The following is a 56,357-nucleotide window of genomic DNA, read 5'->3' as shown; positions in this document are numbered from 1 at the left end:
AATTGGGCAGTACCACCAGCACGCCAATGATCTGGTCACGATGTTCCCTGAACAAGGCCGCACATTTTTGCGCATCCTGAAAAGTCTCAACGCCCCCGAGTTTCGTTGCCTCAGTATCCAGCATGATTGCATTGATATTGAGCTTTTTCAACAAATCAATGATCTCAACCCTGGCCTCAGCCACCAGCCTGTCGGGAAAAAAGTCCCTGTTACCTATGATTACACCGATACTTCCTTGTTCACGCATGTTTTTCTTTTTTGGCCCAGGGCTGAAGCCCAGGGTTGGTGTGTACCCGGACTGGGTCCGGGGTGGTGGCCGCAAGCCCAAGACTTAAGTCTTGGGTTCTCCGGTTCATTCTGCGATGATGAGTTCGATTTCGTTGTCTTGGAAAAGCTGCTTGTGTTTTTCTTCGATTCCTGCGTCGGTGATGATATAGTCGATCAGCGACAGCGCCCCGAGACTTGCAAATGCACTTTTTCCTATTTTTGTCGAATCCGCTACCAGATAAGTCGTATCCGCCGCATCGATCATTGCCTTTTTCACAACCAGGTCACTAATACTCGGATAAGTCAATCCTGATTTCAATGATAATCCGGCCGTCGCGAGGAATAACTTCTGGACATTCAGCCCTTTGAAAAAATCCGCCGCTTTCTGGCCGGTGAGTGATAATGTAGGTGGCTTAAATTCGCCTCCCGTCATGATCACTTCAATTCCCGTTTCAGCTCCCAAAAGCAATGCAATGTTCAGCGCATTGGTGATCACTGTCAGGTGCCGGTTACTGTTTCTCAGCTTTTTAGCGATTTCAGTTGTCGTTGATCCCGAGTCCAGAATGATCGTATCGCCATTTGTAATGTATTCCAGACATTTGGCTGCGATCAACTCTTTTTTGTCCAGATTCTCTTGGTTTCCCAGTGAAAAATTACGGACCTGATCTTCCACATTTTTAAGAAATGCCCCGCCGTGTTCCTTGATCACAAGCCCGTCTTTTTCCAGTTTATCCAGATCCTGACGAATGGTCACTTCGGTCACTTTGAACAGCCTCGCCAGGTCAATCACCTTCGCGGAGCCATCCTCTTTAAGCAATTCCAGTATTTTATCTCTTCTTTGATTTGCCAGCATTATATTATTGTTTTTTGTCCTTTTTTATCTAAAAATAGATTTAAAACAATTAATAACTACCGGTGCCGGAAAAAATAGACACATTCTATTTAAATACGCTCAACAAAAACATTAAAAGCAAATTTAAGAAAGTAAAAGAAAATAAAAAATAATAATTGAAAATAAAACAACGTAATTGTAATATTATTTCTAAAATTCCCACAACTGGTTTTTACGGCTTTCATCGATCCATATTATCATGAAGAATCTTCATTTTGCAACATCACTTTGTCTGGTCCTAACTACCTCAGGCGCAATATTTTCGCAAACTCTACCCCCGGCCTCCGCTACCGAGGACTGGTCAGTCAAACCTCCGCTGGTTACCCCTGCAGAAAACTACGCGCAGCCTTCTTCGGATGCGATTGTGCTTTATAATGGAGCGCAGGATCTAGGTAAATGGGAGCATTTAGATGGTTCCAATGTAAAATGGCAGACGACCGGTAACGAAATCACCATTGTTCCGAAAACAACGGACATTCGCACGAAGCAAAAATTCGGAAATGTACAGCTTCACATCGAGTGGAAAACGCCCGACCCAAAAGAAGACAAGGATATGAACCGCGGCAACAGCGGGGTACTGTTGATGGGACTTTATGAATTACAGATTTACGAGTCCTATAACTACGACACCCGCATTTATTACAATGGGCAGGCTGGCAGTGTATACAAACAACACGCTCCGCTCGTCAATGCCGCCAGAAAACCACAAACCTGGCAGACTTACGATATTGTGTTCGAAGCCCCTGTTTTCAATGCAGACAAGACACTTAAAACACCTGCATTCATGACTGTATTTCACAACAATATACTTATCCTTAACCACGAAGAACTGAAAGGCCCCATGATATACCAGGGCTATCCCAAGTACGAATACCATGAAGCTAAATTGCCATTGAGATTACAAGAACACAACAGCAGGGTCAGTTTTCGGAATATCTGGGTTCGGGAGCTGTGAAGGAATTTTCGATTTTTAGAATATAATTCCAAAAATTGAAACATTATTCTAAATTTGCACAACACAAACACACACTTGATGGTTATTATTTCCAAAAGGGCGATTAATGAATTTGCAGTAACAGAGCCGAGAGCCACCGATGCACTATTGAATTGGTATCGCCACTCAAAGGCAGCCGATTGGTCAAATTTCGCTGACATCAAAAGGACATTCAATTCCGTGGACTCCGTGGGTAATGAACGCTATGTTTTTAATATCAAGGGCAACGACTACCGACTGATTGCAAAGATTCATTTTGATGTCCGGACTGTCTACATTTTGTTTATCGGCACTCATTTGGAATATGACAGAATCGAAGCTTCGACTATTCAACATAAGAGCTAAATTATGAAGACTGAAAAAATCACTTTCGTGAGTGAAAAAGAATATGTGAACGCGATGGGGGAAATACGCACTTTAATGGACAAAGGTGAAGGTAATCTTTCTGCAAGTGAAGTCAGTAAATTGAGAAACATGGCGGTGGCTGCGGAAGAGTTTGAAGATTTTCACTATCCGCTTCCGAAACCCAAAACCATTTCTGAAATGGTTGAATTGAAGCGCTTTCAGCTTAAATTAACGCAGGCGGCGCTGGCTGACATGCTCGGACTGGGAAAACCAAAGCTCTCCCAGATCCTCAGTGGTAAACGTGATCCCGATGTTCCGTTTCTGAAAGCGGTCTATAAAAAGTTGGGCATTGACCCGGCCTTTCTACTGGATAATGCCTGATTTACCTCGCCAGCGGCAGCCATACTGACATATCCGTATGGCCACGATTGCCCCAGGCATAGCAAGGAACCAGCTTCACCTGAATGGTTTCCGGCGCCTGCGTAGACACCTCGCGGTAAAGTTTCTTGGTCCAGTCTGAATGGTTAACGACCAATGCATCGCCCTGCAAACCTGTAATCGGACTATTTTCAATCATTAACTGAACTGGTTTCAGATTATTCTTGGCGGAAATAGCAATGTCAAAAATCGTTTTACCCTTTGGGAGATCGAGCGATTCGAGGCAATAAACGATTGGTCCGCGCTTCACGGCTATCTGATTGCGGGTTTCTTCCACCAATGGATTAGACTCGATCAGCTTAACGGGCATCGGAAGCATCAACTCAATTTTATCACCTGCTTTCCAATTTCTCTTGATCTCAGCGTAGGTTCCGGGCGTAAAGTGAAGCGGCTGATGCGTTCCGTTAATAGTCAGGCTAGCATTGCTACACCAGCCAGGAATACGGAAAAAGGCCGAAAACGACTCTGCTGGCGCTTCCTCAATTTTGATACTTATTTTACCATTCCACGGATAGTCGGTGGTTTGTGTCAATTTAAGCGCGCCACTTTTAAGCTTAGTATGAAGGTGATTACCTCCGTAAAGGTTAAAAAAAACGCCTTTTTCGGACAAACTATAAGCATACTGGCTCACCTCCGACACAGTACGCACCACATTAGGCGGGCAGCAGTTGGACTTTGAAATGTAACTCTGCCGGTCTTTGGACCACCGCTGCTCAAAGGGAACAGCATCAGAATAACTTAATGGGTTGGTATACAAAAACTTATCTCCTTTCAAATTGATCCCGGACAGAATACTGTTGTATAATGCAAGCTCAACAATGTCGGCATACTTAGCATCAGCCGTGATCTGCAGCATGCGCCAGTTCCAGAGCACATTACCAATGTTGGCACAAGTTTCATTATGCGCTGTGTAATTTGGCAACTGATAATCGCGCCCATACGCCTGGTGGATTTTCTGCACTTCATCCGGCTTGTAAGAAGTACCATCGGGTGAAACACCGTCGTATAGTGAGCCGCAACCGCCCGTCACGTACATTTTGTGTTGGGTAACATCGTCCCACATCACATTCAGCTGACCCATCAAAGCCGTGTCGCCCGTTTCGGCGTACACGTCCGCAACGCCCGCATACAGGTAATTAGCGCGGACGGCGTGGCCCATTACTTTGGTTTGCCGTAAAAATGGAATCCGATCCTGATTATCGTCCGTACCTTCCGTGGCGCCTTTGATCGCCACCAAATGCTTCACCAAAGTCAGATATTTTTGGTCGCGAGTCGTACGGTACAACTCGGATAACCCCATGTAATGTGACGGACATATCGCATTGCGCGACTGCTCGGGCGTGGCTTTGTTGTAAAAAACGATCAAAAAATCAGCTGCTTTTTTAGCAACTTCAAGCAATGTAGTTTTGCCGGTGGCGCGATAATGGACGCAGGCAGCAGTCATTAAGTGACCAAAATTGTAAGCTTCAAAGCTCAGCCGGTCATCGAACATTTTAGACTCACCTTTCTGCTTTTGCTCGATGATCGCTTTGGTATAAATATATCCATCCTCACGCTGCGCCTTGGCCATCACAGCAATGGCCTTGTCCATGAGGTCATCCAAGTTTTTATCCTTGGTAGCCGCATACATGGCTGCTACGGCTTCAAATGTCTTGTAGAAATCGCCATCATGGAATGAAGGTCCTTTGAATTTGCCCTCTTCGAGACCGGCAGCTATTTCGAAATTCCGGAACGAATGACTGATTTCAGGGTCGGTGTAAGTTTTCCAAAGCTGTGGTACCATCGTTTCGCGGCATACCTTAAATCTGTCGGCCCAGAACCCCTGCGTCCATTGCACAGCGTCCATATCCGGGCTGCTTAATTTCGCAAAAGCGCTTTGTGAAGTGTTCACCAATGCATTTTTCTGAGCCTGAACATATACTGCTGTCAAATAGAACAGTGCTAACGCTAAGGCAATTTTGCTTTTTTTCATATTTCGAATTAATTGAAAAAGACTTGCCAAGTCTACAAGACTTGGTAAGTCTCTACAGTCTCTAAAACGGCTTGCTAGTAACATAGTTAATATTAAAGACAGCTTCCTTATCCTGTCTTCCTGCATCCGGCAAGTCGTACATTTGATCCGTCGGCGTATCCGCATTTGGAAAACGGCGCGTATCTCCCGTCCTGAATGCAATGCGACTCACCGATTCCAAAGGAGCAAAAAGCACATTGTTACCCATATTTTTACCATTTACCGAAATACTGTAAAGCCTCGTTTCGGTATTCAGCTGCACTTTAATGTCATACTTTTCGCCAGATTTATATTCCAAAAGAGTCTTGTTCCTATAGCCCGCTTTGGTCCTGAAAATTCCCGTCGAATCAAATGATAACCGGATGCCCGGCATACCCTTTGCATCCTGAAATTCAATGTCGAGCAGGCCGTGATCATTTTGCTGTGGAATAATAGAAAATTCAGCAATCAGTTTTTTGGTCGACGGGATCACGCGCTCGGCCTTAGCATAATCGAATGGATCAGCATCCTGCAAAACAAGGATTTTTGATCCGGCAGAGCCTTTTCTAACCTGCACCTGCGCCCACAACGGGCTGTAAATGTTCCACTCATTCAACTCTTTACCATCCGGCAAAGCATTAAAATCGTCAGTCGCATGCTTTTCAGCTTTCTCCTTCAATGGTACCGGAACCGACGAAATCCAGATATCCTCCTTATTCATACTGTAAGCAACCCAAAGCTTGCCGTCAGGCGGCGCACCGTCTCCTTCTGAGATCCCGCGAACATATTGCGGCCCGTAAGATTTGTAGTTGCCACCGTAACGCATGGCAGTTATTTCACCATTGACCAGCAGCAGATTTTTATAATTCAAGCCATCATCACTGACAGAAATAGCCAAAGGCCAACGAAATTCTGAGGGATTGTAAACCGTAGCATACTTTCCATCAGAAATGCGCTGACCCCAGATTTTAGCATTACTATTCACGAATCCTGGCGCCCTTTTAGGAGAATAAAGCCACGATTTCCCTTCGTTTTTACTGATACTGGTCAATGCATTTTTCCAAAGCCCTACTACCCTGCCGTCAGGCAAATGATAGTAGATGAGCGCTTTATATTCACCTTTCAAAGAAATCAACGGATCATTGCGATCGGCTTCTTCCACCCATTGCTGGGTTACCAGCCGGTTACCGAGCAACTCTTCACAGGCCTGCACAAAACCTTTGTCGGGACTCGTCGTATACATCGGGTAATCCGATTTTTGAGTCCAGGAAGTGTTATGCCTAATGAAATAAATCGGACCGAAACTGCCGTCTTTTAGCACTTCGCGAACCACCCGGCCGATTCCGTTGCCGTCATTCGGGTCATCCTTCGCATCTAGTACGATTCCATAAAATCCGAGCGTCAGTAACCTGTTGTTTTTGGAAACAAAAAAGCCCATGCGCTGATGCATCACCGCATAAAGGTCTTTCGCCACGCCGGGATGATCCTTTTTGACAGTACCATCAGGAATTTTATAAGGCGGAAAAATTACCACTGGCTTCGACCATTTAGTACCGTCTTTGGACTTCTGTAACAAAGTTTGCCCCGGCGGAATGTGCTCTCCGACGGGGTTACTCAAATAATTCAAATAAAAACTGCCATTCCAATAGGCCAGCATCGGTGCATGGTTGTAAGTCCAAGACAAAACCGTATCCGGGTCATTTCGCCGCGCACGCATCGTCTGGTAAGAATGCGCACCGATCGCCGGACTCAGCTGGCCGTGATGGTAATCCACATTCACCAATGTATTTCCAGTATAGCGAATCGTGTCCTGCGCAATTGAAATTGGCGAGTCCAATACGCTCGAAATGAGTGCTATACCTGCAATAATTTTATTCTTGTTCATTAATTTTAGTACCCGTTATTCTGGGTAATTTTGGCGTTTTGATCTCTGACAATGTTAGGTATTGGTAAAATCAGCTTGTCCTGCGTCACACTTTTACCTTTTTGTGTCAAAACCGGCAATGCTCTGTTGGTGCGCTTCAAATCGAACCAGCGCTGAAATTCAAATGCAAGTTCCACACGGCGCTCATGTTCCAATGCCAGATCTACTGTCGAATACTTGGCCGGATAACCCGTCTCCCCATAAAAAGGCAGATTGGAACGCTTCCGGACTTGATTCAGGTAAGACACGTCACCCGTAGCCTCGGTTAGCAGTAGAAGCAGGTCAGCGTAGCGCAATACTATAAAATTGTTGTTGGAAGCAATGCTCTGGTTAATGAGCGGGGCCGTTTTATCGGTCCATTTTTTTGGAAATCTGGCCGCCGTGAAATTTCCTTTCGCATCCGTGAATCCTGTATCAATGGACGCTTCTTTGCGGGTATCACCCTTTTCATATTCATTCCAGAGATCATCCACAACCTGGTTCATACCCGCGCCATAGAAGCCCAATGCATTGGAATTAGGGAAAAATTCGAGGTAATAATTGCTGTACGGATTGGTAGCAGCGCCACCGAGATACTGGATTTCGAAAATAGATTCTTTCGTGTTTTTGTTTTTAACATCCCACAACGAAGCATAAGAAGGCAACAGTTCATACTTTTTGCTGTCATAGACTTCTTTAAGCTCTTTGGCAGCATTGGTTTTGTCACCGGAAGTAAGGTAAACTTTACCAAGCAATGTCTGCGCTGCACCTTTTGTAGCCCTACCCGCAATGGCGGACGTGGCCGCAAGCTTGGTTTTTGCCTCCGCCAGATCTTTGATAATCTGCGTGTAAATCTCGGTAGACGGCGCGCGTAGAATATTGTAGCTCTCAGCCGCAGTCACAGGAGCCGTCACCAGCGGCACATCACCCCATATCCGCACCATATTAAAGTAATACAGCGACCTCAGAAACAACATTTCGCCTTCCACCTGAGACTTGTAGGTTGCATCCAAATCAGCAGTTTCGATCTTACTGAGAATGATATTAATGTTGTACAATGACTTATAGAAATCCTGCCAAAACTGATAAACCATGGTATTGGCCGGAGCCAACGAGTAGTCCCGAAACTGCCATTTGTCAGCCTGGTTACCCGAGATATTGAAGATCGTAACATTGTCCGACATCAGTTCACCAGCGTAGGAAACCGGCCCCTGCGGATGATACACCGTATAAAGTGTATTATAGGCAGCATTCGTCGCCAGATCGAAATCTGTTTTGGTTTTGTAAAAATTATCAGCATTCGGGTTCGATACCGGCGCCAGTTCGAGAAAAGATTCTTTACATCCCCACGAAACAGCCACAAAACTGATCATGGCCAGGAATTGTATGAGCTTTTTCATTTTTATCTTTATTTTTTTGTTTAAAAATCTGCCTTGATGCCTACTGTAATCACCCTTGGTAATGGATAAGAGCCATAATCCACACCCTGGAAAGCGCCAGGTACCGGGGCATTGCCACTGCTGTAGTTACCCGCAGTTTCCATGCTGCTGCTGTAAGAAGTGGTTCCGTAAGTGGTGTTTTCAGGATCATAGCCGGTGTACTTGCTGAACAAATGCACATTCTCGGCATTGACATAAATCCTCGCGCTGCTTACTTTCAATTTATTGGTCCATTTGGCAGGTAAGCCGTAGGATACCCGTACATTTCTTAACCGAATGTATGATGCGTCCTCGACCCAGTAAGAAGAAAATTGCTTCTGAAGGCCCAGATAATTAACCGTTGGTTTGAAATGTTTGCCGTCACCAGGCTCGCTTTCTGAGCGCCAGTAATTGTACATACTCGCGAAAAAATTCCGGCCATTGTCCCAGGTACCGAGGTAACGGACATTGTTATTGGCAATTTCTCCTCCAAATGATCCCTGGAACAAAAACGAAAGCTCAAAACCTTTGTAACCCACTGTATTAGTGATACCAGCGATAAAATCCGGCTGATAATTACCCAGGGCCGTACGGTCCGCATCAGAGATTTTCCCGTCACCATTCACATCGCGCACTTTCGGATCGCCCGGTGTCGTACTCGCGTGGTGCGGGTAAGCGTCGATTTCAGACTGATTATTAAACACGCCGTCGAAAACATATCCATAGAAATTGGAAACCGGCTGGCCTACTTCCGTCCGTACCGTCACCACATTGTCTACATATTGAATGGGCGCGTTTCCTGCACCTAGTTGCAGCACCTTATTGCGGTTGTGGGATATATTAAAATCAGTAGTCCAGGTGAAGTCACCCGTTAAATTTTTGCTCGAAATGTTTAGCTCAACACCTCTGTTACGCATTTTTCCAATGTTGGTCAATTGGGAAGAGAAACCCGTAATGTCCGGGATCGGAACGAACAAAAGCATGTCGCGGGTGATGGAATTGTAGTATTCTGCAGACACATTCAAACGATTATTGAACATGCCCAGATCGACGCCAATGTTAAACTGATCCGTCTTTTCCCACTTTAACCCCGAGTTAGCAAGGCCACTGACCTTCAATCCATTGGCGAGATTGGTTCCGTTAACGTAAGGTGCTGCACCCAGCAGACTGATGGAGCCGTAATTAGGGATCTGGTTATTACCCGTGACACCATAGCTCGCTCTCAATTTGAGGTTGTTGACCGCCGGCAGCGCGGACATAAATGCCTCGTCCGAAATCAGCCAGCCCGCCGATACGGAGGGGAAATACCCCCATTTATTGTCTTCTCCAAACCGCGACATACCGTCACGACGAATGGCGCCGGTTAAGAAATATTTGTTTTTGAAATTATACTGAACACGAGCAAGATACGAAAGCAGCGACCATTCACTAGCCGTGGTATTTCCGGCGGTCACCGTTCCTGCATTCAATGTATGCACCAGATCGTTCGGGAAATTATTGGCGGCCACGTACATGGTTTCATCCCGCTGCTTCTGAATGGTGTAACCCAAAAGTCCGGTCAAAGCATGCGCTCCAAACTTTTTGTCGTAAGTTAATGTGTTTTCACTTAGCCAGTTCAGCATGTAGCTGTCGCCAGAATTCCCTTGCGCCGCGAGTACTGCCGAGTAGCCGTAACCCTGTTTATCATTCCAATAAAAAGAATTGCGCATGTTGTAAAGGTTGCCACTGATACTGGTACGAAACCGCAGATTATCAATCACTTCATATTCGAGAAACCCTGTTGCCAATGTGTTGAAAGACTTCCTTCCTTTATCCACTTCCCGCGTCAGCGAGTAAGGATGCCAAAGGTTCATATCCGCAAAAGAGGTAAACCTGAACCAGGTAGAATTCGGATCACGGTAGCCCAGATTGCCATTTTCGTTGTAAACCGGGAAATGAGGATTGCTTTGTAAACCCAGGCTGATCACATCACTTTTGCCTTGCGTACCTTCCGTGCGGTCAAAAATGGAGGTAAGCCCGAGGTTCAGCCCTACCGTCATTTTGCTGTTAATGGCCGTTTTCACATTCGAACGCACGGCGAGTCTTTTGTAGTAGTTCCGGTCCAGAACAGCGGTCTGATCCAGGTAAGCGGCAGAGAACATGTATTGGGTTTTTTCAGTACCGCCGGAAACTGAGAGCTGAGCCGTCACCGATGGCGCGGTTCTGAACATCACTTTCTGCCAGTCAGTACCTTTTCCAAACTGTTGCGGATTATTGACAAAATCCTCAGGGATTTTCAATGTAGCAGGTCGTGCGCTATTCGGGTCGCTTGCATTGCCTCCCTGCGCCGTCCATGCATTGTTCTTGGCATCCACATAAGTTTCAATAAACTGCTGCGCATCCATCATTTTGACACGCCGCACCACTTTCTGGCTTCCATATTCTACATTGGCGCTGACATTCACCTTACCCGGCTTGCCCATTTTAGTAGTGACCAAAATGACCCCGCTCGATCCTCTGGAACCGTAAATTGCAGCCGAAGAAGCATCTTTTAGTACTTCAACCGATTCAATGTCCTGCGGATTAATAAGATTCAGGTTAAAATTTTCCAACGGCACACCATCCACTACGATCAGTGGATTAGTACCGGCCGTAATGGAGCTTACACCCCTTATTTTGATCACTGGCGAAGCGCCCGGCGCACCCTGGGATTGCGAAATATTGACACCAGGCAAAGTCCCGGCCAGCGACTGCGTCACATTGCTGAATGAGCGGTCTTTAAATTTATCGTAATTGATAGAAATCACAGCCCCGGTGACCGCACGCTTGCTTTGCGTTCCATAACCGACTACTACCACCTCTTCCAACGACTTGTTTTCAGGTGAAAGCCGAACCGAAAAGTCAGTTCTGGCACCTACGGTTTCTTCCATCGATTTGTAACCTACAAAACTGAAAACCAGCACAGTAGCCTGGTCTGGCACATCGATTTGAAAACCTCCCTCTGCGTTAGTGGTTGTTCCGCGTTGTGTGCCTTTGATCACGACGCTTACACCCGGCAGGGGATCCGCATCGCTTACGCCCGTTACCCTGCCTTTGACCGTCAGGGTCTGTGCATGGACCACCGGTGCTACCAGTATCAATGCCAGGATGATAGGTAAGAATTGTTTCATAATGAGTTAAACCGATTTGGGTTGATGCTGAAATTTTCTTTTACTTTCTATTTTATTCTATTTTTTACGAAAAGTATAAATATTTAAACAGATAAAAAACATTAAAGCAATAAATATGTCTTATTTCCATAAAAAATTGTTAAATTCTATCTTACACATCCATTCAGTCAGTGTAAAGTAAAATTTAACAATAGGTATACAGCAGAAAAGATTGGTATACGCAATAAATAGAAGAGTTTTAGAAAGAATAGAGGAGGAATAATTTCAAAAGAGAGAAATTAAGAGATATATTGACACACTTAAATGGCCTGCACGTAATACCAGCTATCATTTTCAAAAACAAATGTCGACTTTTCGTGGTGAACCTGCTTTTTGCCTTGTCGGTCGGTGTAGTAAGCTCTGAATTCTACGATAAATGTATCAGCGTGAAGCACTTCCAGCTTTTGCCAATTGTTCGTTCTGGCCCATTGTTCAATGTCTTTTTTGAAAAGGCCCGCTCTCTGAGAACTGTGCGTCGTATCAAAAAGGTAGTCCACCGCGACCATCACATAGGCGCTATACCGCGACCGCATCAGTTTCTCCGCCGAAGTCGCCTTCGCTGTACCTTTAATAATAGGGCCACAGCAACGGGAATAGGGCTGGTCGGAACCGCAAAAACAGGTTTTCATTCGTGATGAGTTCTTTACAATTTGACTTCCACAATCCGCAAAGCCAAATAAGGCCTCGCCGGCAAGCGGATGGATTTGTGGTTTTTGTCGAAGATACGGTACTCGGTCGGTTCGGCAGTTTCAAAAATCTCCGGAAGCTTTGTAATCGTCATATTCCAGGTATCGATCAGCTCGACGGTGAATTTGCGATTGGCACGCGGGCCAGCTTTTTTAGGCAAACTGAATGTCCATTCCGGTTTGATTTCCTTGCCAAAATAAACCAGGTAATAGCTGCTATCGGCGGTCGCGGTCTGATGATCCTTCCACGGATCGGCCAGTTCAAGCGGTGCAGGAGCAGCTTCCAGTATTTTTCGTAAAAACCCGATCCTGGCAGGACTACTACCAATCAGTCGTCCGCCTTTTGCCCAGAAAATGGTGTCGCCCGCATTTTTATAAGTTTCCCCGTGCGTCACATACGTACCCGCGATCACGCCGTGCCAAAAAGCCGCTGTCATTTCTTCTCCACTCAAATGCCCCCAGCGCTGAGGCAGGTCGCCCTCGTAACACACTTCATCATAAATCATTGGCCTGAAAAATACATCCCGCAGCAGCGTCGCCCGCCCGAAATCTTCGACAGTTGAACCATTCTGAATACTTACGTGCGTAAATTCGGGTTTCCAGTTGTCATAGTAAACGCTGCCGTTGTGAATGGAACAAAGGTGTTTGTATGGATCGGCCGCCACTACCGCTTTGGTATAAATATCCCAGACATCACGCGGCTTGGTTTTAATGTAATCGAACTCGTTGGCTACTGACCACCACACATTCCGAAACGACGAAAGCCGGGATGTCAGGTACTGAATGTAACGGAGGTCGTTCTCTTTTCCGAGGCTGTCGAACCCCCAGTGCCCTTTGTCGTAGGGATGAAAAATTATGATATCCGCCTCAATACCAAGGTTTTTCAGATCGTCGATGCGCTTTTCGAGATGCTTGAAAAAGTTTGGGTCAAATCTTGACAAATCCCAGGTAAACGTCGTTTTTCCTTTGCTATTTTTCGTTTCACCGGTTTTAACATAGGGATAGAACTCCGGCTCATTTTCGACATTAGCATAATATTTTGGAAAAACACACATCCGAACTTTGTTGAACGGCGCATTTTTCAATGTCTTCAATGTAATTTCTTCCAGCTGCTGCGGTTGGTGCGTCCAGGCATATAATGTAGTTCCAAAAGGATAGTAACGTTTTCCGTCTGCGTATTTAAAATGATAAGTGTCGGCCACCTGAACCGGGCCATGATTGTCTGCCTGAGGTGTAATGCAGGTAAATGAGCCCGTTTTTGCATTGAGCAGCTTATTGTTACTGATCGTTTTGTATTTCCATTGACCTATTTTCTGTGGCATAAAACGGATCTTGAAACTCCCACCGCCATCATAGAACCCATCGACCTTAATTTTCTCAGTGCCCTGCGTGAATTCGGCTGCTAATGTGACCTCAGCGAATGGGTTACCGTTTTGTGGGCCAGCCAATGTGACTTCGAACCGATCCCAGCGTTGCACTTGCTCCTGTGCCAGCGCGCACATTTGAGCGCAAAGAAAAAATACTAAAACCGCTACCGATGATTTCATAAATGATGTTTTTTTAGGGGAGACTTGCCAAGTCTTGAAGACGGGGTCGCCAAGACTTGGTAAGTCGAGTCTATGCTTTCACTACTTCCTGCCAACCAGCATAACCCTTCCGCACATAGGCAGTATCGCCAGCTGGCCTGGTAAATTTCCGTTGATTATCAAGCTCCTTCAAATACGCCAGATCCCTATAAACCCCTGATTTCAAACCAGAAAGATAAGCGGCCCCCAGCGCAGAAACTTCCGGTAATCCCATGGTAACGACTGGCTTACCGAGCAAATCGGCGAGAAATTGTACGACAAATTGATTAGAAGTAAGCCCCCCATCAATTTTCAATTCCTCCAATAAAATCCCTGTATCCGACTGCATCGCGTTGATCACATCCTTGATCTGATAGGGAATCGATTCCAGCGCGGCGCGGACTATGTGGTTTTTATTGCAGTCAAAAGTGAGGCCGGTAATGGAGGCCTTGCGGTTCATATCCCAATGTGGCGCGCCCAATCCACTGAACGCCGGAACCAGGTAAACACCGGCATTATCCTTCACAGACCGGGCCATCTGTTCCGTTTCCTTACTATCCTGAAAAATGCCCAGACTGTTTTTCAGCCATTCAATAGTACCTCCGCAAGTAACAATAACGCCTTCCAGTGCATACTCAACGTGGTTTTCAGTACTCCATCCAATGGTGGTGACCATACCCTGTTGCGACTGCCGTGGCTCATTTCCGATATTCATGAGAATAGAAGAGCCCGTACCCATCGTCGCCTTGGCAATACCCGGCGCAAAGCATCCTTCGCCAAACGCCGCCGCGTGGGAGTCCCCTATCATGGACATTACATGCACATTATCAGCCAGTAAACCATTAAAATCAGTTTCTCCAAAATCACTGGAAGACGCCTGAATGGCAGGAAGCTTCAAACCGGACAGACCTAATTGCTCAATTAATTCCTGATCCCAGGAAAGGGTTTTCAGATTAAAAAACAAAGTCCGTGAGGCATTGGTATGGTCGGTCAGATACGATTTCCCGTTGGTTAATTTGTAAAGCAACCAGGTATCAATGGTCCCGAAAAAAGCTTTTCCGTTCGAAATGGCATCTTTTACTTCTTCTACATTTTGATAAAGCCAGATCACTTTTGTCCCTGAAAAATAAGGATCGATCAGTAAACCTGTCTTCTGCTTAATCTGATTTTCGAGACCTCGTTCCTTTAATTTCTCACAAACCGCCGTTGAACGTTTGCATTGCCATACTACTGCATTATTTAGCGGCTCGCCAGTTTCATCCCAAATCACAAACGTTTCCCGTTGATTGGAAATACCACAAGAACGAATATCCCGCACGTCGCCTCCCTTGTTTTGGAAGTCCGTCAGGCACTTTTTAACTGACGCAAGGACGTTTTCATAAATCCCGAACGGATTTTGCTCTACGTAGCCCCCGTCCAGATAAAGGGTTTGCAAAGGTTCATTACCACGCGCAACCGCCCTGCCATTTTCGTCGAAAATAAGGCTTTTGGTACTGCTGGTACCCTGATCAATGGATAAAACAAAGGAACCTTTCATGATTTAAAAAGACGAAGCAATGGGTGATCGGCAGGTCGCCACATCCAAAAGCAAATAAAAAAGAAAAATAATCGAAATAAAAAGAAAAAATTAAAAACGATCATCGCCAACTCTACTCGAATTTCACATTATTTAAAATCACAATGTCCTTTCGACGCGATTCCGGGGTTACCAGCAACCTGACCAGGGTTCCGTTTTTCAATTCACCTTCCACAATTGTCTGATAAGGTGCGTGCAGTTTGAAATCAACATTCCATTCTTTTGGCCAGGCCGGAAAAAGGTAAATGCTGTCTGTGACGGTCTGTATGAGCATTTCCTGCAAGCCGATCATACCCGATCCACCCCAGTTATGATCCGGTACCCAGTCATGCCCCGGCCCCCAAAATGCCGGAAACCTTCGACCCGAATCTTGTAATTTTTTAATGGTCAAGGCCGCAGCTTCTTCGGTAAGGCCTAATCTTGCGCAAAAAATATTGTCCTGATGCCAGCTGGTATAGTTCCGGTTTTTGATCGCCTCCGTATCGTACTTCCAGGTATTGACCGCTACATCCAGGTCGGGCTGACCGATACCATACATTCCGAAAGGATAAACCGGGTATAATTGCGGGATCTCCGTATTCTGAATTCTCTCCCAGGCTTGTGCAGGCGCGATCGTTTTATGACCCTGCATTTCCCTAAAACTAAACGGTGGAATGCGTTTCCGTTGCGCAATCCATTTAACACGTTTGACTTCCTTGATATTTTGAGACGGCAGCATGATGAGCCTGTCCAGCACGCTGATCAGACCTGCCACTGTCGTAGTTGAATTATAAGCCATTTTGTAAGTTTCAGCCGCAGATCCTGGAAATAATACCAGTTTACCATGCTGGTCCAATGTTTTTGCGCTGCGCTTTCCGGCCAGGTATTGATAATGTTCGTCAAAAAAATCAACGCAACTTTCAATGAGCGGCAAATAGCGACTGATATCTCCTCCGGTAAACCGATGTTTTTCCAGAATCATAAAACAAAATTCAAGCGAGGTATCCCAGAGATATTCCAGCCACGGGTTGAATTCCAGCCCGGGATCAAAATCAGCCGGTCTTTTGGAGCCATACTCCGCATAATTAGGCAGACCGAAAAACTCCATCTGCTCGGTAAATGACGCCCCACCGTGCCCCCAGTAATGTTTTGTCCGAATTTCAGCATTGCCTAATGCTTTTTGATAAAATTCAAATTGTGGTTTCATCCACTCAAAATCACCGCTTTTCAGCATAGGCCCGTAAACCAGCCGTTGGTTTTGCGCCGTGAAAGTCCCGCCACCCCAGTTACGATGATCCGGGCTGAATTTGTAAGACGAGTCTACAAAAACAGGATCATAGGTAAACAAACCGCCATTAAACTTTGTGGGTAAAGTTCCAAAAGCATTGCAGCCCAGCATGTAGCGAAAAAGTTGGTAGTTGCGCCCCACCTGCCACACCGCCGAATTACTGTCTGGCATGGTAGCATTCAGGGCAATGTGGCTTTTCTCCCAGTATTGTTTCCACCAGTCCAATGTTTTTTGCCTGGCTTCATTACCAGCTATTTGTGATTCGCTTTGAATTTTTTCAAGCCCTTTTTTCCACTGATCAATGTCCTCAGTCTGGTCAATGTGCAGATATACATTCAGCCTGTGATCGCGGGAAGCTTTTTTACTTTTGAGCTTAAATGACTGAAAATCAATACTCGCATATTTTTCAAAAGCCTGGGTGTTTGACTCAACAGGAACCATATTAGCTCCTGCCATTAATCCGCCATAAGTCAACCCTTTCAACGGATTCCATAAGTGTTCCTTGACGACATCCAGTTTCTGCTGACTAACGACCTTGTCAAAAATCGTTGCATCGCGGTTGCGGTGATAGAACAGCACTCCATTTTTGGTGGCTTGAATACTGTCTTTAAATACTATAGCTTTCTCTTTTACCCATTTAAACGAGCTGGAATTCTTTTCCAGCCCCTTCAATTCCCGGTCCTGCGTCCGCCAGCTTTCATAGGCTGCCACCATTTGAACCTTCGTGCTACTGTTCACATCTACCTGGACCACTGGGCGAAACACATCCACCCAGATCTTTACATTCGCTTGCAGCGTTCCTTTTTTGCCGATAATCTGCACATATCCTTCTTTCAATTTCAATTCTTGCTCAAATGTCGAGCCCGCGTCGAATGGATTGGGGTAAAGCTTGATACGCACCCTACCGAGCTTGGGAAACACATTGTTTTCGTCAAAAGCGCCGCTTCTTGACATATAAAAAAGGATATCACCCTTTTCAACCCATACATTCAGACCAATATCCCCACCGCCACAGGGCATCGACTCACCGGAATGAGCGCTTTGGCTTTTCCATTTCAGATTGTATATCTCCGGTGAAAATACCTGTCCGATCACTTGACCCGCAGAAAAAATGATTAAGCAAAAAAACAGAAATCGAAACATTGGAGGGTCTGACATTGATTGATTCAAACGGATTATGCGATTTAAAGGCAAAGCATATTTGAGATGATGTGGCGGTTTACTATTTTTAGTTTTATTGACATTATTAACCGAAGATGTCACTTTTCCAATCGAACAAAGATTTAAATATGAAAAAGGTAACGGGTCTTGGCGGCGTATTTTTTAAGTGCGACAATCCGCAAAGTATGAACGAATGGTACGCCAAAAATCTCGGACTAGCTACCAGCGATTACGGGACAACCTTTGAGTGGCGGCAGGCCGAAGATCCGTCGAAAACAGGATCCACAACCTGGTGCACGTTTCCACAGGGCACCGAAAACTTCAATCCGTCGACCCAATCATTTATGATTAATTACCGGGTAGAAAATCTCGTTGCGCTGGTAGATGAACTAAAAAAGGACAACGTGACCATTGTTGATGAAATTGCTGAATACGAATATGGCAAATTCGTCCATGTGCTCGATCCAGAAGGAAATATCATTGAACTTTGGGAACCAGCGGGAGAATAGAAGATAGCGCACGAGACTTATTCAAATCATTTCCAGCTGGTTATGCCGGCTGGAATATCGATTTCATGTAGGCCGTATTAGCGCCAAAATTCCCTTTCACATCCTGCGGCTTGCTAGCATCCCTTGATCTTTCGATCACCAGCCAACCTTTCCAACCCATTTTATCCAAAGTATTTTTCACTTTTTCCATATCCAGCCGGGTGTTATTTTCAAGCCATACGCCGTCTTTATCCGTACAGTGAATCTGGCAAATCCGGTCCTTACCCAGGATTTCGAGTTCCTCGCAAACATTTCTTCCCGCTTCCAGCGCATTGGAAAAGTTAAAATAGATCTGAATTGATTTTGAACCGACCTCTTTCAGCAATTTCACCTCTTCGGCAGCGTCGAGAGCCGTTTCAATTCCAATGATGACGCCCGCTTTTTCGGCCAGAGGCGCGATCAGTTTCAGCCGTTCTAGGATCAATGGCCTCAGTTCCGGGTTTTTAACCAGGTCACCCTGCACGCCTAGCGGAAGGAATGCCACTTTCACATTGAGCTGCTGCATGGTACTAATGCAGTCCGAAACCATTTTTTTTACCCCATCTCTTTTAGCAAATGACTGCGCATAAAAGCCAGTCATGGCCAAGGAGCATATTTCGAGATTGAGTTCTTTCGACTCTTCAATGTACTGCTTTCTGATCTCCGGATCGGCCAGTTTGTTATCAAAAGTTTCGCGTGTACCCAGTCCACCCATATCCACCTCCAGTCCGTCCGCTCCGATCTCTTTTGCTAAGGGTAATGCGCTCAATTTCTGACGTTTTAAGATCATCAGATCGATGACTGCGATTTTGTAGCGGTTTTTGTTTTTGTTAGTTGAAGTTGCCCAAGCCAAACTTGGCAATATCGATAAGGCCGCTATGTTGCTCATAAATCTGCGGCGGGTGAAGAAAGACTTGTTAAGTCTTGAAGACTTGCCAAGTCTGGGGACCTCCCCTTTTAATTCGGCCATTGCTCGTTCAATATAGGTTTCGATTTCAATTTCGAAGGATCAATCTTCACATACTTAATGCGTTCCCTGCGCCAGGTGTAAACGACATGCACCATTCCATCCGCCGTTTGAATCACGGAAGGGTACGAATACTGGCTAATCGGTGAGTCTTCCAGCACAAGCGCCCCTTCCCAATTTTTACCGTCATTCGAGATCGCCACATTCAGCGGCGTGCGGGGGCCTTTCTTTTCTAACCCCGGCGGTTTGACGTGGTTATACACCAAAAGTTGCCTTCCGTCGCGTAGCGTTACCGCGTCAGTTCCCGAGTTGTTGTTAGGCAGGTTTGAAGCCTGCATTTTCGACCAGGTTTTGCCTTTATCCGTCGACCAGGACTCCATGATCGAACGGTTCTGGCTGCGGCATAAAATCTGCAAATCTCCGTTTCTGTGCAGCAGGAGGCTTGGCTGAATGGCGTTAACCAATTTACCATCATTAATTGGCCCCACTTTCCGCCAGGTTTTCCCAAAATCAGAGGTTACCTCAAAATGCACTTTCCAGCCATCGCCCTCCATGCTCGACGGGCACCACAGCTCCCCATTTGAGAGCAAAACAGGCTTATTTTTAATCGGACCCAAAAATCCCTCTGGTAACGCATGCGGCTTCGACCATGACTTCCCATTGTCTTTGGAAGTAAGCATAAAACCCTTCCATTTCGGCACATTCGGGCCTACTTTATAAAAAAGCAGCAGATCTCCCTTTGGTATCTGGTACAAAACCGGGTTCCAGCAGGCATAGCGCAAAGTATCGTTAACGATACCATTACTTACTTCAACAGGAGCCGTCCATTTACCACTAACCGAGCGACTTACCCAGATTCCGACGTCAGGATTACGTTCCTTGGTACCACCAAACCAAGCGGTTACTAACCCGACAGGCGTCTCAGCAATCGTTGACGCATGACTCTCAGGAAACGGCGCTTGTTCGAAAATAAACTCGTCTGTCAGAATGCCTTCCTTCTTCTGCGCTTTTGAGGTGGTAATGGTCGCCCAGGCGACCAGCAGGACAAATGATAATCTGATGTATTTCATTGGATTTAGGTTTTGTGCCTGTGGCACTGATCAATTCTTTTCTATTTTATTTTGTATTATTTCAAAGGCATTTCAGCGATCATTATCTTTTGCAGTTTGGAAGCCGAGCCTGCTTTTTTTCCATTCACAAGTACCTGCAAGCCTTTTCCTTTTTTATAATGATCTCCATTTTTGTCCCAGATAATGGTCAGGATCTTGCCATGATACAGGACATTGTCGAGACAAAACCAGTCCCATTTGTCAGCAGGAATGAGTGGATTCACTTCGATTACCTCATCTTCCCGCGGCCGCAGGCCTACTAATCCCGAGATAATCAGGTCATTGAATGTCGAATGATTGTAGTACCGGCTTCGTTCCTGATCCCCTTTTAGCCAGTAACCCGTCGTCTCGTCCAGGTACTCGCCAATGTATGGTTTGCCGCGATAGTACTGTGATTCCACGTACAATTCGAGCAGACGAAAATAGGTAGTATCGCCCAGTATCTTGTTGCCTGTCAGGTTCAAGCGATTAGCCATCCCGGTCAATGTCTGGGCGGTAGCGAACGGCCAGACAGCCCCGTCCCATTCACATTTACAGCAGCCGCGGGTACGAAAATCAGGGTGCCTGCGCTCCGCAGTAGTCAGTCCGAACGGAGCCCGAAAACCCTTTGGGTCAATCACTTGCTGCCAGGCTGCGTCGTATTTTTCGTCGGGCAAATTGAAATACCACGGAATAAACCCGATCGCCTCTCTGACGCCTGCAAACGCTCCGGTACCCCTTTTTTGTACCGTTTCAAAAAACTGGCTATCGTTATTCCAAAGCTTCTTCTCAATCAGATCTTTTAATGTATCAGCCTTGGATTTGTATGTCGAAGCCTGGGCATTGTCGCCTTTCAATGTGGCAATGGCAGAAAGTGCATTTGCATTTCCGAACATATAACTATTGATTGTCGGTCTCGCATTCTGCTCTCTCCTGCCCCCGCTCAGTGACTCTTCCATGCCGTCTTTTACGTCTGTTTGCCAGAAAAGTCCGTTCTCGGTTCGCCGGTCTTTTTCCCATGTTTGGTATTCCTGATCAAGATCGGGCAACATATCAGTCAGAAAATCCTTGTCATGGGTAACCTTGTACCTGTTATAAAGTGCATCGGCCGTCCAGCTACTGAAAGTCAGCAGTTTTTTCATGCGGCCGCCCTCGTTACCGCGGTACCACACGTGCACGTAATCGTTCAGGTAACGCTGGTCATGCAGCCACCTGCCCTCGTATATGTGATGCCCGAGCGCACAGCTGATCATGTTGTACTTGTCCGCGTAGCTGCGGGCCACGAGGAATTCGGTGAAAATAAATCCCTGCGGCGTCTGATGAATGTGTTTTCGGAATGTCCACCAGCGGTAATAGTAAATTTCCTGAAAGTTATCCTGCGGACAGTCAAACAGCGGAATGTTGGCTTTCATCCACTCCCACGACTGCGCATTGGAAATTAAATTGACCTTACTTTCATCTTCCATGCGGTTGAAATGTGCCACATGATGCCTGAAATCCTCCGCTTTCAGCACAGCCGGTCCCGTACTTCGCTTTGAACACGAACTCATCACGACCAGCATGAAAAGAAAAATGTATGTGTGTCCTTTCATGAATGTTCTATTTTTTTGATAACCATAAAATGACCGGCGCGGCAGTTACACTATCTCGTACTGCGTTGATTTTTAAAATCTTACCCGCCTTTATTGTTTCTATTTTGCCAATTTCAGCACCGGTCTTACTGTCAATCCGATGGAGCTGAAAAATACCTTTCCATTTGGTAAGATCGAGGTTCAATGCCTGGCTTGAATCCTGATAAATGATCAGTCCTTTGCTTGAATCTGCCAGCGCATAATGTTCCGAAATCGTGACTGGTTTCATGGAAGATGCTGCTGACAAAAATCCTTTCACCTTCACAGCCGGTACCGCGCTGATAGAACCTCCGGCCATCAAAACGGCCCATCCATGACTGTCGTAACCATCGGATGAGTATAAAACTGCTTTTTCAGGATATTTCCGACGGTATTCGAGCACGGATTTATAAATAGCATCAAAGGAGACCTTACCCGTTTTCTGAATACGGGCGTGTTGGCGCGGTGCCAAATTTTTACCGCCCTGCGGTTCATAAGTAGTCCCGTCCAGGCGACTGTGCCAGTAACGAATGTCAATAATGTCAACGATTTTGGAGTAATCCGGATCATTCAAAATAGCATCCTGAACATCTTTCGTCGTACTCAGCGCAGCCAATGCGTTTTTGCCATTTTCCTTCTCCCATTCAGCAATCACGTCCAGCCAGAACTTTACAAAATGAAGCGGACCGGTATATTCGGCACTAACAAACTGAATGACACTGTTTTGATCTCTAAAATTATCCAGACACTTGCGAATGTAGGCCTTGTGTAATGCCTTTCTGACCGGATCTTGAATGTCATAGAACTGTTCGGCCATAAAAATCCGCTTGTCACCCGCATAAGGTGGCGGCTCAGGAAAGCCAGTTTGGTTGATGTTATTGGCAGTTCGCCACGGGAAATCAGCGTAATGTGCACCGGCTTCGAGGATGTTATGCTGAAAATAATTCTGGTGGTAAAGTATCAACCCTTTTTGGTCAGCGAGGACAACAAATTGCCTTAGTCGCTCCCAGTACCAGGCGTTGTACTTCGTCAGATCGTATTTGCTGAGGTTATCCCAGGCAGCATCCTTGCCGCTTCTGGCAAAAGGCTGCTCGTAAAACGGCGGCCAAACTTCCCCATCCATGCGGCGGGTGCGCTCGTGATCGTCCCGGCGGCGGTCGTACCAAAGACCGTAATTATGATCGAGTACTGTGGTGTTTTTTGCCAAGAGTGAATCCGTCATTTCATCCGGATCGTCAGTCAGGCCATTTCCGTTTCTACCCGGAACAAATCTGGTAATGTGTGGTTTCGCAGCCTGCACATCGTGCGAACGAGTACTCCCCCGCCACCATGTTACCTCCTGCCGATTTCCGGTAACTACCTGATCACCACGAACCAGCCAGCCATTTTTGATGGCCAATGGTGGCAGCGGTTCTGGCTTAACAGGTTCATTAACACCTATTTCGTCAATGGTTTTGACATTGGAATGAGTAACGGCAATTGCATTTCGCTGCGCGGCACCATCGATCCATTCAGCCAAAGTAGTGATGGGAACATGGGACGATGCAGCCAGTTTAGCAGCCTGTTCCATACTAGGGCTACTGGAAGCTTCCGATTCTTTTGGTATTAAAAATGCACGTTTAATAGCCTTTTGCCCCATTCTCTCCGACAATTGCGCATAGTACAGGCTTCGCGGTTGAATGTGTTCATTGACATTTTCCCAATAACCATCACCTGCAAATTGTGACCAGATCCCGAAACCATAATTTTTGGCAGCAGGTGGACTGAAATTCTCTACCCGTGAGGCACTACATTGCCACAGCATGCAATTCGCGGCTGTCCATCCTGCTCCCTGCCCATCCTGCCCACGGTTTTTGATCGACAATGCATTTCCATCCACATTCACATTATCGAAAAGAACGCCGGACGCCCAGCTATCAATGGTACCGCTGAAACTGAAAGGCAAATAGGACTCGCATTGGACAAATGCATTCGGGCCGGCAGCGCAAAACCCGGCTGTGAAATCGTGGTAACCATTTGCTGCATAGCATCTTTGAAATAACGTCTGCTGGCCCTGGGTAAAGAAGGTATATCTCCGCTGACCGCCAATTTCGGATATCGGCTCCGTCGATTTGCAGTCCTCAACGGTAACTTTGGAAGCCGTTTCGTAAATCGCTACCGCGGAGCCTGCCAGGTGTTTGAAATGAACCTGACGAACCCACGCATTTTCAACGTTTTCGAATGTAATGCCCATCCAGCGATGGTCTTCGTCTTTTGCATTGGTTTGGTCAAAAGTGGATTCAATGGTCAGGTTTTCAATTCCTATGTGGCTGATCCTGCCCGACCATTGATAAGTCGCCACTTCTCCCCCCCCATAATGTGCATCAAGTGCGGTGGTAATAGGCACATCAATGGTCACCACATTGCCAGAAACAGCTTTTACCTCCCGGTCCCAAATGATATCCCGCTGCTCTGGTTTCCATCCCAGCCAGCCGGTTTCCCCGCCAAATTCTTCCATTTTCAAATCCCTGATCCATTCTTTTGTAGACGGTCTGCGGATCTGAATGCGATCGCCTGGTTTGAATGTCGATGCCATCTCAACGTTGAATGTGACGGCATTGACTGGTACATATTCATCGGTAATCTTTACTTTCCGAGTTGCTTTTAAATCATTTTTACCCAAAACCCTTATAATCGTTTCGCGACTTACACCCGCGCCAAGCAGTGTAGTACCATTGATTCCGACGCCACTTCCTCGCAAAACTACACCCGAGTTTTTGATCAAAAGACTTCCATTGATCGAATGAATGCCCTTTTCCAGCAATACCGCGCCGCGTATGCCATTTATATCTTTCGGTAAAGTCGCTAAATAGTCTAATGCAGACTGGATTCTAAGCGTGGCGTCTCCCGGCCTGGCAGGAACAACGACCGCAACCGGTACCTGAGGAATCTCCCGATCGCCACCCATGTAGCCGCAATGTGAAAAGTCAATGATCCGGTTACCCAACGAATCTGGGTGATATATAAGCTTTTCGTCCTGTCCCTGAGCAACTGGTGACGGTAGTTTGACATGCTTTTGAGCCACGGATGCAAAGGAAATAAGGAAATACAATCCCGTTAAAAACAGGATTGTATCCGTAACAGTAACCCTAGATATGTGACTATCTGTTTTCAATTAACCTTATTTTTTAACTGATGATGTTTTCAATGATGCCAGCGTATCGTGGTTGTTTTTCGGGTCTTTCCAATCCGTTTTCTTCTTCGGATCAATGCCGTTGATGAATTTTTCAATGTTGGAATAACCGTCCCCATTCATGTCTTTCTGAGCGTCAGAGGCATCTTTCGGATTCAAACCGACCTTGTTTTCCCAATCGTCGGGCATACCGTCATGATCTGCATCGGGGTATGGTGTTCCTTTATATTCAGGGTAACCTCCTACCTGTGAAACGTCGGTAATGATGCCATTTCTGTAAGAATCAATCGGCAGACGGCGATGCTCAAACTGCGTTTTAGGCAATTTTACACCTTCGATCGGGTTAATCTTCCCCGTACGTACCTGTGTGGTCACACGTGCATCCACGGGATCGCGCTTAGGTAAGGTAGCACCCGCATTATCGAGCACGTAGGTGAAGGATTCTTTGGCACTCATGATCGGAAATTCGGGCATAGGCAATGGCTGGTTCCATTTGATCTCGTCGCGGTACTTACCAGTGTTGGGCAAATCCTCCACCTGCACGCCACCGTCCCAATTGTCTTTGGTAACCTTATCGTGACCTTCCATAATGTTCCCGGCAACATAGGCACGGCCAAAAACCAGATGATCGAGCTTGCTCCTGCCTGCTTCGGGTTTCAGGATACGGTACCCGATCGGCGAATCTTTCGGTGTTTGCGGGCCAGGTTTGAAATAGTTGTTGACAATGTTATACATCGCCCGGTAATCGCCACCATCAATGGAGCGGTGTACCCAGTTGAAAACCACATTATTTGTAAAATTGAAAATACCAAACCAACCGATCGACGGATTTCTTCCTGCATTATTAGCCCACAAATTCCGCATGAAAGTACAGTTTTCCCCGCCCAACGTACTCCCGAATGAGTGGTTCCAGGTATCGAGTGTTTCCGAAAAAATTGAATTTTGTATCGTAATGTTCACGGTCGGCAACTTTTGTTCTGGAGCACCCGTGCTATCGTTATACATGTGACGATACATGGACATATTCTCATCCAATCCCCAGCTCGCAGAAACGTGGTCTATCATAATATTTCCAATCGGATTACCACCAATGGAATCGTCGCGTCGCCCCACAAAAGTCTCGCCGCGGCGGAACCGCATATGCCTGATCACCACATCATGGGTATTGATCCAAACTGTTTCGCCAGCCACACACACTCCGTCGCCAGGTGCGGTTTGCCCCGCGATCGTAATGTACGGAGCGCGGATAATCAGCGGCGTTTTGATACGAATGATACCGGCCACATTAAAAACAATGATACGCGCACCGCCTTTTTCGCAGGCATCACGGAGCGTACCGGGACCGCTGTCGGCCAGGCTGGTCACCACATATACCTTACCTCCTCGACCACCAAAACTAAATGCACCACCGCCTTCCGCGCCTGGAAATGCAGGAATGTCCGATTGTGGGAGATCTACCGGCCGGGCTGCCCAGGGAATGTAGGGCTTGCCTTTTTTGGCTTCCTGCTCAATGACAGGCAATGCTTTTTGCCATTCAATCTCTGATCTGCGGTTTGCCTCAGCTAGCAATGAATCGCTTGTCTTTTTCGCAGCCGAAGGGATTTTTGGGTACTGGGCGAAGGCTGCTGCGGTTGTCAGTAAGACCGCAGCAAAAGGAAAAATGAAATGGCTTTTTAATTTCATAATATGTTTGTTAGCGTTTTTTCGAATTGCAGTTGGGCGTTGGCCGGTCTCCGACCGGCACGAGCACAGTGCATGAACATCGGTCAGAGACCGGCATTCGCTCGGACGTAGTCAGAGACTACGCCCAACTTTAAGCGAGACTTGGCAAGTCTGTCTCTATTTCAAAGGATCAAACGTACCCGAAGGCCAGCCGAGATTCTGTTCCAATCTTGAATTATTAGATAACGCCGTCGAAGGGATCGCAAAGAAATAATACTCAGGCAACCAGTTGATCGTGTACTTGGTATCAAGCGGTTTGGGCACAATTTCAAAGTAATTACGATAAGCTGAGTCAAGGCTCATTCCGTCGCGGCGTGCTGCGAAATTTTCGGCTGAAATGGCTGATGTTTTCAAATTAATGGTCACCCCATTACGTCTTTTACCATTCAATTTCGATTCAAACTGTTTCCAGCGGCGGAGGTCCCAGAACCGTTTTCCTTCAAAAGCCAGTTCGATCTGACGTTCGTGCAGAATGGCTTCAAACATTTCCGCCCGTGTCATTTTAGGTTTAAGACCATACAGTCCATCGGTACCTGCATCAATTCCCGCCCGTTTTCTGATCTCGGTCAGCTGCATGTAAGCTTCGTCGAGTTTATTGATCCCGCAGGCTGTTTCCGCAAAATTTAGCAGCACCTCTGCATAACGCATTTCGATCCAGTCGGTACCGCTATTGGCCACTGCGCCGGTTGCCAGGTTGGGATCAATGGCTTTACGGACATAAAAACCGCTTACCGTCGCTTTTTGCTCCACTGTTTTATTGTTGACCATGTAAGTCCAGAGCCGGTAATTACTGCTTCCGTTGATATGCCAGGTAGCTCCGTTGAATGCGATCGTCTGGTCGAAACGAGGGTCACGGTTTTTGTAAAACAGCTGCGCATCGTAGCCAGAGCCCTTTTCAGTAATATTTTTTCCGTTTTTCATGGGAAATGCCTGCGTCACGTCCCAGGTGGGCTGGTTGGAGCCGCTGCCGGTGCCCAGGTATGCAGGCCGGGTGTTGTTGTCCCAGGTCTGGTTTTTATTGATCTGGTCCCCTACCTTGTTATTATAGCAGGTTACCCACACAGCTTCGGGGTTATTGGCTTCGGTAAACCACAGGTCTTTGAAACTATGATGTAACTTAAAACCATTGGCCGACAGCAGCTCAATCGCTTTTTTATTCGCATCATAAGCCGCCTGCCAGCGCTCTGGCAAGTCATTCGGATTGAACTGGGGGCTCGCCCAATGCAGTAGTATTCTTCCTTTAAAACCCGCCGCAGCGCCACTGGTAATGCGACCCCAGTCGTTGGAATCATTCCATTTACCAGGCAGATTTTCAATGCCAAAATCCAGGTCTTTCGCAATTTGCGCAATGCTTTCAGAAGTGGTAGCGCGTGGGATAGCAGCCTCATCCTTAGCCTCCTGACCAATCGCATCCAATGGGTCCAGTACCAGCGGAACGCCGCCATATAACTGAACCAGATCGAAATAGCGGTAGGCCCTGAAAAACGCAACCTGCGCCATCAGTTGCTTCTTATAACTTTCACTCAAATCGCCAGCAGGCATTTTGGCCAGAAACTGATTGATCGAACGGATCTTGCCGTAGTTATTGGTAGCATTGACGGCAGTCCCAAAGTCAGCGACGGTGTTCACTTGTACAGTACCTTCGAAAAACCTTGTTTCGCCGGAAATCTCGTCGGTACATTTCAAAAAGTCCCCCGTTGGCCATACGGGCAGGTTTTGGTCATACACATAATCCACGTAACCTCTTGCCAGCAATGAATCATTGAAAACCTGCTCTTCATTGAAGGCCGACAGATCGGTTTTGTCCAGCACCTTTTCGCAGGCTGACAAAACCATTGCAATCAACATGATAACGATATGTTGCGATTTCATTTCAGTCAGTTTTAAAGTGTAAGATTTAATCCCAAAGACCAGGTCCGCATCACCGGGTACACATTATAGGTACCGGCAGCATCTTTGTAATCGTATGGATTGTAGAAATTGACGGGGTTCATGGCTACACCGATGAATTTCAGCCCCGTTACCCCCAGACGCTTGGTCACATTCGGCCCGAGCGAGTATGATACATTCAGGCTGCGCATGCGTAGCGAGAATGAATTTCTGAACCAAAAAGAGGATACGACATTGTAAGTATCTTCATAAAATGGATCAGGATATTTCGCATTGGGATTCTCCGGCGTGTAATGATCCGCCCAGAAAACGGGGCGTGATACATCCTTTGCGGCCTTCTTACGAGCATCGCTTTCAACCGACGCCTGCCCGCCAAGCGAACCCGCCGTCACCATATCCAGCCTGAAACCTTTAAGGCCAAAACCTAACGAAAGTCCGAATGTATAATGGTTATTTTCTTTGTTGGTCAGCCAGTCCTGATCATCCTCGGTGATTTTTCCATCTGGCGCGGCGTAGCTTCCATCCGTCTGCCTCGGCCCGCGAATATCCTGGTAGTAAAGCATGCCCGGTTTTGGTTTTTGCCCGAAAATAGAATAGTCCGTATTTTTTTCAAGATACTGATCCACATCCTGTTGTGACCTGAACATGCCGAGGTACTGATAACCCAGCACGCCGCGGTCGCTGGACTGGCCGGTAGGATCCAGCCAGGTACCGGCGTTGACATTGGACACATCCACCAGCACATTCCTGTTGTCATTCCAGGCCAGAAATGCATTGACATTGTAATTAATATTCTTGCCGATCTTGTCATTCCAGCCGGTTGAAAACTCAAAACCAAATGAATTGACCGTCTCAAAATTCTCGGAAGGCATTACGGAGCCAATCGTAAGAGGAACAGAAGACGATAACGTAGTCAGGAGGTTGTACCCGTGATCGTGAAAAGCATCCACGGTCGCCGATAACCTGTTGTTGAGAAAAGATGCGTCCAGACCGATATTTTTCTTGGTCACATCGTCCCAGCGGCCGTAGTAATTGGGCAGTTTTTCCAATTTAATCCCAACAGTCCGGTCGCTGTTTCCGCCAAAAACGGCCCCATTGGAAGCCTGCGGCGTGTACCGCTGCAACCATTGCCAGGCAGCAGTGCGGTCGCCTCCCAGAAACCCGATCGATGCGCGTAGTTTCAGAAAGTTGACGAATGCGATTTTTTCCTTGAATAAGTTCTCCTCGGAAATCACCCAGCCGGCCGAAACCTGAGGGAAGGTGCCCCAGCGGTATTCGGGCGCGAATTTGGTTGAAGCATCCCTTCTGAATGATGCTTCCAACAGGTATTTGTCAGCATAACTGTAATTTAACCGGCCTACATAGGACAGTATCCCGGTTTCGTTGGCCGAATTAGGACCAATATCCTTCGCCCCCAGCGCCGACATTAAATAGTCATTCCCACCTTCAAAAATGCCCTCCTTCATGGTAGCAATACTCTCCGAATAGATCTCCGACTGCTCCACCAAGGCCAGCGCACTTACCGAATGCCGGCCAAAATCCTTGGCATAGCTCAGGTTGACATTCATCTGATAGCCATCTGTATACCCCGGATTAAACCGCAGCCTGTCACCATTATTGAGCCTGGTGGGTGCATTAGGGGTACCTCCGAAAATGTGCTTGTTCTCGCCCTGCATTGAAAACCCGTACACTTTATAATAGGTACCAAACTGTTTACCCCAGTCATTGCCCAGGTTTTTGTTATACACGGTCCTGATTTTCAAGCCCGGAACAAATGGCACATTGTATTCGAGATAGGCATTGACATTCAGCACCACATTTCTGGCGCGGGAGTAGTTGTCCAATTTTTGTGCTTCAAAAAAGTGAAAACCCGTCGCATTGGAACCACCCGGTAGCAGTACCGGAAGACCGTTCAAATAGGGCGGGATAAATTGGGGCGTGTTCAAAAGATTGGTCACATCCTTCTCCACATTTTCGCCTCCCTGTTTCAGATAAAACAGTTTGTTGTCAGACAAATTACCGCTCACCCCAAGCCCTACTTTAATGTGCGTGGTCACTTTCACATCGGTGCTCGCACGGAAATTCCATTTTTTATAACTGATATTATCGACATTGCCATTTTGGTAAAAATAGGCTGCTCCGGCAAAAAATGTGGCCCGCTCCGTACCACCGCTGATATTGACTGTGTGGCGGGTGTTCAGCGAAGGTTTCCAGGCCATGTCAAACCAGTTGTAATTGTTGTTTTTGAAATGTTCCAGCTCGTCGGGCGTGTAAAATTCCGGGTCTGTTACGGCCAGGCCTCTTGTTTTGTTATAATCATTCAAGTAGGTAGCCAGCTGCACTCCATTCATTACCTTCGGCTTATAAGATGCTTCCGAACTTCCAAAGGTGGTGGTATAATTCACCTGCGGCTTGCCTGCTTTGCCTCGTTTGGTACGTACTACTACTACTCCCAATGCGGCCCTGGCACCATAAACGGCAGCGGCGCCATCTTTCAGAATGGATAAGTTTTCAATTTCAGAGGCATCCAGTAACTGGAAATCCGCCTCGGTACGCACCACATCGTCAATCACATACAATGGAGAATTGCTTCCACCGTCCTTCGAAGCCTTGGTAGGGTTACGGATCACAATAGACGCGGCAGTACCCGGCCGGGCCGTTCCTCCGCTTACGGACACACCCGGCAATTTGCCCGCCAATGCGGAGGTAATGTCCCCTACCGGCAGCTCATCGATCTGGTTCACTTTCACAGTAGCCACTGCCCCGGTCAGGTGCGACCGTTTCTGCTCTCCGTAGCCAATCACCACGACGTCTTCCAATGCCTTCACATCCGGTTCAAGTGCAACTTCCAGCGATGTACGATTTCCTATTTCAATGGTTTGTTTAATAAAACCTACATAGCTGATAGTGACGCTTCCGCCACCTGAGGGCACATTTAATACAAATTTCCCTTCCGCGTCCGTAGCGCTGCCTGTGTTTGTCCCGGCGATTAAAACCGAAACTCCTGCCAGCGGTTCCTTCGAAAGACCGTCCGTCACCACGCCTTTCAAGGAGCGGGTCTGCGCTATTCCACTCAAAGCCGAAGCGAGAAGGAATAAGGTGAGTAGCAAATTTCTTGTCATGTAATCGAGCTATTTAAAATATCATTATTTTAATAATACCTCGGTTTTTAATTGATAAAGTCCAATTCAAACCATGAACAAGTCTATTTTCACTGAATTTAGAAAGCAAGCATTTATTATTTTTTATTTCTGCACACGATGCCGGGAACGTTTGCATCACTAATAAATAGCTAATCGAAAAAATAAGAAAGTGTTAAAACGACACAAAGGGAACAAATCTAAAATTATCGAAATAGACTAAAAACTTTTCGATAATTTGTATTATTCCAACAATGAAGATATTCGACAGAATGTGTAGTCGGAATACTAGGTAGCACGCGACGGTCCGAGGCCGTGAAATTCTCTTTTTGGAAAAGTATTTCACCCCAGCAGCTGTAAATAACAAGGGTTTGATCAGCAAGCCGCAATAGATGAGTACCCAGCCGGCTGCATTGCCCTGTTCAAAACCGATGTTGCTGCAATCCAACTGTGCCAGGGCCGGGATGGTCATTAAACAAACGAACGCCAATGCACGTAAAAATCTCAAAAATGTACCTTTACAGGTTATCATTTCTGGGTAAAAATAATTGTCCTGCACCGATGGGGGTTATTACCCAAATTGTGTGTCCTGATCATATCAGGCTTGTTGTCAATTCATTGTAAAAAGCCATTGCATGAGTACGGACGATCAATCTGCCACGTCCTGCCGCACCCAGAAACTATAAACTTGTAACAAAAATTTAAATTCCTGAACCTAGATGAAACGTAGAGAAATCCTGAAAGAATTGAGCCTTTTACCACTCGCCGGCGGCGTTGTGAGCAGTTTAGATGCATTGGCGGAAAGCGATCGTAAGAACAATTGGTTTAAAAAGACAGCAGCGGCAGTCTCAGCGCCGGGTCCATTGAAAGCCGGACCGCAGATTTATCAGTCCATTGGGGTCGAGCCGATCATCAATTGTCGCGGCACATTTACCATTATCGGCGCTTCCATTGAGCTGCCCGAAGTGCGGCAGGCTATGGAATATGCTTGTCAGTACAATGTCCAGATAGACGAGCTTGCATTTGGTGTGGGTCAGCGGCTGGCCGAAATCACCGGAGCGGAATGGGGAATGGTATCTGCTGGTTGCGCAGCCGGGATGAACGAGGTTACTGCCGGAATTATCGCTGGCGGTAATCCTGAAAAACTGATCCGTATCCCTAACCTCGAAGGTTTTGAAAAAACAGAAGTCATTATCCCGCGCTCGTCCCGCAATGTGTACGACCATGCGATACGCAACTGCGGCGTGAAAATCATCACGGTAGAAACCTTGGAAGAACTCCAAAATGCATTGAACCCACGTACGGCGATGATTTACATGATGCCGGGCGGTGATCCCTGGACGGTTCAGAATGTAGCCAAATTGGCCAAACCATTGAATGTTCCGATTTTGGTAGACGCCGCCGCGGAAAGGTTGACCATTCCGAACATTCACTTACAGGCAGGTGCTTCGGTGGTGGCATATAGTGGTGGAAAAGTGATCCGCGGGCCGCAATGTGCCGGTTTGATGTTGGGTAGTAAGGATATTTTAATGTCGGCCTGGCAGGCAAGCGCCCCACACCACGGACCTTGCCGTGACAACAAGATCGGTCGCGAAGAGGTAGTAGGAATGCTGGCGGCCGTGGAAGCATGGGCTGTCCGCGACCACAAAGCCGAAATGAAAACATGGGTTTCCTGGCTGGACACAATCGTGAAAAAAGTATCCGGCATTGATAGCGTACAGGCGGTGATCCGCGAACCGGCGGAAGGCGCATTGGACAACGCTACGCCCAACCTGACCATTACCTGGGACCCGACGAAGCTGAACATTACCGGCCAGGAAGTAGCCGACGAATTGTCGACGACCAAGCCGAGGATAGCCGTAGGAACAGGTTTCCGCAGGTCACAAGCCGGTGCGGCAACGACCGCACCGGCTACTCCGACGACTTCCATTTCCATTGCGTCTTATATGATGGGGCCCGGCAATGACAAGATTGTGGCCGAGCGTGTACACGAGATCCTGAGCCGCAAACGCAGCGCACCCAAAGCCGAGGCGCAAATGAAAGCCCCGGCAGCGGACGTGAGCGGACGCTGGGATGTGAGCATTGATTTTTACACCAGCAAAAGCAAGCGTACTTTCCTGATCGAAAAACAGGATGGCAATTGGCTTTTCGGCACGCATAAGGGTGAATTCGCTACAAGGGAACTGGCGGGCAACATTGACGGTGACGAAGTCCGGTTCCAAAGCCGGTACACTTTGCCGGGCGATAACGTGGTGATGACGTTTTATGGAAAACTGGTTGGCGACACGATAACCGGTGAAATTGATATGGTAGAATATGTTACCGCCAAATTCACAGCCAAAAAAGCGGCGTACCCGACAAACCGTCAGCGCATTAACATTCCGGCAGGCCGCCCATTGTCAACCTAACATCCTTCTGGCTCAAAAAACATGCTACCAAAGTCTTGCGACGTATCATTAAAATATTACTTTTGCATCACGAAAATCACGGCCAGGTGGTGAAATTGGTAGACACGCTACTTTGAGGGGGTAGTGCCTTCGGGTATGGGAGTTCGACTCTCCTTCTGGTCACAAAATGCTTCTAGCGATGCTAGGGGCATTTTTTGTGTTACGGCAGCTCCAATTTTTTTGATAAAGTAAGATACGTACTCTCAAAGGTCTAAATGAGCGAGGTCTGTAGTCTCTTCCCACAATAAAAGGAGATCCTCATAAGTTACTGATACTAAACCTCCATGAAGATGATACTCCGTATTTTTCTCCTCTTTTCAATTGCATTTACTTTAACACTTTGTCGCAGTGCTTTGGCGTGCAGCATGTGCAAAGTGACCTTTAATGGAAAGACTTACCTGGGCAACAATGAAGATTCGTGGCAAATCGGGTCCAGGATTAGATTCGTTAACGCGCCGCCGGGAAAATTGGGTGCACTATATGTCAGTTACCAGGATCTTTTTGCGCAGGGAGGAATGAACGAAGCCGGGCTGGCATTTGACGGACTGACTATTTATAAACCAAATATAAAAGTCGATTCGACCAAGCAAAATGTCACTGATTTCAGGGCATTCGTGAGTGACATTATGCAAAACTGCAAAACCGTTGAGGATGTCAGAAAATATGCAGTTCAATTTAACAGGAACAAAATCAGCAACGGGGAGCTATTTTTCGCTGATAAAACGGGCCATTACCTGATCATGGAACCTGATACGATGATCCTGGGAAATGATGATAAATACATTATTGCAAATTTTTGCCCGTCAATTACGCCCGAAAAAGATCGACTGGACTGGGACCGTTATCGCAGGGGCCGGGAATACATCAACAGACATCACTCCGATACAACTTCCAACTATTGCCTGGCTTTGGTAGACACCATGCATGAATGCCGCGAAAAGATGGGAGAAGGCACCATGTATTCATCCATTGCTGATCTGGAAAATGCAGATTACAGCCTTTATTTTTATCATGATTATACCAGGGAAGTTAAATTCAATCTAAAAAAAGAACTGGCCAAAGGTGACCATACCATTGAAATTGCCTCGCTGTTTCCAAAGAATGCGGAATACGAAAAGTTAGCTAGTTACAAGGTCCCACAAAATGACAGAAGGCTTTTCCAATTCTTACTTTTATGCGGCACATTATTCGGTTTTTCAGGAATGTATTTTTTAATCAGCTATTTAAATAGCCTGAGATTGTCGTCCCGGATCCGGGACCCAAATGATATTTTTAAGCTGCTTTTATTTCTTATCAGTATTTCAATGCTGTATTATATGTACGCATTGGTGCGAAACCCTGCCATATTTTACAGCAAAGCTCCCTATCGGCACTTCCAGTTTTCAATGCTGGACATTGTGGCTTATCTGCCATTCATTCTACTAGTATTGATCGGTCCATTTTTAAAACTGAACATTAAAATCTTTGGCAAGAATACCTGGTGGCTGTCATCCAAATTGCTTCTGACATTGAATAACCTTGTTTGTCTGACCTTGATATCTTTCTTCTTTTACTGGGGTTTCTATGATGTGTTTTAGGACGTGATTCGCAACGTATGAACAGCACCGTGCCTGATCCGGAAATAGATTTGGGTCGCCCATGCAGTCCGGGCCATTAGATAATTAACATCCTGGCCGTTTGATCATTTTGGCTTTTTGATGACATAGGTTGCTTACCTTTTTCATACATATTTGACAGACATGAGAACAGCACAAGCCAATTCGAAAAGACCTTCGTGGTCAATGCTAATAGTTGTATTAATATGGGCATTGATGAGCCTGCAAGGTTTTGATAAGCTTTCTCGAACTAGTACGGTTTATGGTAAAGTAACGGAAATTGGCGGGGCTGGCGTTGACAGCATTGATGTCTTATTTACTGCAGTTAAACTTTCAGGTGAAGAAGGGTTACTACGTAGTGCAACGGATAAGGACGGCAAATATAGTGGAACCGTGAATGTGCCCAAAGGATATGGAACGTTGCATGTTGCAATTCCTATGGGTGGAAATCCAAAATTCACCAAGGTATACCGGGGTTACGACATTTATATTAATGGAAGAATGAGTAATAATTGTTGTCCGGTAGAAATTGGCGGAAAGACGCAATACGATTTCAAATTATACAGGTAGCTTAAACATTCATTTGACTAGCAGATGAATTGGATTACCTGATATTTATTCTTACCGTTAAATAATTAATATCCCCGCCGTTTGTTAATTCCACCACTAAGGCAACACAGGTTACTTACATATTTCAATCATATTTGATTGAAATGAAATCAGCAAAAGCAAATTCGAAACGACCTTCCTGGTGCAAGCTAATCATTATCCTGATTTGGCCATTGATCAGCTTGCAAGGGTGCGATAAGCTTTCACGTACTAGTACTGCCTATGGGCGAGTAACTGAAATTGGCGGGTCTGGTGTCGATAGTGTCGCAGTCGTCTTTGTAGCAGTTAAGCTTTCGGGCGAAAAGTTCTTATTAAGTGTTCTAACAGATAAGGATGGTAATTACAGCGGGACTGTTGATGTTCCCAGAGGTTACGGAACATTGGATGTGAGCCCCCCTGAGAGTCGAAATCCCAAATACACTGGTGTATATAGAGGCTATGACGTTTACATTAATGGAAGAAAAACAAAAGATTGTTGTGCGTCAAAAGTTGGCGGAAAGACGCAATACGATTTTAAACTATACAAGTAGCTTAGATCTTGATTTAATCAGCTAACAATGAAGGTTTTTTGAAATAAATTCATTCATTTTTTATTCCTACCATTAAATAATAAGTATCCCCGCTGTTTGATCATTCTAGCATTAAAATAACACAGGTTACTTACATATTTCATACATATTTGACAGAAATGAAATCAGCAAAAGCAAATTCGAAACGTTCTTTCTGGTCAAAGCTAATGGTTGTATTAATATGGCCATTGATCAGCTTGCAAGGGTGCGATAAGCTTTCTCGCACCAGCACTGTCTCTGGCAGAGTAACTGAAATTGGGGCATCTGGTGTCGATAGCATGGCGGTCCTTTTTGTAGCAGTTAAACCTGGAATTGAAAAGGAATTACTACTGGTTTATACCGACAACACCGGCAAGTATAGCGGAACTGTAGATGTACCTAAAGGCTATATTAGATTAGATGTGATCATTCCTCCGAATGGAAATCCAAAATTTACTGACGTATATCGAGGGTATGACCTTTACATCAATGAAAATAAAACCAAAGAATGTTGCCCGGCAAAAATTGGGGGAAAGACACAATACGATTTTAAACTGTACAAGTAGCTTAAATCTTCATCTAATCAGCTAAAAATGAAGGTTTTTCAGATTAAATTCACTCATTTTTATTCCTACCATTAAATAATAAGTATCCCCGCTGTTTGATCATTCTAGCATTAAAATAACACAGGTTACTTACATATTTCATACATATTTGGCAGAAATGAAATCAGCAAAAGCAAATTCGAAACGTTCTTTCTGGTCGAGGCTAATTATTATCCTGATATGGCCATTGATCAGCTTGCAAGGATGTGATATATTTTCTCGCACTAGTACTGTCTATGGAAGAGTAACTGAAATTGGCGGGTCTGGTATCGATAGCATAGACGTCGTTTTTGTAGCAGTTAGGTTTATGGCGGAAGAAGGACTGCTACGCGTTACAACTGATAAAGATGGCAATTATAGTGGAACTGTGGATGTTCCCAAAGGATATAAAGCGTTGGTTGTTGCCATTCCTGATGGAGGTAATCGCAAATTTTCCAGGGTGTATCGCGGTTATGACTCATACATTAATGGAAGCAAAATCAAAGAATGTTGCCCGTCCAAAATCGGCGGAAAGACACAGTATGATTTTAAACTGTACAAATAGCTTCGACCTTCATATGGTCAATTTAAATTGTGGTTTTTCAAATTAAATTCAATCATATTTATCCTTACCATTAAATAATTGCTATCCCTGCCGTTCGGTCATTCAGCACTAAGACAACGCAGGTTACTTAACATATTTCATCCATATTTGATAAAATGAACTCAACACAAGCAAATTCGAAACGACCTTCCTGGTCCAAAATAATCATTATTCTGGTATGGCCATTGATCAGCTTTCAAGGATGCGATAAGTTTTCTCGAACCAGCACTGCCTACGGGCGAGTAACTGAAATTGGCGGGTCTGGTGTTGATAGCATCGATGTCGTTTTTGCGGCAAATAAGCTTTCGGGCGAAATAGGATTACTACGTGTTACTACCGATAAGGATGGCTATTATATCGGGACCGTGGATGTTCCCAAAGGATATGGAGAATTGAACGTCGTTATCCCAACAGGCGGAAATCCAAAATTCACCAAAGTTTACCGTGGACTCGAAGTATATATTAATGAAAGACAAACAAATGAGTGTTGCCCCGCAAAAATTGGCGGAAAAACGCAATACGATTTTAAACTGTACAAGTAGCCTAAACCCTTATCTAATCAGCTAAAAATGAAGGTTTTTCAAATTAAATTCATTCATATTTATTCCTACCGTTAAATAATTAGCACCCTTGCCGTTTGGTCATTCCAGCATTAAGACAACATAGGTTACTTACATATGTCATACATATTTGACAGACAATGAGATCAGCACGAGCAAATTTGAAACGACCTTCCTGGTCAAAAATAATCATTGTCCTGATTTGGCCATTGATCAGCCTGCAAGGGTGCGATATATTTTCGCGTACCAGTACTGTTTATGGAAGAGTAACTGAAATTGGGGGGTCTGGTGTCGATAGCATCGCCGTTATTTTTGTAGCATACAAATTCTTAAGTGAAAGAGGATTGTTACTGGTTTATACAGACAAGAATGGCAGTTATAGCGGAACCGTAGATGTTCCCAAAGGGTACGGAAATCTGGACGTTATCGTTTCTCCGAATAGAAATCCAAAATTTACCGACATGTATCGAGATTATGAGGTTTATATCAATGGAAATAAAACCAAAGGATGTTGCCCGGCAGAGATTGGCGGAAAGACGCAATACGATTTTAAACTGTACAAGTAGGTTAAATTTTAATTTAATCAGCTAAAAATGAATTGGATTACTTAATTTTTATTCTTACCGTTAAATAATTAATATTCTCGCCGTTTGTTCATTCCACCACTAAGGCCACACAGGTTACTTACATATTTCATACATATTTGATAAAAATGAGCTCAGCACAAGCAAATTCGAAACGACCTTCCTGGTCAACTATAATTATTATCCTGATATGGCCAATTTTCAGCTTGCAAGGGTGCGATAAGCTTTCTCGAACCAGCACTGCCTACGGGCGAGTAACTGAAATTGGCGGATCTGGTGTGGATAGTATCGATGTCGTTTTTGTAGCATATAAGAATATATCGGGTCAAAAAGGGTTACTACGGATTACTACCGATAAGGATGGCAATTATAGCGGGACTGTGGATGTTCCCAAAGGCTATGGAAATTTGGACGTAGCCATTCCTAGTGGAGGAAATCCCAAATTTACTAGGGTGTACCGTGATTACGACGTTTATCTTAATGGTAAAAAGATTAATTATTGCTGCCCGGCAGAAATTGGCGGAAAAACGCAATACGATTTTAAAATGTACAAATAGCTTTAGCCTTCATCTAACACACTAAAAATGAAAAAACTTTACGGTTCATCAAAAACAACATTTTTCATTCTTTTTATTCTTACAGTCAGCACCACCTATGCTCAGAACAGCACTACATATCGTAAAAAGGTCGTTACCGAACTTTCAAAACTAGACCTCGCCGGGATCAAAAATGGTGTCTTCTTAAACTTGTCTATTTTCAGTTCAGCCGAACTGGATAACTTTCGAAATCTAAAACCTAACCAAAAACAGACATCCTCAAATGCTGAGAATTGGGAGAATCTCTACGAGAGGCTCTCGCGTGCGCAGCTAGTCGAAAAGCGTAAAACCTTTCCTGAGTTTACGCTTTTAACCGGAACGAGCATTCAGAACAAAACGAAGAACAATATCATCCCCATTGGTATCCTGGATGTAGAGGGGACTTTGCTGACTGAACAGCAATTAAAGGAGGCAGAGAAGAAGAACAGTATCAAAAACAATAGCCCACAAGAATACGAAAGAATACGTTTCTTATCGGCCTCAGTTTTACAGGAGGAAGTTTACCAGGCAGAGGTACAGTTCAAAATAAGCCCCGATCTATTGATCACTAATCGTGCATCTTCCATTCAGTCAGCTGAAATTGATTTCAATGACGGAAAAGGATTTACAAATTATAAAATTGTAAACCAATTGATCGATCACACGTTCAACAGCTTGGGAAAGAACTCTATTAAGATAAAGCTACAAACTCCTGAAGGCCCCTACTTGTTTGAAAGTGTTGTCAATGTCACGCAATTCGAGCGAAAAACACCGTTTAGAGAATTTCAGATGACGGCCTCGCCGATTGCGTTCGATACAGTCACTTACAGGAATGGTTCCAACAATCGTATATCAGTTGTCCCAGGAGCCAATGTCAGAATCCTTCTCGGATGTGATGGTGTCTTCAACAAGCCACTTCTTCTTGTCGAAGGCACCGATCTCGGAGAGGATGTAAACCTGGATAAATTGGAAGCATTTTGGACGGGAGGCCAACAGCGCGTGCTGGAAGATTACACGGCTGAAGGTTATGACCCTGTTTTCTTGGACTGGCAAAATTCACATGATTTCATTCAGAACAATGCCCAAGTGCTTAAGGCGGTAATTAATGAAATCAATCAGACCAAAGTAGGTAGTAACCAATTGGTTGCAATAGCTACCAGTATGGGCGGATTGGTTTCCAGATGGGCTTTGAGGGAAATGGAAAATGCGTCCCAGCAACATCATGTCAGTCACTTGATATGTCATGACACACCGCATCAGGGAGCCAATATTCCGATAGGATTGACTCAGCTATATTGGGAGACTCCCTTAGATGTGATGGAAAATCTGCTTGTATTTGCACTCAACAAATATTGGTCTAATTACTACCATGCCCTGCAAGCGCCTTCCTCCCGGCAAATGCTCATGCACTGGGGAGGAGAGGGCAATGTAGGTGTTGGAAATAAACATCCTGATTTTGACAATTTTCGCACAGCCTTAACATCGCTCGGCAATGGCGGATACCCGGCTACTTGCAAAAATATTGCTATGATCAATGGCAGTATGGACGCATCAGACCGATCCCTTTTCGACGATTTCAATTATGGGGACAGAATTGTTCTGGGCTGGGTTCCTGGTTTCAAAAGGAATACAGCTTTTGATATTCACACCAATGATCTTTCGCAGAGCAAACAGGTCCTGAGAATAGCCGTCTTACAAATTCCTCCAAAGTTTCCTACATTCCTTTTAAAAACAATCAACTATAACAATTCTGTCAACGACGATTTTCTTCCTGGTGGAACGAGTTCTGTGGACGACAGGGTAATTGAATTTATTAGTAAAAATAAATTTAGGTTTGCATTTGTGCCAACATTTAGCTCCATTGATTTCCAGGGATCCAGAGCAACGCAGATTGAAAGGGAAATGTTAAGTTCCGTGGCGGTAGATGCTGTAACAGGGCCTGGACGGCAAAGTCCTTTTGCCGCTATTTATGGGAGAATTATTAATACATCGCATGGCCTACAGTTCACATTACCTTGGTTCGGACTTGGAATATCGGAAGGCCTAATTACTTTTACCGGCTGCGCCGCTGCTCCAACCCCACCTGCCCCCAATGTTTATTTTAGTGGCGGAAACCCTTGTTTTCCTTTTGAGGCCCACCGGGAGAACCATTCTTTTGACCTCACTGTAAATATTCAACCCACCGGAATTCAATACCGGCAGATTCTGAAACTTGAAAAATTGGGAACGGATGAAATCCAGGAGGGATATGTGGTGGCTGGGCAAGACAGTTATACTTTCCAGGTTTACAGTGCCGGACAATACAGGGTTACTTGTACGCGAAGTTATCCCGGTCGCCCGGACTTGATAGCCACTGCACAGGCTACTGCTAATGTCAGTAACTGTATAGTCCTACCAGTTATTGGCGATACTGATGCCCTGTTACCTAATTTGGACTGTAAAGGCTTCTGGGAGAATGACTACCTGGTTACTTTGCAAAATGATGTAACGCAACACGTTTTTGCACACTTAACGCCTAGTCTCGACCTTTACGCTTCCATTGGAGAAGATGATCCGACAGGGATCTTTGTAGATCCGGCGACGCTGGAGGCTAACGGCTTCTTCGCTGAATTTGCAGCTTGCTTTTCGGCAATAGACCCGCGCATTGCTTTACCTGTTGTACTTCAAAATTTCAACGCCCGGGCGGAGGGTCAAACTGCGCTGCTCACCTGGCGTACCGCCAGCGAAATCAATAGCGAACGTTTTGAAATTGAACGTAGTCAAACCGGAAGAGATTGGCAGCAAATTGGTAGTGTACATACTAAAAGCGTCGGCATTGAGAGTACAGATTATTCTTTCACTGACGAAGACCCGTCATTTAACATAGTCTATTACCGACTCAAGATGATCGATGCGGACGAAAGTTTTGCATACAGTAAGATTCAATCCGTTCAACTTGACGGTGAGGGAATCGTAGTCTATCCCAACCCGGTAGAAGGAGGTAAACAGCTCCGATTGCTACTAAACGATAGCAAGGTCGAAAAAATCTACATGTACGACTTGGGTGGAAAGGTGGTCTACGAAGCCAATGGCCCTATTGAACAGATCAACACGAAGAATCTGATGAACGGCCGATACGTGCTGAAAATTCAATTCAAAGACGGCACAGAAAGTAGCCAGGTGATTATCAAACGATAATTCCGACAAAAATCGAACCTGAAAAAAGGGCAGTCCGGACTAATTCCTGACTGCCCGATTTATATTTGCAACTGCTGCGCCGTTACTCCCCAGCCAGTATCTTCTTCAAAAAATCACTCGTATAGTTTAGCGTCGGTGTAAACCATGGCTCGAAAAACATAAAGGTGTGGGGTGCTTCGGGGAAGCTGTGTATCTCTGAATAAATGCCCAATGCATTCAATTTTTTGACCATATCATCGCGCCCGGCGTGCATGCGCGCTACTGAGCTGTTGAGGAATAATATCGGTGGCGTGGTTTTCCCGGCATGATTTAATGGAGCGGCTTGTTCCCAAAGCGCAGGCTTCTGGGTTTTGGAATAGCCAAACCAATTTGTAGCCGCGGAAATGGAGCGGGAGTCATCGCCCTCCCCTGACTCGGGGTGAATAAATGCCAATGTTCCGTCAATGTCAACGATGGCTTGAACGGTGCTGGAGTATTTTTGATAATCGTCCCCGCTTTCAAAAGTTGGATCGCCATTCGTGGTACCTACCAAAGCCGCGAGTTGCCCGCCAGCTGAAAATCCTAAAATAGCAATCCTTGCAGTGTCAATACCGTATTCCGAACTATGTGCCCTCAACCATTTAAGAGCCATTTTCAAATCGTGGACAGCGGCCGGATAAAGCGCATCCGTCGACAGGCTGTAATCGGCAGTAATGGTGACAAATCCGCGGGAAGCGAGCTGCCGGGCCAGCGTGTAGTTATGCGTACGGTCGCCCGATCGCCAACCCCCACCAAACACCATGAGTACGGCCGGCTCCGATTTGGATGCGGCCTCTTTTTTGCGGTATACATCAAGGTAGAGGCTTCTTTTTGGGTATTTTTTGTAAATGATGTTTTTGAAAACCTGCACGCCCACAGGCATGGTGGAATCAGCAATGGTCATGTCCGGATGTGCTCTCTTTTCGTTTCGATAGGAACCATTAACCGAAAAACTCGTGTCCCTGATACCTGTCGGGACGATTTGTCCAAAACAAAATCCGGAGGTTAAACTGGTCAGCAGCAGAGCGAAAATGTATCGTTTCATTTTTATTTTGTCCAAAAATGTAAGCCTTAGCCGGGTATCAAATGTTTTAATGCGAGGTAATAATTTGTAGTTTTAGTACCAAAATAGCAGAAGCGGCCGGAGTGATCTTGCTACCTATGCTGACCAGAAAAACTTGAAAATTATGTGGGGAAGGTGTGGCTTGTTGGGCGATAGGTCTTTAAATCTGCTGGCAGGGATTTTACTGTTTTTTTATCTCCCGATCGCTGCCCGTGCGAGCGAGCCAGGGCGGGTATTGCGCTACTCGTTGAAAGAGGGACTGTCATTTGGGATCGTCAACAGCATTGTTCAGGACACGACGGGGTTTATCTGGTTTGGCACGGGCGATGGCCTCAACCGTTTCGATGGTACGTCTTTCAAGGTTTTCAAACACAATCCCGACGACCCGCAGAGTATTTCAGGCAACTACATTAAATCAGTTTTTCGGGACAAAGAAGGCACCATCTGGACCACTTCCCGGAACGGTATCAACGAGTTCATTTCTCAAAAAGAAGTGTTCCGGCGTCATACGCCCTATCCAAATAAAAACAGCTCAGGTAGTGACGTAAGTGACATTTCGCAGGCACGAGATGGCAATTTATGGGTTTCGCTGAATGGATCCGGGTTCGCATTGTTTAACAAAAAAAACGCCAGGTTCACTTACTACAACCAGAAAACGCTGCCGTCGCTGGGTACAAATTCTATATTAAATGCGCGAGAAGATTCCCATGGTCTGCTCTGGCTCGGCACGCGCGATGCCGGACTGGAGGTTTTCAAGATTGGAAAAGACCGGAAGCTCTCGGAGGCTGATCTGGATTTGAAAGACGTTCCAAAGGCGCGCATTAACAATATATATGAAGACCGTTTTGGCAACATCTGGATTGCATCGGCAAAAGGACTACTACTGTTCAAACGCGATGAGGAAAAATTTTACATTTTGAAAGTTTCGCCGCTACTTAAAAGCGATATCTATCTGTCTATTCAGGAAAACAAAGAGAAAAAACTGTTGATCGGCGTTCAGGACGGGGGCTTGTACAGCCTCGATATGAACGAGCTCATTGATCGCAAACCCAAAGATTTCACATTTGAAAAGGTTACCGATTCGCAGCAGGAAGGGATTACACAACGTTCTATCCAGTCAATATACATGGACAGGGATGCCAATATCTGGCTGGGGACTTATGGCGAGGGTGTTTATCTGATCAGCAGCATTGCTGAGAAATTCAGAAAATTCGAGAAAAAAATAAAAGATTACCGGGCCGAAAGCTACCTGCGTTTCTACGGAATTTGCATCGACAGGGACGGTTTTTTGTGGATGGGTACGGATGGTGACGGTATTTACAAAACCAAAAGTTCAGGCGAAGTCGTCAAACATTATGCCGTGGATGGTCGCCCTGGCAGCCTGACCGACGGCGCGATCATCTCTGCATACCGGGATAGCGGCAATGATCTTTGGTTTGGCAGCTACTCGCAGGGCCTTTTCCTCTATAACAGGGCCACAGATTCGTTCAAACGATTCGCTCATGATCCCGCAGACCCCACGAGCCTGGGCAGGAATGATGTGCGGGTGATTTTTGAAGATTCCAAAAAGAACATCTGGGTCGGGACCAATGGCAGCGGACTGGCACTTCTGGACAGAAAAACCGGGAAATTTAAAAACTATATTCCGGCCAACAGTACCATTACTTCCAATGATGTGAGGGCGATTGTGGAGGATCAAAAGGGAAATCTCTGGATCGGGACCTACGGTGGCGGGCTCAATTATCTGGACGTGAAGCGCATGCAGTTTACGTCGTTTTTTAATGATCCAAAACAGGCCGACTACCTCTCGAACCACATTATTTTTTCGCTGTACCTGGATACGCGGCAGAAACTTTGGGTGGGATCCGAAGGAAATGGCTTGCTGGTGTATGATACTATTAAAAAACAGACGACTCATTTCAATGAAAAGAATGGCCTCGCCAATGACGTAATCAATGCGATACTGGCCGAAAACGCGGACAAAATTTGGGTAAGTACCAATGAAGGAATTTCCAGTATCAATCTGTCGGACAATAAAATAGATAACTACGACCAGAGCAATGGATTGCAGGCGGGTCAGTTCAATCCCAATTCGGCGCTGTACAATATCAAAGAAGGATTCATGTGCTTTGGTGGAACGGAGGGCTGGAATTTGTTTTACCCAAAAGACATTAAAACGTCTTCCTATGAGCCCAAGGTAATGCTTACCGGCTTGCAACTCTATGGCCGCGATGTGGAAATTGGTGAGGAAATTGACGGAGAAACCATTCTTTCACAAGGCATTGCAGATCAGGATAAGCTGGTACTGCAACCCAAACAATCGGTGTTTTCGATCCAGTACACATCTCTCAACTATGCGTATCCGGAGGGAAACAGGTTCGCCTACAAACTGGAAGGTCTCGATGAACATTGGAACTATGTTAAAGATGAGCGTTCGGCCACGTACCGCTATCTACCGGCAGGAACGTATCATTTTAAGGTAAAGACGGCCAATCAGGATGGTGTTTGGTTTGAGAACACTGCTGCATTGGAAATCAGGATTTTGCCTCCTTGGTACCAAACCTGGTGGGCTTATCTGCTCTACCTGGCAGCGATCATCGGGCTCATTTATTCTTACCAGCTGTACAAATTACGGCAGGCCAAGCTCAAATACGAAATTCAGCTGGCCCATTTTGAAACCCAAAAAGAAAAGGAACTGAACGAAAAGAAGCTGGCCTTTTTTACACACATCTCCCATGAATTCAGAACGCCGCTTACATTGATTATCAATCCGGTCAGAGAGCTTTTGAAAGAGAGAACAGGCCAATCGGACGGCAGCCTGGACATCGTTTACCGCAATGCAAAAAGGCTGCTCAGCCTGGTAGACCAGCTACTGTTATTTAGAAAGGCTGACCTGAAAGCTGATAAACTAAAACTCGCTTCCCATGACCTGCGCGACATGGCCTATGAAGTATTTCAATGTTTTATCCATCAAGCTGAGCAAAAGCAGGTGGGCTACCAGTTTATTTGCGACAATGAAGGGCTTGAATTAGTCTGCGACCGCGAAAAGCTGGAAATCGCTTTGTTTAATCTGGTTTCCAACGCATTGAAGTTCACCCCACGAAATGGAAAAGTAAGCCTGGAACTGTCTGAAACCGAAAATGACATACACATTCTGGTGAGAGATTCCGGGCCGGGCATTCCACCCCAGGCGAAGGATCAGATCTATTCGGTGTTTCACCAGTTTCAGGATAGCCGCGCTGCCTCGAAAGGAGGTTTTGGCATTGGCCTGTTTTTAACCAAAACCTTTGTAGAAAGTCATTATGGTCACATTTCACATGGGCCTAATTTAGGAACAGGGACCGTTTTCACCATTGAATTACAAAAACAGCATCCTAACCTAATCCCAGACCAGGAAGCGGTATTGCAAACCGAGGGAAGCTCGGTATTCCTGGAAGAACTTTCAGCAGATGACATTATTCTCGCCCCTGCTGCCAAATCCCGGCAACAAATGGTGGTCGACGAGCTCAGCTCCGATGTGAAAACCATGCTGATCGTTGATGATGACGCCGATATCAGGCAATATGTCGGCCAGATCTTTAAGGAGACATTTAAACTTTTACAGGCTGACAATGGTCAGGACGGGCTGATATTGGCCAAAAAGCATCTGCCCGACATTGTGATTTGCGATGTGATGATGACCGGTATGACCGGCATTGAAATGTGTCGGCAGATGAAAAGTGATTCCACTGTGAGCCACATTCCGGTGATTTTGCTCACGGCAAGCACTTCTCAACAGGTACGTTTGCAGGGCATAGAAGGCGGCGCGGATGACTACATCAGCAAGCCTTTCGACACAGAACTACTCGTGGCGCGGGTAGGCACGATACTTAAAAACCGTAACGATCTGCAACGTTATTTTTACAACGAGATCACATTGCAGGCGAATGATTTCAAAATCTCCTCGGAGTATAAAGACTTTTTGAAGGATTGCATCCGCATTGTCGAAAGCCATCTGACCAATCCCGGTTTTACCATTAAAGTACTTGCAGCGGAAATCGGAATGAGCCATTCGACGCTTTACAACCGGATCAAATCCATTTCAGGGCAGTCGACCAACAGCTTTATCCGCTTTATCAGGCTGCGCAGAGCCGCTCAGATTTTGATCACGACCGATATCACGATTTCCGAGGTGGCTTATCAGGTTGGTATTAATGACATTAAATATTTCCGGGAGCAGTTTCAAAAATTGTTTGAGATGAAGCCTTCCGAATATGTCAAAAAATTCCGCCGACCTTTCCATGAAAACTTCCAGGTCAACCGGGACGTTTTTCAGAACAAATTGGACAATTAAGGTCAGCTGTTACACTATTCCGTTTTCCAGGGCTCGATTCTCACAAAATCGAGCCCTATTTATTGAATTACCCCCTCTTTAATGTGAAAATGCCCCCCGCCTGAAACATTCAAATAATCCTACTTTTGATTGATCAGTTTATAAAATATCTGCTCTGTTTTTAGGCCAATTATTTCCATCATTAATCAGTTCTGTATGAAAAAAATTTTTCATCAAAAACCTATCCTGCATCAGCCCTCCCATCATGAGGACGGAATTACGTGGAAGCACGGAATTTTCGCAATCCTTTTTTTGATGCTTTCCTCGCTAAGTTTTGGACAATCCTTCAACGTGAAAGGCACTGTGACTTCCGAGAACGGCGAGGCATTACCGGGGGCCAGCATTATCCTGAAAGGTACTTCTACCGGTACCACTACCGACGCGGATGGTAAGTATGCTTTAAATTTACCGGACGCATCGGGTACGCTCGTGTACACATACCTTGGCTATGTGGCGCAGGAATTAGCGATCGCGAACCGCAGCCAGATCGATGTGAAACTGCTTAATAATGATAAAACGCTGGACGAAATCGTGGTGGTCGGATATGGTACCCAGAAAAAAGCAACGCTGACCGGTTCGGTATCGGAGGTAAAAGGCTCGGACATTGTAAAAAGCCCGCAGCCCAACCTTTCCAATTCGCTCGCGGGACGTTTTTCTGGTTTTGTTGCCAATAACCGTGGCGGCGAGCCGGGTTATGACGGTTCGAGCTACACCATTCGCGGTTTTGCTTCCACCGGAAATAACGACGTTCTGATCGTTGTGGATGGTATTCCCGGCCAGGTTGGCGGACTTGATCGTCTGGATCCTAATGATATCGAGAGCATTTCTATTTTGAAAGACGCGTCGGCCGCTGTGTACGGAAGCCGCGCTGCGAATGGCGTGATCCTGGTCACTACTAAAAGAGGTACTACCGGCAAACCGGTCATTTCGTATAGCTTCAATCAGGGCTTTTCCTCTCCTACCCGTCTGCCCGGGCTTGCTGATGCGCCTACGTATGCGACCATTCTGAATGAGATCGACTACTATAACAATCCAGCCGGCGGTATGAACCAGTTTTACACTGCGGAAGAAATTGAAAAGTTCAGAAACGGTTCTGATCCGCTCAATTACCCGAATACGAACTGGCAGAAGGAAACATTGAAAAGCTTTGCGCTCCAAAACCAGCACAATCTGGGGATCAATGGTGGTACTGACAATGTAAAATATTACGTCTCGCTAGGGACCATTTATCAGGATGGTTTATACAAAAACGGTGCTACCAAGTACAAGCAATACAATTTCCGTTCGAATGTAGATGCCAACATTACCAAGGATTTCAAAGTGAGTCTATCACTTTCAGGTCGTCAGGAAAATCGCCAGTTTCCGGTTTCCTCGGCTGGTAACACATTCCGCTCCATTTACCGCGCCTACCCGACTGTCATTTCCAGATATCCAAATGGCTTCTATTCAACCGGTGTAGAAAATAGCAATCCGGTGGTATTGGGAACAGATATGGGCGGGACTTCCCAGAATCCGACCTCGGTTTTCAATGGAATTGTGCGGGCTAGTTATAATCTTCCTTTTGTGGAAGGGTTGTCGGTAGACGGGTTTTACTCGGTGGATAAGTCATTTAATTTCACCAAAACATTCAGCACTCCTTACACGCTTTACAACTACGACAGTGCCAAGGATGCCTACAATAGCGTTGTGACCGGTGGTTCTGCCGGTAAGGCTTCACTTTCCCAAAAGCAGGTGAATATTACCAACATTACGCAAAACATCCGTTTGAGCTACCTGCGTCAGTTTGGTAAACACAATGTGAATGCATTTGTGGCTTACGAACAAAACAAACGCAATGAGTCGACCTTCGAAGCGAACCGGATCAACTATCCTACTACCTCCACGCCTGAACTTTCGCAAGGTGGCGCGGCGGCTACGGACAAGAACAATTCGGGAAGCAGTTACAATTTTACACGTAAAAGCTTCATTGGCCGTATCGCCTACAATTTCAATGAAAAGTACCTGGCCGAAGTGCAGGCACGGGTGGACGGGTCGTCTGTTTTTCCAAAAGGGAATCAGTTTGGCTTTTTCCCATCGATTTCTGCCGGTTACCGGATCTCGGAGGAGGATTGGTTCAAAAACAGCGTCAGTTTTATCGACGACCTGAAAATCAGGGCTTCTTATGGTTCATTGGGTAATGATAACGTGGGACAATTCCAGTACTACAACAACTACTCTTTCAATAACCAGTACGTCACAGGATCCAATGTGATTACACCCGGAATTGACCTGACCAAACTGGCCAATCCGAACATTACCTGGGAAACTTCCAAGAAAATGGATATCGGGTTGAATGCCGTGGTATTAAAACGATTCAATATTGAAGTGATCTATTTCAGTCAGAAAAGATCCGACATTCTGGCGGCAAGAAATGCGTCTATCCCCAACACTTCCGGTATTGTAAATCCATTCAAAACAGATAGCAACACACCATTGGTACCGGATGAAAATCTTGGAAAAGTGAATAGCAATGGTGTCGAAGCGACTTTGGGATACAATCATTCCGGAAAATTCCGCTATTCGATCTCGGGTAATGTCACTTATGCCAAAAGCAAGATCGTTTTCATTGACGAGGCTCCCGGAACGCTTGACTACCAGCGCCAGACCGGCGGAGCATTGTACAGGGACCTGTACTACCGCTCGCTGGGTATCTTCCGCAGCCAGGCTGACCTTGATAAAAATCCGCATTTGCAAGGTGCTCAGCTGGGTGACCTGATCCTGGAAGATTACAACAAGGATGGCAAGATCACGGCCGACGACCAGGTGCGATCGGACTATGGAAATGTGCCTTTGCTGACTTATGGATTAGTTTTCAATGGTGGCTACCAAGCATTTGATCTTTCAGTTGTGTTTTCGGGACAAGGTATGGTGAGCCAGTATGTGCTGCCAGAATCAGGCCAGATCGGTAACTTTTACAGCAGTTGGGCAGACAACCGTTGGAGCCCTACCAACCCGGACGGCAGTTATCCGAGAGTAGATACGCGTTCGTCATCGTCGATCAATGGCGGGCTTTACAAAAATGATTTTTGGCTGAACAATGCATCATTCGTGAGACTTAAAAACGTCGAGATCGGATATACGCTTCCAAAAGCAACATTGTCAAAGCTTCGGATCTCTACGCTGCGTGTGTATGCAAGTGCATTTAACCTGTTCACCATTACCGGTGTGAAAGATTATGATCCTGAGGGAAATAGCACAAGCGGCCAGTTTTATCCGCAACAAAGAATCCTCAACCTGGGTGTGAACATTAAGTTTTAATAGAAACTGATTGAATATGAAACGAATAAAAAATATAACCAGCGTTGCGGTAGCGATCATGATGGCATCTGCAACGACGATCGTGACCTCTTGTAAGGAAAATTTCCTCGACGTCGTGCCAACCGACCGGGTATCCGATGCCTCGATCCTTTCCGATTCTGTACTGTTTGAATCCTACATTATCAACCGGTACATGGGCACCAGGCTGACCGACAAGGAGGCTGAGGGCACATTACCAGGCTTCGGTCGCGGATTTGAGTATGCGATGTGGTCCTCACTGACCGACGAATCCATTTATAACAATGATGATAATACCTGGCTGATCCAGCGCGGGCAGATCGCCCCTGAAAACACCGGGATCGCGGGAACATTGTGGGGCAGAAGTTACAGGAGCATCCGCGAGATCAACTACGCCCTGGCTAATGTTGACAAAGTACCTATGAGCCAGGACAAAAAGAACAAATTGAAAGGCGAAATGCAGTTTATCCGCGCATTCCGCTATCATGACTTGATCCGTAACTATGGAAAAGTGGTCTTGCTGGGCGACAAAGTTTACGAGATCAGCGACGACCTCACCAGCCAGGACTTGTTCAATCGCGCTGAAATTAAGGCCGGAATCGACTATGCAGTAGCCCAGCTTGATGAAGCGGCGGCGTCGCTTCCACAATCCAATGGTGATAACTGGAAACTAGGCCGAGCCACAAAAGGCGCAGCATTAGCACTGAAATCACGATTACTGCTCTATGGGGCCAGCCCGTTGTACAATGCAGCAACCTGGCAACAGGCGGCAGCAAGTGCAAAGGCAGTGATGGATCTGAACAAATACACGCTTTACACCGGCGGGTACGGAAATCTGTTTACGACCACGGATAATTCCGAGATCATTTTCAGCCGGATCTATGCCCAGGGAGCGCGCCACGTCTGTCTTGAAATTTCCAATGGCCCCAATAGCTACAATGCCTGGGGAGGTAATGTGCCTGTTCAAAACCTGGTGGATGACTATGAAATGATGGACGGCACCAAAATCACCGACGCGGGTACCAGCTACAAAGCTACAGAACCTTACAAAGGAAGGGACCCGAGGTTTTACGCGACCATTCTTTACAATGAGGCACCTTATCGCGGGAGTACTATACAGACATTCACGCCGGGAGGAAAAGATAGCAAGGATGGTCCGTCCAACTGGAATACGTCGAAAACAGGTTACTATCTGAAAAAATTCATGAGTGACGCGTTACCGATCGACAATCCATGGGATGTTGCCGGTACGCAAACCTGGATCTATTTCCGGTATGCTGAAATCTTACTGAACTATGCCGAAGCGCAAAACGAAGCAGTGGGACCTGATGCCTCAGTTTATGCGGCGATCAACGCGATACGCCAGCGTACGGGCGTAGCTATGCCTGTGATTCCGGCGGGCCTTACCCAGGCGCAAATGCGTGAGCGGATCAGGAATGAGCGGCGCATTGAGCTCGCATTTGAAGAGCACCGCTTTTACGATGTCCGCAGATGGAAAATCGCTGACAAAACTGAGAATGTACCTGCTTATGGCATCGAGATCGGCAAGAGCGGCAGTGCTTTCACCTACACTAAAAAAGAAGCATTGACCGGTAAAACCTTCGCTGCAAAGCAATATTGGCTGCCGATTCCACGGGCTGAAATTCAGGCTTCAAATAATAAATTGGAGCAAAACCCAGGATACTAATGCTAGAAGCCGCCTTTTCAGATGAAAGGGCGGCTTTTTTATTTGCCCCCTACCCAAAATCCACGATGATGCGCCAAAACTTTAAGCCCCTTTTTCTTCTAAGCTTTCTCTTATCCATCACAGCTTGCTCAGGAAATGATCCGATTGACAAAAAACAGCCTGAGAACCCTGCCGCAATTACTATTTCGATCGATCCTTCCAAAACATACCAGACGATTGCACATTTCGGCGCCTCTGATGCCTGGTCGTGCCAGTTTGTAGGCAATTGGCCTGATTCGAAAAGAAATGGGATTGCTGACTTACTTTTCAGTCGGGATACCGTCGCCAGCGGGCAGCCCAAAGGCATCGGTCTTTCGCTATGGCGCTTCAATATCGGTGCGGGTACCGCCGAGCAAGGTGCGGCGAGCGGCATCAAAGACGAATGGCGGCGTGCCGAATCGTTTCTCAACAGTGACGGAACTTATAATTGGGACAAACAGGCTGGTCAGGTGTGGTTTCTGAAAGCAGCCAAAGAGCGCGGTGTAAATGAATTTCTTGCATTCCCAAACAGTCCGCCGGTGCAATTTACCAACAATCAAAAGGGGTATGCGGATAATGGTAAACCAAATCTTTCAGCCGCTCAGTTTGACAAATTCGCTGCATTTATGGTAGACGTCACCGCTGGCATTCAAAAGAAAACCGGTATTTTATTTAACCATATCAGTCCGGTTAACGAGCCGCAATGGGATTGGAGCGACGGTGGGCAGGAAGGAACGCCTTTTTACAATAATGAGATCGCGGGTATCGCCAGATCGCTTAGCAGTGCATTGACCAAAAGCAACCTGAGTACCCAGATCGACGTTGCAGAAGCAGGACAGATCGATTATTTGTATTCGCAAAGCAACAAACAGGGACGTGGAGATCAGATCAATGCCTTTTTCAATAAAACTTCCCCTGACTATATTGGTAATCTCCCCAATTTGACACCAGCCATATCGGGTCACAGCTACTTTACTACTTCCCCTTACAAAAGTGCTGCTGCGAAAAGACAGCAGGTTTACAACTCCTTAAAATCTGTTTCCGGATTGCAGTATTGGATGTCGGAATATTGTATTTTGGGTGATAATGAGGGTGAGATCAAAGGAGAAGGAAAAGATCTGGGGATCGATCCGGCTTTATACATTGCCAAAGTGATCCATAATGACCTGGTCAATGCCAACGCTTCGGCCTGGCACTGGTGGATTGCTATCTCTCCTTACAACTACAAGGACGGGCTGGTTTACATTGATAAAAATAAAACAGACGGGGATTTCAAATCTTCTAAAATGTTGTGGGCGCTAGGGAATTACAGCCGGTTTATCCGTCCGGGAGCTGTGCGGGTAGATGTTACCGGGATTTCAGACAATGAAAAGCTGCTGGTTTCCGCATATAAAAACACCAATAATCAACTCGTTACTGTTATTATCAACCAAAATGCCGAACCTGCTCAAATTGCATTGAATCTTGGAACCACCAAAACATCAAAAACCAAAATGTACCAGACCTCTGCGGCTGATGACCTGCTGCCTCTGAGTCCATTGAAGGATCAGAAAGAGGTTACCGTGGCAGCGAAAAGTATCCTGACTATCGTCTCGGATATGCACTAACCATCATTTTTCAATTAAAAAAGTCCATCCCGCAAGCCTTTCCGGGCATTTGACAAACCAGGTGGTTATGCATACATTTGCATAACCACCTGGTTATATTATTTTAAATCCCGATCATGACAGCGCGCAGAGATGTATTTCAGGCCATCGCAGACCCCACCAGAAGAGCAATGATAGGATTGCTTGCCAATCGCACATTGACTATCAACGACGTTGCCGAGAACTTTGTGATGAGCCAGCCGGCTGTGTCCAAACACATGCATATTTTAATGGAGTGCGGTTTGGTAGTTATGGTAAAAAAGGGCAGAGAGAAGCATTGCCGGGCTAATTTGAGTGCGCTGGAAGAGGTAGCACGCTGGGCAGAACAATACCGTGCGTTCTGGAATGACCGGCTGGATATCCTGGGCGACCTGCTCAAAAACGACGAATAGCGCTAATGAGGAATTATCCGTTGCATTCTCCAACCCAGAACGCTATCTTTATTCCAGGATTTGAGTAACCCCGAAAAAATTTAAAAGATTGAAATACCACCTCTGCACAAAAGCAATTTTGTTGTTGGGCGTTGCAGGTTTATCACTGACCTGTCATCAGACTAGTTTTGGTCAATGTAAGGAAAAAAGAAGCGAGTCGACCCAGCAAAAGATACGTTACCAGACCATTCCCCTGAATGGAAAGCATGAATACCTTGTGCTTTCAAATTCCGGCGAAGAAAAGCTTTTCACTTATCATAATGAAAAGATAGACCTGGTGTACCATGTACAGATGTTCACCGAAATTAAATTCACGTCCAGCAAAGGCAACTTTTCGCTCTATACGACCAACTCGGACCGTGCACCATGGAGAACCTGCTTCACGCTTTCATCACCGCTGATCCCGCAGGAAATTGAAAAAATGAAGGGTGTCTCAAAGATCCAGATCATTTTACCGGAAGAAAAGAAAGTGTTCAGTCTCAATACTAAACAGACTGAAATGCTGCAACAGGCAGTCGCCTGCTTATACTGAAAGACACTTTCAAATGTAAAACAGCTCCTTGTTCAGCTGCTTTACAATGTACTCGAAGTCTTCGGGGTTAGTAGCAAAATCCATCTCATTGACGTCAATTTCCAGTATTTTCCCGTGATCATAATTTTTCACGAAATCTTCGTAGTAATGATTCAGATTAGTAAGGTAATCGGTTGAAATGTCCGC

Annotated in this window: 38 protein-coding genes, 1 tRNA gene and 1 pseudogene; 21 read left to right on the top strand and 19 right to left on the bottom strand. The window is 45.9% G+C overall.

Annotated elements, in window-relative coordinates:
- Both ABIO93_RS18275 and ABIO93_RS18270 read right to left on the bottom strand, forming a co-directional pair.
- A pseudogene (locus ABIO93_RS18275) lies at positions 1–247 on the bottom strand (fucose isomerase); the annotation flags it as partial.
- A 105-nt stretch (positions 248–352) separates the two neighbouring features.
- Positions 353–1,120: a DeoR/GlpR family DNA-binding transcription regulator gene (locus ABIO93_RS18270; RefSeq protein WP_348070213.1), complete on the bottom strand. Its 768-nt coding sequence runs from the start codon at positions 1,118–1,120 to the stop codon at positions 353–355.
- 238 nt (positions 1,121–1,358) lie between these two features.
- Here ABIO93_RS18270 and ABIO93_RS18265 point away from each other — a divergent pair, with 238 nt between their 5' ends.
- From ABIO93_RS18265 to ABIO93_RS18255, 3 genes are all read left to right on the top strand, one after another.
- On the top strand, positions 1,359–2,114 hold the full coding sequence (locus ABIO93_RS18265; RefSeq protein ID WP_348070211.1) for a DUF1080 domain-containing protein: 756 nt from the start codon (positions 1,359–1,361) through the stop codon (positions 2,112–2,114).
- 78 nt (positions 2,115–2,192) lie between these two features.
- Positions 2,193–2,498, top strand: a complete 306-nt coding sequence (locus ABIO93_RS18260) for a type II toxin-antitoxin system HigB family toxin (protein WP_348070209.1) — start codon at positions 2,193–2,195, stop codon at positions 2,496–2,498.
- A gap of 3 nt (positions 2,499–2,501) precedes the next feature.
- Positions 2,502–2,879 carry a helix-turn-helix domain-containing protein gene (locus ABIO93_RS18255; protein WP_348070207.1) on the top strand — a complete coding sequence of 126 codons (378 nt, stop codon included), beginning with the start codon at positions 2,502–2,504 and terminating at the stop codon, positions 2,877–2,879.
- Between the two features lies 1 nt (position 2,880).
- Here ABIO93_RS18255 and ABIO93_RS18250 read toward each other — a convergent pair whose 3' ends face one another.
- The 8 genes from ABIO93_RS18250 to ABIO93_RS18215 form a co-directional block, all read right to left on the bottom strand.
- The gene (locus tag ABIO93_RS18250) at positions 2,881–4,908 is read right to left on the bottom strand and encodes a glycoside hydrolase family 127 protein (RefSeq protein ID WP_348070205.1); all 2,028 of its coding nucleotides are present in this window, start codon (positions 4,906–4,908) and stop codon (positions 2,881–2,883) included.
- 61 nt (positions 4,909–4,969) lie between these two features.
- On the bottom strand, positions 4,970–6,811 hold the full coding sequence (locus ABIO93_RS18245) for a six-hairpin glycosidase (RefSeq protein WP_348070203.1): 1,842 nt from the start codon (positions 6,809–6,811) through the stop codon (positions 4,970–4,972).
- A 5-nt stretch (positions 6,812–6,816) separates the two neighbouring features.
- Positions 6,817–8,229, bottom strand: a complete 1,413-nt coding sequence (locus ABIO93_RS18240; RefSeq protein ID WP_348070201.1) for a RagB/SusD family nutrient uptake outer membrane protein — start codon at positions 8,227–8,229, stop codon at positions 6,817–6,819.
- A gap of 20 nt (positions 8,230–8,249) precedes the next feature.
- Positions 8,250–11,396, bottom strand: coding sequence for a TonB-dependent receptor (locus ABIO93_RS18235; RefSeq protein WP_348070199.1), 3,147 nt, complete (start codon positions 11,394–11,396; stop codon positions 8,250–8,252).
- A 299-nt stretch (positions 11,397–11,695) separates the two neighbouring features.
- The gene (locus ABIO93_RS18230; protein ID WP_348070197.1) at positions 11,696–12,064 is read right to left on the bottom strand and encodes a YchJ family metal-binding protein; all 369 of its coding nucleotides are present in this window, start codon (positions 12,062–12,064) and stop codon (positions 11,696–11,698) included.
- Between the two features lie 14 nt (positions 12,065–12,078).
- Entirely contained in the window at positions 12,079–13,668 is a 1,590-nt protein-coding gene (locus ABIO93_RS18225) for a DUF5060 domain-containing protein (protein ID WP_348070195.1), read from the bottom strand.
- A 70-nt stretch (positions 13,669–13,738) separates the two neighbouring features.
- Positions 13,739–15,223, bottom strand: a complete 1,485-nt coding sequence (gene glpK / locus ABIO93_RS18220; RefSeq protein WP_348070193.1) for a glycerol kinase GlpK — start codon at positions 15,221–15,223, stop codon at positions 13,739–13,741.
- A gap of 112 nt (positions 15,224–15,335) precedes the next feature.
- Positions 15,336–17,624 (bottom strand): DUF5703 domain-containing protein, encoded by a 2,289-nt coding sequence (locus tag ABIO93_RS18215; protein WP_348070191.1) that lies wholly within the window; start codon positions 17,622–17,624, stop codon positions 15,336–15,338.
- Positions 17,625–17,818: 194 nt separating this feature from the next.
- Here ABIO93_RS18215 and ABIO93_RS18210 point away from each other — a divergent pair, with 194 nt between their 5' ends.
- A complete protein-coding gene (locus tag ABIO93_RS18210; RefSeq protein ID WP_348070189.1) occupies positions 17,819–18,199 on the top strand; it encodes a VOC family protein in 381 nt (126 codons plus the stop codon).
- 40 nt (positions 18,200–18,239) lie between these two features.
- Here ABIO93_RS18210 and ABIO93_RS18205 read toward each other — a convergent pair whose 3' ends face one another.
- The 7 genes from ABIO93_RS18205 to ABIO93_RS18175 form a co-directional block, all read right to left on the bottom strand.
- Entirely contained in the window at positions 18,240–19,106 is an 867-nt protein-coding gene (locus tag ABIO93_RS18205; RefSeq protein ID WP_348070187.1) for a sugar phosphate isomerase/epimerase family protein, read from the bottom strand.
- 68 nt (positions 19,107–19,174) lie between these two features.
- Positions 19,175–20,254, bottom strand: a complete 1,080-nt coding sequence (locus ABIO93_RS18200; RefSeq protein ID WP_348070185.1) for a sialidase family protein — start codon at positions 20,252–20,254, stop codon at positions 19,175–19,177.
- Between the two features lie 56 nt (positions 20,255–20,310).
- Entirely contained in the window at positions 20,311–21,864 is a 1,554-nt protein-coding gene (locus tag ABIO93_RS18195; protein ID WP_348070183.1) for a glycosyl hydrolase family 65 protein, read from the bottom strand.
- Between the two features lie 7 nt (positions 21,865–21,871).
- Complete coding sequence (locus tag ABIO93_RS18190; protein WP_348070181.1) at positions 21,872–25,036, bottom strand: DUF6298 domain-containing protein; 3,165 nt, start codon at positions 25,034–25,036, stop codon at positions 21,872–21,874.
- Positions 25,037–25,042: 6 nt separating this feature from the next.
- Positions 25,043–26,737 carry a polysaccharide lyase gene (locus tag ABIO93_RS18185; protein ID WP_348070179.1) on the bottom strand — a complete coding sequence of 565 codons (1,695 nt, stop codon included), beginning with the start codon at positions 26,735–26,737 and terminating at the stop codon, positions 25,043–25,045.
- Positions 26,738–26,893: 156 nt separating this feature from the next.
- Positions 26,894–28,648 (bottom strand): RagB/SusD family nutrient uptake outer membrane protein, encoded by a 1,755-nt coding sequence (locus ABIO93_RS18180; RefSeq protein WP_348070177.1) that lies wholly within the window; start codon positions 28,646–28,648, stop codon positions 26,894–26,896.
- Between the two features lie 11 nt (positions 28,649–28,659).
- The gene (locus ABIO93_RS18175; RefSeq protein WP_348070175.1) at positions 28,660–31,788 is read right to left on the bottom strand and encodes a SusC/RagA family TonB-linked outer membrane protein; all 3,129 of its coding nucleotides are present in this window, start codon (positions 31,786–31,788) and stop codon (positions 28,660–28,662) included.
- Between the two features lie 737 nt (positions 31,789–32,525).
- On the opposite strand from ABIO93_RS18175, the gene ABIO93_RS18170 reads away from it, so the two are divergent.
- From ABIO93_RS18170 to ABIO93_RS18120, 11 genes are all read left to right on the top strand, one after another.
- Positions 32,526–34,214 carry a selenocysteine synthase gene (locus tag ABIO93_RS18170; protein ID WP_348070173.1) on the top strand — a complete coding sequence of 563 codons (1,689 nt, stop codon included), beginning with the start codon at positions 32,526–32,528 and terminating at the stop codon, positions 34,212–34,214.
- Between the two features lie 80 nt (positions 34,215–34,294).
- Positions 34,295–34,376: transfer RNA gene (locus tag ABIO93_RS18165), tRNA-Leu, on the top strand.
- A gap of 161 nt (positions 34,377–34,537) precedes the next feature.
- Positions 34,538–35,830 (top strand): hypothetical protein, encoded by a 1,293-nt coding sequence (locus ABIO93_RS18160; protein WP_348070171.1) that lies wholly within the window; start codon positions 34,538–34,540, stop codon positions 35,828–35,830.
- Positions 35,831–35,992: 162 nt separating this feature from the next.
- The gene (locus ABIO93_RS18155) at positions 35,993–36,418 is read left to right on the top strand and encodes a hypothetical protein (protein WP_348070169.1); all 426 of its coding nucleotides are present in this window, start codon (positions 35,993–35,995) and stop codon (positions 36,416–36,418) included.
- A gap of 143 nt (positions 36,419–36,561) precedes the next feature.
- Complete coding sequence (locus tag ABIO93_RS18150) at positions 36,562–36,987, top strand: hypothetical protein (protein WP_348070167.1); 426 nt, start codon at positions 36,562–36,564, stop codon at positions 36,985–36,987.
- 158 nt (positions 36,988–37,145) lie between these two features.
- Positions 37,146–37,571, top strand: coding sequence for a hypothetical protein (locus tag ABIO93_RS18145; RefSeq protein ID WP_348070165.1), 426 nt, complete (start codon positions 37,146–37,148; stop codon positions 37,569–37,571).
- Positions 37,572–37,728: 157 nt separating this feature from the next.
- Entirely contained in the window at positions 37,729–38,154 is a 426-nt protein-coding gene (locus ABIO93_RS18140) for a hypothetical protein (protein ID WP_348070163.1), read from the top strand.
- A 155-nt stretch (positions 38,155–38,309) separates the two neighbouring features.
- The gene (locus ABIO93_RS18135; protein ID WP_348070161.1) at positions 38,310–38,735 is read left to right on the top strand and encodes a hypothetical protein; all 426 of its coding nucleotides are present in this window, start codon (positions 38,310–38,312) and stop codon (positions 38,733–38,735) included.
- Positions 38,736–38,893: 158 nt separating this feature from the next.
- The gene (locus ABIO93_RS18130; protein ID WP_348070159.1) at positions 38,894–39,319 is read left to right on the top strand and encodes a hypothetical protein; all 426 of its coding nucleotides are present in this window, start codon (positions 38,894–38,896) and stop codon (positions 39,317–39,319) included.
- A 146-nt stretch (positions 39,320–39,465) separates the two neighbouring features.
- The gene (locus tag ABIO93_RS18125; protein ID WP_348070157.1) at positions 39,466–39,894 is read left to right on the top strand and encodes a hypothetical protein; all 429 of its coding nucleotides are present in this window, start codon (positions 39,466–39,468) and stop codon (positions 39,892–39,894) included.
- Between the two features lie 27 nt (positions 39,895–39,921).
- Positions 39,922–43,089, top strand: a complete 3,168-nt coding sequence (locus ABIO93_RS18120; RefSeq protein ID WP_348070155.1) for a T9SS type A sorting domain-containing protein — start codon at positions 39,922–39,924, stop codon at positions 43,087–43,089.
- An 82-nt stretch (positions 43,090–43,171) separates the two neighbouring features.
- Here the strand turns inward: ABIO93_RS18120 and ABIO93_RS18115 are convergent, their stop codons facing one another.
- Positions 43,172–44,152, bottom strand: a complete 981-nt coding sequence (locus tag ABIO93_RS18115; RefSeq protein WP_348070153.1) for an alpha/beta hydrolase — start codon at positions 44,150–44,152, stop codon at positions 43,172–43,174.
- A 142-nt stretch (positions 44,153–44,294) separates the two neighbouring features.
- Here ABIO93_RS18115 and ABIO93_RS18110 point away from each other — a divergent pair, with 142 nt between their 5' ends.
- The 6 genes from ABIO93_RS18110 to ABIO93_RS18085 all read left to right on the top strand — a co-directional run bounded on the left by ABIO93_RS18110 (position 44,295) and on the right by ABIO93_RS18085 (position 56,171).
- On the top strand, positions 44,295–48,503 hold the full coding sequence (locus ABIO93_RS18110) for a two-component regulator propeller domain-containing protein (RefSeq protein ID WP_348070151.1): 4,209 nt from the start codon (positions 44,295–44,297) through the stop codon (positions 48,501–48,503).
- Positions 48,504–48,698: 195 nt separating this feature from the next.
- Positions 48,699–51,839: a TonB-dependent receptor gene (locus tag ABIO93_RS18105; RefSeq protein ID WP_348070149.1), complete on the top strand. Its 3,141-nt coding sequence runs from the start codon at positions 48,699–48,701 to the stop codon at positions 51,837–51,839.
- Between the two features lie 16 nt (positions 51,840–51,855).
- The gene (locus tag ABIO93_RS18100) at positions 51,856–53,544 is read left to right on the top strand and encodes a RagB/SusD family nutrient uptake outer membrane protein (RefSeq protein ID WP_348070147.1); all 1,689 of its coding nucleotides are present in this window, start codon (positions 51,856–51,858) and stop codon (positions 53,542–53,544) included.
- The gene (locus tag ABIO93_RS18095) at positions 53,544–55,169 is read left to right on the top strand and encodes a glycoside hydrolase family 30 protein (RefSeq protein ID WP_348070145.1); all 1,626 of its coding nucleotides are present in this window, start codon (positions 53,544–53,546) and stop codon (positions 55,167–55,169) included. Before ABIO93_RS18100 ends, ABIO93_RS18095 begins: the two co-directional genes overlap by 1 nt.
- A gap of 116 nt (positions 55,170–55,285) precedes the next feature.
- Entirely contained in the window at positions 55,286–55,600 is a 315-nt protein-coding gene (locus ABIO93_RS18090; protein ID WP_348070143.1) for a metalloregulator ArsR/SmtB family transcription factor, read from the top strand.
- 88 nt (positions 55,601–55,688) lie between these two features.
- Positions 55,689–56,171 (top strand): hypothetical protein, encoded by a 483-nt coding sequence (locus ABIO93_RS18085; RefSeq protein WP_348070141.1) that lies wholly within the window; start codon positions 55,689–55,691, stop codon positions 56,169–56,171.
- Positions 56,172–56,180: 9 nt separating this feature from the next.
- Here ABIO93_RS18085 and ABIO93_RS18080 read toward each other — a convergent pair whose 3' ends face one another.
- Positions 56,181–56,351, bottom strand: coding sequence for a deoxynucleoside kinase (locus ABIO93_RS18080; RefSeq protein WP_348070215.1), 171 nt, complete (start codon positions 56,349–56,351; stop codon positions 56,181–56,183).
- Positions 56,352–56,357 lie beyond the last annotated feature (6 nt).

Origin of the sequence: Dyadobacter sp. (assembly GCF_039919315.1) — a bacterium.
In the GTDB taxonomy this organism is placed as follows: Bacteria; Bacteroidota; Bacteroidia; order Cytophagales; family Spirosomataceae; genus Dyadobacter.
This window is presented reverse-complemented; position numbering and strand designations above follow the sequence as displayed.

Bases quoted from the DNA above. Each gene is read 5' to 3' on its own strand.
- ABIO93_RS18270 (WP_348070213.1), bottom strand. From the start codon at position 1,120: ATGCTGGCAAATCAAAGAAGAGATAAAATACTGGAATTGCTTAAAGAG.
- ABIO93_RS18265 (WP_348070211.1), top strand. From the start codon at position 1,359: ATGAAGAATCTTCATTTTGCAACATCACTTTGTCTGGTCCTAACTACC.
- ABIO93_RS18260 (WP_348070209.1), top strand. From the start codon at position 2,193: ATGGTTATTATTTCCAAAAGGGCGATTAATGAATTTGCAGTAACAGAG.
- ABIO93_RS18255 (WP_348070207.1), top strand. From the start codon at position 2,502: ATGAAGACTGAAAAAATCACTTTCGTGAGTGAAAAAGAATATGTGAAC.
- ABIO93_RS18250 (WP_348070205.1), bottom strand. From the start codon at position 4,908: ATGAAAAAAAGCAAAATTGCCTTAGCGTTAGCACTGTTCTATTTGACA.
- ABIO93_RS18245 (WP_348070203.1), bottom strand. From the start codon at position 6,811: ATGAACAAGAATAAAATTATTGCAGGTATAGCACTCATTTCGAGCGTA.
- ABIO93_RS18240 (WP_348070201.1), bottom strand. From the start codon at position 8,229: ATGAAAAAGCTCATACAATTCCTGGCCATGATCAGTTTTGTGGCTGTT.
- ABIO93_RS18235 (WP_348070199.1), bottom strand. From the start codon at position 11,396: ATGAAACAATTCTTACCTATCATCCTGGCATTGATACTGGTAGCACCG.
- ABIO93_RS18230 (WP_348070197.1), bottom strand. From the start codon at position 12,064: ATGAAAACCTGTTTTTGCGGTTCCGACCAGCCCTATTCCCGTTGCTGT.
- ABIO93_RS18225 (WP_348070195.1), bottom strand. From the start codon at position 13,668: ATGAAATCATCGGTAGCGGTTTTAGTATTTTTTCTTTGCGCTCAAATG.
- glpK (WP_348070193.1), bottom strand. From the start codon at position 15,223: ATGAAAGGTTCCTTTGTTTTATCCATTGATCAGGGTACCAGCAGTACC.
- ABIO93_RS18210 (WP_348070189.1), top strand. From the start codon at position 17,819: ATGAAAAAGGTAACGGGTCTTGGCGGCGTATTTTTTAAGTGCGACAAT.
- ABIO93_RS18205 (WP_348070187.1), bottom strand. From the start codon at position 19,106: ATGAGCAACATAGCGGCCTTATCGATATTGCCAAGTTTGGCTTGGGCA.
- ABIO93_RS18200 (WP_348070185.1), bottom strand. From the start codon at position 20,254: ATGAAATACATCAGATTATCATTTGTCCTGCTGGTCGCCTGGGCGACC.
- ABIO93_RS18195 (WP_348070183.1), bottom strand. From the start codon at position 21,864: ATGAAAGGACACACATACATTTTTCTTTTCATGCTGGTCGTGATGAGT.
- ABIO93_RS18185 (WP_348070179.1), bottom strand. From the start codon at position 26,737: ATGAAATTAAAAAGCCATTTCATTTTTCCTTTTGCTGCGGTCTTACTG.
- ABIO93_RS18180 (WP_348070177.1), bottom strand. From the start codon at position 28,648: ATGAAATCGCAACATATCGTTATCATGTTGATTGCAATGGTTTTGTCA.
- ABIO93_RS18175 (WP_348070175.1), bottom strand. From the start codon at position 31,788: ATGACAAGAAATTTGCTACTCACCTTATTCCTTCTCGCTTCGGCTTTG.
- ABIO93_RS18170 (WP_348070173.1), top strand. From the start codon at position 32,526: ATGAAACGTAGAGAAATCCTGAAAGAATTGAGCCTTTTACCACTCGCC.
- ABIO93_RS18160 (WP_348070171.1), top strand. From the start codon at position 34,538: ATGAAGATGATACTCCGTATTTTTCTCCTCTTTTCAATTGCATTTACT.
- ABIO93_RS18155 (WP_348070169.1), top strand. From the start codon at position 35,993: ATGAGAACAGCACAAGCCAATTCGAAAAGACCTTCGTGGTCAATGCTA.
- ABIO93_RS18150 (WP_348070167.1), top strand. From the start codon at position 36,562: ATGAAATCAGCAAAAGCAAATTCGAAACGACCTTCCTGGTGCAAGCTA.
- ABIO93_RS18145 (WP_348070165.1), top strand. From the start codon at position 37,146: ATGAAATCAGCAAAAGCAAATTCGAAACGTTCTTTCTGGTCAAAGCTA.
- ABIO93_RS18140 (WP_348070163.1), top strand. From the start codon at position 37,729: ATGAAATCAGCAAAAGCAAATTCGAAACGTTCTTTCTGGTCGAGGCTA.
- ABIO93_RS18135 (WP_348070161.1), top strand. From the start codon at position 38,310: ATGAACTCAACACAAGCAAATTCGAAACGACCTTCCTGGTCCAAAATA.
- ABIO93_RS18130 (WP_348070159.1), top strand. From the start codon at position 38,894: ATGAGATCAGCACGAGCAAATTTGAAACGACCTTCCTGGTCAAAAATA.
- ABIO93_RS18125 (WP_348070157.1), top strand. From the start codon at position 39,466: ATGAGCTCAGCACAAGCAAATTCGAAACGACCTTCCTGGTCAACTATA.
- ABIO93_RS18120 (WP_348070155.1), top strand. From the start codon at position 39,922: ATGAAAAAACTTTACGGTTCATCAAAAACAACATTTTTCATTCTTTTT.
- ABIO93_RS18115 (WP_348070153.1), bottom strand. From the start codon at position 44,152: ATGAAACGATACATTTTCGCTCTGCTGCTGACCAGTTTAACCTCCGGA.
- ABIO93_RS18110 (WP_348070151.1), top strand. From the start codon at position 44,295: ATGTGGGGAAGGTGTGGCTTGTTGGGCGATAGGTCTTTAAATCTGCTG.
- ABIO93_RS18105 (WP_348070149.1), top strand. From the start codon at position 48,699: ATGAAAAAAATTTTTCATCAAAAACCTATCCTGCATCAGCCCTCCCAT.
- ABIO93_RS18100 (WP_348070147.1), top strand. From the start codon at position 51,856: ATGAAACGAATAAAAAATATAACCAGCGTTGCGGTAGCGATCATGATG.
- ABIO93_RS18095 (WP_348070145.1), top strand. From the start codon at position 53,544: ATGCTAGAAGCCGCCTTTTCAGATGAAAGGGCGGCTTTTTTATTTGCC.
- ABIO93_RS18090 (WP_348070143.1), top strand. From the start codon at position 55,286: ATGACAGCGCGCAGAGATGTATTTCAGGCCATCGCAGACCCCACCAGA.